This is a genomic window from Mycolicibacterium sp. lyk4-40-TYG-92 (genome assembly GCF_030209435.1).
Classification (GTDB): Bacteria; Actinomycetota; Actinomycetes; order Mycobacteriales; family Mycobacteriaceae; genus Mycobacterium.
In genome coordinates, this window is record NZ_JARVRX010000028.1 from 1 (window position 1) to 48,478 (window position 48,478).

At 66.0% G+C, this 48,478-nt stretch carries 54 protein-coding genes, 4 tRNA genes and 1 pseudogene; 27 read left to right on the forward strand and 32 right to left on the reverse strand.

The annotated features are described in order from the left end of the window. Positions 1 to 292 (forward strand): annotated as a pseudogene (locus QRN63_RS28245) (hypothetical protein); the annotation flags it as partial. Positions 293 to 560: 268 nt separating this feature from the next. Here the strand turns inward: QRN63_RS28245 and QRN63_RS28250 are convergent. The 3 genes from QRN63_RS28250 to QRN63_RS28260 form a co-directional block, all read right to left on the reverse strand. Continuing rightward, positions 561 to 651: transfer RNA gene (locus QRN63_RS28250), tRNA-Ser, on the reverse strand. A 59-nt stretch (positions 652 to 710) separates the two neighbouring features. After that, the gene (locus QRN63_RS28255; protein WP_267319538.1) at positions 711 to 1,166 is read right to left on the reverse strand and encodes a nucleoside deaminase; all 456 of its coding nucleotides are present in this window, start codon (positions 1,164 to 1,166) and stop codon (positions 711 to 713) included. Continuing rightward, positions 1,163 to 1,681 carry a tRNA adenosine deaminase-associated protein gene (locus tag QRN63_RS28260; RefSeq protein WP_267319539.1) on the reverse strand — a complete coding sequence of 173 codons (519 nt, stop codon included), beginning with the start codon at positions 1,679 to 1,681 and terminating at the stop codon, positions 1,163 to 1,165. The genes QRN63_RS28255 and QRN63_RS28260 overlap by 4 nt, the downstream gene beginning before the upstream one ends. 79 nt (positions 1,682 to 1,760) lie before the next feature. On the opposite strand from QRN63_RS28260, the gene QRN63_RS28265 reads away from it, so the two are divergent. Next, positions 1,761 to 2,720 carry a prephenate dehydrogenase gene (locus tag QRN63_RS28265; protein WP_285034383.1) on the forward strand — a complete coding sequence of 320 codons (960 nt, stop codon included), beginning with the start codon at positions 1,761 to 1,763 and terminating at the stop codon, positions 2,718 to 2,720. On the opposite strand, the gene QRN63_RS28270 is transcribed toward QRN63_RS28265, so the two are convergent. The 5 genes from QRN63_RS28270 to QRN63_RS28290 are packed head-to-tail and all read right to left on the reverse strand — an operon-like array spanning position 2,683 to position 6,652. Further along, the gene (locus QRN63_RS28270) at positions 2,683 to 3,285 is read right to left on the reverse strand and encodes a putative glycolipid-binding domain-containing protein (RefSeq protein WP_285034385.1); all 603 of its coding nucleotides are present in this window, start codon (positions 3,283 to 3,285) and stop codon (positions 2,683 to 2,685) included. The two genes, QRN63_RS28265 and QRN63_RS28270, sit on opposite strands and share 38 nt — an antisense overlap. A 4-nt stretch (positions 3,286 to 3,289) precedes the next feature. Beyond that, complete coding sequence (locus QRN63_RS28275) at positions 3,290 to 3,991, reverse strand: ABC transporter permease (protein ID WP_285034387.1); 702 nt, start codon at positions 3,989 to 3,991, stop codon at positions 3,290 to 3,292. Next, positions 3,988 to 4,632: an ABC transporter permease gene (locus tag QRN63_RS28280; protein ID WP_267319542.1), complete on the reverse strand. Its 645-nt coding sequence runs from the start codon at positions 4,630 to 4,632 to the stop codon at positions 3,988 to 3,990. Before QRN63_RS28280 ends, QRN63_RS28275 begins: the two co-directional genes overlap by 4 nt. Further along, positions 4,620 to 5,726, reverse strand: coding sequence for an ABC transporter ATP-binding protein (locus tag QRN63_RS28285; RefSeq protein WP_285034390.1), 1,107 nt, complete (start codon positions 5,724 to 5,726; stop codon positions 4,620 to 4,622). Before QRN63_RS28285 ends, QRN63_RS28280 begins: the two co-directional genes overlap by 13 nt. After that, positions 5,723 to 6,652: an ABC transporter substrate-binding protein gene (locus tag QRN63_RS28290; protein ID WP_285034391.1), complete on the reverse strand. Its 930-nt coding sequence runs from the start codon at positions 6,650 to 6,652 to the stop codon at positions 5,723 to 5,725. Before QRN63_RS28290 ends, QRN63_RS28285 begins: the two co-directional genes overlap by 4 nt. A gap of 106 nt (positions 6,653 to 6,758) precedes the next feature. Between QRN63_RS28290 and QRN63_RS28295 the strand changes: the two genes are divergently transcribed. Next, entirely contained in the window at positions 6,759 to 7,169 is a 411-nt protein-coding gene (locus QRN63_RS28295) for a LapA family protein (RefSeq protein WP_267319545.1), read from the forward strand. A gap of 139 nt (positions 7,170 to 7,308) precedes the next feature. Here QRN63_RS28295 and QRN63_RS28300 read toward each other — a convergent pair whose 3' ends face one another. Together QRN63_RS28300 and QRN63_RS28305 are read right to left on the reverse strand one after the other, a co-directional pair. Next, positions 7,309 to 8,331, reverse strand: coding sequence for a phosphotransferase family protein (locus QRN63_RS28300; protein WP_285034394.1), 1,023 nt, complete (start codon positions 8,329 to 8,331; stop codon positions 7,309 to 7,311). A gap of 9 nt (positions 8,332 to 8,340) precedes the next feature. Continuing rightward, positions 8,341 to 8,949, reverse strand: a complete 609-nt coding sequence (locus QRN63_RS28305) for a histidine phosphatase family protein (protein WP_285034395.1) — start codon at positions 8,947 to 8,949, stop codon at positions 8,341 to 8,343. An 87-nt stretch (positions 8,950 to 9,036) separates the two neighbouring features. Between QRN63_RS28305 and QRN63_RS28310 the strand changes: the two genes are divergently transcribed. Beyond that, positions 9,037 to 9,768: a GntR family transcriptional regulator gene (locus QRN63_RS28310; protein WP_267319548.1), complete on the forward strand. Its 732-nt coding sequence runs from the start codon at positions 9,037 to 9,039 to the stop codon at positions 9,766 to 9,768. A gap of 48 nt (positions 9,769 to 9,816) precedes the next feature. Here the strand turns inward: QRN63_RS28310 and QRN63_RS28315 are convergent, their stop codons facing one another. The 3 genes from QRN63_RS28315 to QRN63_RS28325 form a co-directional block, all read right to left on the reverse strand. After that, positions 9,817 to 11,151 (reverse strand): MFS transporter, encoded by a 1,335-nt coding sequence (locus QRN63_RS28315; protein WP_285034397.1) that lies wholly within the window; start codon positions 11,149 to 11,151, stop codon positions 9,817 to 9,819. A gap of 193 nt (positions 11,152 to 11,344) precedes the next feature. Continuing rightward, entirely contained in the window at positions 11,345 to 11,998 is a 654-nt protein-coding gene (locus tag QRN63_RS28320) for a phosphonatase-like hydrolase (RefSeq protein ID WP_285034455.1), read from the reverse strand. A gap of 87 nt (positions 11,999 to 12,085) precedes the next feature. Continuing rightward, positions 12,086 to 13,231 (reverse strand): TIGR03364 family FAD-dependent oxidoreductase, encoded by a 1,146-nt coding sequence (locus QRN63_RS28325; RefSeq protein WP_285034400.1) that lies wholly within the window; start codon positions 13,229 to 13,231, stop codon positions 12,086 to 12,088. Positions 13,232 to 13,418: 187 nt separating this feature from the next. Here QRN63_RS28325 and QRN63_RS28330 point away from each other — a divergent pair, with 187 nt between their 5' ends. Then, positions 13,419 to 14,177 (forward strand): SDR family NAD(P)-dependent oxidoreductase, encoded by a 759-nt coding sequence (locus QRN63_RS28330; RefSeq protein ID WP_285034402.1) that lies wholly within the window; start codon positions 13,419 to 13,421, stop codon positions 14,175 to 14,177. 1 nt (position 14,178) lies between these two features. On the opposite strand, the gene QRN63_RS28335 is transcribed toward QRN63_RS28330, so the two are convergent. Further along, the gene (locus tag QRN63_RS28335; protein ID WP_267319552.1) at positions 14,179 to 14,841 is read right to left on the reverse strand and encodes a TetR/AcrR family transcriptional regulator; all 663 of its coding nucleotides are present in this window, start codon (positions 14,839 to 14,841) and stop codon (positions 14,179 to 14,181) included. Between the two features lie 70 nt (positions 14,842 to 14,911). Between QRN63_RS28335 and QRN63_RS28340 the strand changes: the two genes are divergently transcribed. Beyond that, the gene (locus QRN63_RS28340) at positions 14,912 to 16,357 is read left to right on the forward strand and encodes a carotenoid oxygenase family protein (protein ID WP_285034405.1); all 1,446 of its coding nucleotides are present in this window, start codon (positions 14,912 to 14,914) and stop codon (positions 16,355 to 16,357) included. Positions 16,358 to 16,374: 17 nt separating this feature from the next. Here QRN63_RS28340 and QRN63_RS28345 read toward each other — a convergent pair whose 3' ends face one another. The 3 genes from QRN63_RS28345 to QRN63_RS28355 are packed head-to-tail and all read right to left on the reverse strand — an operon-like array spanning position 16,375 to position 19,743. After that, a complete protein-coding gene (locus tag QRN63_RS28345; RefSeq protein WP_285034408.1) occupies positions 16,375 to 18,252 on the reverse strand; it encodes an alkyl/aryl-sulfatase in 1,878 nt (625 codons plus the stop codon). Positions 18,253 to 18,283: 31 nt separating this feature from the next. Next, a complete protein-coding gene (locus QRN63_RS28350) occupies positions 18,284 to 18,775 on the reverse strand; it encodes a metallophosphoesterase family protein (protein ID WP_285034410.1) in 492 nt (163 codons plus the stop codon). After that, on the reverse strand, positions 18,775 to 19,743 hold the full coding sequence (locus QRN63_RS28355) for a phosphotriesterase family protein (protein ID WP_285034412.1): 969 nt from the start codon (positions 19,741 to 19,743) through the stop codon (positions 18,775 to 18,777). The genes QRN63_RS28350 and QRN63_RS28355 overlap by 1 nt, the downstream gene beginning before the upstream one ends. Before the next feature lie 127 nt (positions 19,744 to 19,870). Here QRN63_RS28355 and QRN63_RS28360 point away from each other — a divergent pair, with 127 nt between their 5' ends. From QRN63_RS28360 to QRN63_RS28370, 3 genes are all read left to right on the forward strand, one after another. Continuing rightward, a complete protein-coding gene (locus QRN63_RS28360) occupies positions 19,871 to 20,335 on the forward strand; it encodes a hypothetical protein (RefSeq protein ID WP_267319557.1) in 465 nt (154 codons plus the stop codon). Positions 20,336 to 20,514: 179 nt separating this feature from the next. Continuing rightward, positions 20,515 to 20,913 carry an MmpS family transport accessory protein gene (locus QRN63_RS28365; protein ID WP_285034457.1) on the forward strand — a complete coding sequence of 133 codons (399 nt, stop codon included), beginning with the start codon at positions 20,515 to 20,517 and terminating at the stop codon, positions 20,911 to 20,913. A 20-nt stretch (positions 20,914 to 20,933) separates the two neighbouring features. Next, positions 20,934 to 23,774 (forward strand): MMPL/RND family transporter, encoded by a 2,841-nt coding sequence (locus QRN63_RS28370; RefSeq protein ID WP_267319810.1) that lies wholly within the window; start codon positions 20,934 to 20,936, stop codon positions 23,772 to 23,774. On the opposite strand, the gene QRN63_RS28375 is transcribed toward QRN63_RS28370, so the two are convergent. Together QRN63_RS28375 and QRN63_RS28380 are read right to left on the reverse strand one after the other, a co-directional pair. After that, positions 23,771 to 24,562, reverse strand: a complete 792-nt coding sequence (locus QRN63_RS28375; protein WP_285034415.1) for an MBL fold metallo-hydrolase — start codon at positions 24,560 to 24,562, stop codon at positions 23,771 to 23,773. The two genes, QRN63_RS28370 and QRN63_RS28375, sit on opposite strands and share 4 nt — an antisense overlap. Continuing rightward, positions 24,559 to 25,116, reverse strand: a complete 558-nt coding sequence (locus QRN63_RS28380) for an ester cyclase (protein WP_285034417.1) — start codon at positions 25,114 to 25,116, stop codon at positions 24,559 to 24,561. Before QRN63_RS28380 ends, QRN63_RS28375 begins: the two co-directional genes overlap by 4 nt. A gap of 95 nt (positions 25,117 to 25,211) precedes the next feature. Between QRN63_RS28380 and QRN63_RS28385 the strand changes: the two genes are divergently transcribed. Together QRN63_RS28385 and QRN63_RS28390 are read left to right on the forward strand one after the other, a co-directional pair. After that, complete coding sequence (locus QRN63_RS28385; protein WP_285034418.1) at positions 25,212 to 25,895, forward strand: TetR/AcrR family transcriptional regulator; 684 nt, start codon at positions 25,212 to 25,214, stop codon at positions 25,893 to 25,895. 7 nt (positions 25,896 to 25,902) lie between these two features. Further along, the gene (locus QRN63_RS28390) at positions 25,903 to 27,240 is read left to right on the forward strand and encodes a WS/DGAT/MGAT family O-acyltransferase (RefSeq protein WP_285034420.1); all 1,338 of its coding nucleotides are present in this window, start codon (positions 25,903 to 25,905) and stop codon (positions 27,238 to 27,240) included. Here QRN63_RS28390 and QRN63_RS28395 read toward each other — a convergent pair. Then, positions 27,195 to 27,776 carry a DUF308 domain-containing protein gene (locus tag QRN63_RS28395; RefSeq protein ID WP_285034422.1) on the reverse strand — a complete coding sequence of 194 codons (582 nt, stop codon included), beginning with the start codon at positions 27,774 to 27,776 and terminating at the stop codon, positions 27,195 to 27,197. The two genes, QRN63_RS28390 and QRN63_RS28395, sit on opposite strands and share 46 nt — an antisense overlap. An 83-nt stretch (positions 27,777 to 27,859) precedes the next feature. Here QRN63_RS28395 and QRN63_RS28400 point away from each other — a divergent pair, with 83 nt between their 5' ends. Beyond that, positions 27,860 to 28,414, forward strand: coding sequence for a TetR/AcrR family transcriptional regulator (locus QRN63_RS28400; protein WP_285034424.1), 555 nt, complete (start codon positions 27,860 to 27,862; stop codon positions 28,412 to 28,414). A gap of 25 nt (positions 28,415 to 28,439) precedes the next feature. Here QRN63_RS28400 and QRN63_RS28405 read toward each other — a convergent pair whose 3' ends face one another. The 3 genes from QRN63_RS28405 to QRN63_RS28415 form a co-directional block, all read right to left on the reverse strand. Then, positions 28,440 to 29,642 (reverse strand): adenylate/guanylate cyclase domain-containing protein, encoded by a 1,203-nt coding sequence (locus tag QRN63_RS28405; RefSeq protein WP_285034426.1) that lies wholly within the window; start codon positions 29,640 to 29,642, stop codon positions 28,440 to 28,442. Positions 29,643 to 29,741: 99 nt separating this feature from the next. Then, positions 29,742 to 29,814 (reverse strand) — tRNA-Arg (locus QRN63_RS28410). A 23-nt stretch (positions 29,815 to 29,837) separates the two neighbouring features. Continuing rightward, positions 29,838 to 29,929 (reverse strand) — tRNA-Ser (locus QRN63_RS28415). Positions 29,930 to 30,056: 127 nt separating this feature from the next. On the opposite strand from QRN63_RS28415, the gene hisC reads away from it, so the two are divergent. Further along, positions 30,057 to 31,115, forward strand: coding sequence for a histidinol-phosphate transaminase (gene hisC, locus QRN63_RS28420; protein WP_285034428.1), 1,059 nt, complete (start codon positions 30,057 to 30,059; stop codon positions 31,113 to 31,115). Here hisC and QRN63_RS28425 read toward each other — a convergent pair. Next, entirely contained in the window at positions 31,093 to 31,647 is a 555-nt protein-coding gene (locus QRN63_RS28425; RefSeq protein WP_267319566.1) for a TIGR03086 family metal-binding protein, read from the reverse strand. The two genes, hisC and QRN63_RS28425, sit on opposite strands and share 23 nt — an antisense overlap. A 43-nt stretch (positions 31,648 to 31,690) precedes the next feature. On the opposite strand from QRN63_RS28425, the gene QRN63_RS28430 reads away from it, so the two are divergent. The 4 genes from QRN63_RS28430 (at position 31,691) to QRN63_RS28445 (ending at position 34,507) form a co-directional block, all read left to right on the forward strand. Then, complete coding sequence (locus QRN63_RS28430; RefSeq protein WP_285034431.1) at positions 31,691 to 32,512, forward strand: crotonase/enoyl-CoA hydratase family protein; 822 nt, start codon at positions 31,691 to 31,693, stop codon at positions 32,510 to 32,512. A 6-nt stretch (positions 32,513 to 32,518) separates the two neighbouring features. Next, complete coding sequence (locus QRN63_RS28435; protein ID WP_285034459.1) at positions 32,519 to 33,421, forward strand: undecaprenyl-diphosphate phosphatase; 903 nt, start codon at positions 32,519 to 32,521, stop codon at positions 33,419 to 33,421. 114 nt (positions 33,422 to 33,535) lie between these two features. Next, positions 33,536 to 34,165, forward strand: a complete 630-nt coding sequence (locus QRN63_RS28440) for a hypothetical protein (RefSeq protein WP_285034433.1) — start codon at positions 33,536 to 33,538, stop codon at positions 34,163 to 34,165. Between the two features lie 30 nt (positions 34,166 to 34,195). After that, positions 34,196 to 34,507 carry a hypothetical protein gene (locus QRN63_RS28445; protein WP_285034435.1) on the forward strand — a complete coding sequence of 104 codons (312 nt, stop codon included), beginning with the start codon at positions 34,196 to 34,198 and terminating at the stop codon, positions 34,505 to 34,507. Here QRN63_RS28445 and QRN63_RS28450 read toward each other — a convergent pair. From QRN63_RS28450 to QRN63_RS28460, 3 genes are read right to left on the reverse strand one after another with little or no spacing between them, the layout of a single operon-like run. Then, positions 34,504 to 35,190: a sterol desaturase family protein gene (locus QRN63_RS28450; RefSeq protein WP_285034437.1), complete on the reverse strand. Its 687-nt coding sequence runs from the start codon at positions 35,188 to 35,190 to the stop codon at positions 34,504 to 34,506. The genes QRN63_RS28445 and QRN63_RS28450 overlap by 4 nt on opposite strands. Then, complete coding sequence (locus QRN63_RS28455; RefSeq protein WP_285034439.1) at positions 35,187 to 35,912, reverse strand: FadR/GntR family transcriptional regulator; 726 nt, start codon at positions 35,910 to 35,912, stop codon at positions 35,187 to 35,189. Before QRN63_RS28455 ends, QRN63_RS28450 begins: the two co-directional genes overlap by 4 nt. Positions 35,913 to 35,966: 54 nt before the next feature. After that, on the reverse strand, positions 35,967 to 36,431 hold the full coding sequence (locus QRN63_RS28460; RefSeq protein WP_285034441.1) for a PPOX class F420-dependent oxidoreductase: 465 nt from the start codon (positions 36,429 to 36,431) through the stop codon (positions 35,967 to 35,969). Positions 36,432 to 36,582: 151 nt separating this feature from the next. Here QRN63_RS28460 and QRN63_RS28465 point away from each other — a divergent pair, with 151 nt between their 5' ends. Continuing rightward, positions 36,583 to 37,095, forward strand: a complete 513-nt coding sequence (locus tag QRN63_RS28465; protein WP_285034443.1) for an OsmC family protein — start codon at positions 36,583 to 36,585, stop codon at positions 37,093 to 37,095. A 16-nt stretch (positions 37,096 to 37,111) separates the two neighbouring features. Beyond that, entirely contained in the window at positions 37,112 to 37,864 is a 753-nt protein-coding gene (locus tag QRN63_RS28470; RefSeq protein WP_285034445.1) for a hypothetical protein, read from the forward strand. A 144-nt stretch (positions 37,865 to 38,008) separates the two neighbouring features. Here QRN63_RS28470 and QRN63_RS28475 read toward each other — a convergent pair whose 3' ends face one another. From QRN63_RS28475 to QRN63_RS28490, 4 genes are all read right to left on the reverse strand, one after another. Next, a complete protein-coding gene (locus tag QRN63_RS28475; RefSeq protein ID WP_267319575.1) occupies positions 38,009 to 38,719 on the reverse strand; it encodes a hypothetical protein in 711 nt (236 codons plus the stop codon). Positions 38,720 to 38,725: 6 nt separating this feature from the next. Then, a complete protein-coding gene (locus QRN63_RS28480; RefSeq protein ID WP_285034464.1) occupies positions 38,726 to 38,968 on the reverse strand; it encodes a hypothetical protein in 243 nt (80 codons plus the stop codon). 162 nt (positions 38,969 to 39,130) lie between these two features. Further along, positions 39,131 to 39,283: a hypothetical protein gene (locus QRN63_RS28485; protein ID WP_267319576.1), complete on the reverse strand. Its 153-nt coding sequence runs from the start codon at positions 39,281 to 39,283 to the stop codon at positions 39,131 to 39,133. A 209-nt stretch (positions 39,284 to 39,492) separates the two neighbouring features. Then, a tRNA-Ser gene (locus QRN63_RS28490) sits at positions 39,493 to 39,582 on the reverse strand. Positions 39,583 to 39,646: 64 nt separating this feature from the next. Between QRN63_RS28490 and QRN63_RS28495 the strand changes: the two genes are divergently transcribed. Both QRN63_RS28495 and QRN63_RS28500 read left to right on the forward strand, forming a co-directional pair. Beyond that, positions 39,647 to 40,618, forward strand: coding sequence for an NAD(P)H-quinone oxidoreductase (locus QRN63_RS28495; RefSeq protein WP_285034448.1), 972 nt, complete (start codon positions 39,647 to 39,649; stop codon positions 40,616 to 40,618). Positions 40,619 to 40,627: 9 nt separating this feature from the next. Beyond that, the gene (locus QRN63_RS28500; RefSeq protein WP_267319578.1) at positions 40,628 to 41,026 is read left to right on the forward strand and encodes an acyl-CoA thioesterase; all 399 of its coding nucleotides are present in this window, start codon (positions 40,628 to 40,630) and stop codon (positions 41,024 to 41,026) included. On the opposite strand, the gene QRN63_RS28505 is transcribed toward QRN63_RS28500, so the two are convergent. Then, positions 41,027 to 42,223 (reverse strand): cysteine desulfurase-like protein, encoded by a 1,197-nt coding sequence (locus QRN63_RS28505; protein WP_267319579.1) that lies wholly within the window; start codon positions 42,221 to 42,223, stop codon positions 41,027 to 41,029. It abuts the gene before it with no gap. Between the two features lie 112 nt (positions 42,224 to 42,335). Here QRN63_RS28505 and QRN63_RS28510 point away from each other — a divergent pair, with 112 nt between their 5' ends. The 6 genes from QRN63_RS28510 to QRN63_RS28535 all read left to right on the forward strand — a co-directional run bounded on the left by QRN63_RS28510 (position 42,336) and on the right by QRN63_RS28535 (position 48,228). Further along, the gene (locus tag QRN63_RS28510; protein ID WP_502888207.1) at positions 42,336 to 44,294 is read left to right on the forward strand and encodes a DUF6541 family protein; all 1,959 of its coding nucleotides are present in this window, start codon (positions 42,336 to 42,338) and stop codon (positions 44,292 to 44,294) included. Positions 44,295 to 44,307: 13 nt separating this feature from the next. Continuing rightward, positions 44,308 to 44,838 (forward strand): bacterial proteasome activator family protein, encoded by a 531-nt coding sequence (locus QRN63_RS28515; protein WP_267319580.1) that lies wholly within the window; start codon positions 44,308 to 44,310, stop codon positions 44,836 to 44,838. Between the two features lie 3 nt (positions 44,839 to 44,841). After that, positions 44,842 to 45,645 (forward strand): galactan export ABC transporter ATP-binding subunit Wzt/RfbE, encoded by an 804-nt coding sequence (gene wzt / locus QRN63_RS28520; RefSeq protein ID WP_267319581.1) that lies wholly within the window; start codon positions 44,842 to 44,844, stop codon positions 45,643 to 45,645. A gap of 5 nt (positions 45,646 to 45,650) precedes the next feature. Further along, positions 45,651 to 46,589 carry a galactofuranosyltransferase GlfT1 gene (glfT1, locus tag QRN63_RS28525; protein ID WP_285034463.1) on the forward strand — a complete coding sequence of 313 codons (939 nt, stop codon included), beginning with the start codon at positions 45,651 to 45,653 and terminating at the stop codon, positions 46,587 to 46,589. Next, positions 46,586 to 47,416 (forward strand): galactan export ABC transporter permease subunit Wzm/RfbD, encoded by an 831-nt coding sequence (wzm, locus tag QRN63_RS28530; protein WP_285034451.1) that lies wholly within the window; start codon positions 46,586 to 46,588, stop codon positions 47,414 to 47,416. Before glfT1 ends, wzm begins: the two co-directional genes overlap by 4 nt. 176 nt (positions 47,417 to 47,592) lie before the next feature. Further along, positions 47,593 to 48,228, forward strand: a complete 636-nt coding sequence (locus QRN63_RS28535) for a hypothetical protein (protein ID WP_285034453.1) — start codon at positions 47,593 to 47,595, stop codon at positions 48,226 to 48,228. Positions 48,229 to 48,478: the final 250 nt, after the last annotated feature.

Consider the following 48,478-nt stretch of genomic DNA (forward strand, 5'->3'; position numbering starts at 1 on the left):
CGGCGGCGGCGCGGGCGTGAACACCCCGTTCGGTGGCAGCGGCTTCAACGCCGGCGCCTCCAACGAGTTCGCCGCACCCGCCCCGGCCGACTTCATCCCGACGTTCGGCGCCGGCACCGGCGGCGGTGCGGCCGTCAACACCCCGGTCGGCGGCAGCGGCTTCAACACCGGCACCTCCGGCGAAATCGGCCCTGACGGTGTCCAGGCCGGCACCAATTCCGGTGCAGGCGTCGCGACCCCGGTCGGCGGCTCCAACTTCAACAGCGGATCGGCCTTCACCTTCGGCCGCTGAGTCCGGGTCACAACGGCCAGGCACCCGCACGGGTGTCTGGCCTTTGTGGTTTCCGGGCGAGATCAGCGGGCGGGCTCCGGAAGTACGTAGCGTCCGTCACGCAGCAGGGCGATCTACCCCGATTGAAGCCAGGCACTTCTTCCGGGCGCCGGCGGTCCCTGAGGGCAATGACCGCCGGCACATCGCAACCGCGATTGCACTCAGGTACCTCGCCGCCGGTACCAAGCTCGCAAAAAGCCCCCCACCTGCACTGACAGGTGAGGGGCTATGGCGGTGGCGGAGGGATTTGAACCCTCGGTGGGGGGTTACCCCACACACGCTTTCGAGGCGTGCTCCTTAGGCCGCTCGGACACGCCACCGTGTGGCAGCTTACCGGCCACAGGGTGTCTCGCCCTAATCGGGCTCTGACCAGGACGTCCTATCTCTGGCGGGCGAAGAACCCCGCCATCAGCGCGGCGCACTCGGCCTCGAGCACCCCGCCGCGGACCTCCGGGCGGTGCGTCAGCCGCCGGTCGCGGACCACGTCCCACAGCGAGCCGACGGCGCCGGTCTTGGGTTCCCAGGCCCCGAACACCACGCGCGCCACCCGCGACATCACCAGCGCGCCGGCGCACATGGTGCAGGGCTCGACGGTGACCGCCAGCGTCGCGCCTTCCAGCCGCCAGCCGTCGCCGTGCACCGCGGCGGCCGCGCGCAGCGCCAGGATTTCGGCGTGCGCGGTCGGGTCACCCAGTGATTCGCGCGCGTTGGCGGCCCGGGCCAGCTCGACCCCGTCGGCCGAGAACACGACCGCCCCGATCGGCACGTCGTCGGCCCCGGCGAGTTCGGCGGCCTCCAGGGCGGCCCTGATCAGCCGCTCATCAGCGGAACTCACCGCCCCAGCTTGTCCAATACCGCCACGAGTTCGTCGTTGAAGCCCATCTCCTGGGCGATGCGGCTGAGTTGTTCGTCGGCGTACTCGTCGTCGGCGAGGATCACGCCGAGCACCGCTTCGGGCAGGCCCAGGTCGGCCAGCAGCCCGAGGTCGCCTTCCTCGAACGGGTCGTCTTCCTCGAGCTCTTCCAGGCTCAGGTCGGCGTCCAGCTTCTCCAGCACTTCGGCGGCGATGTCGTAGTCCAGCGCCGCCGTGGCATCCGACAGCAGCAGCCGGGCCCCGGAGGGGGCCGGACGGACGATGACGAAGAACTCGTCGTCGACGTTCAGGAGGCCGAAAACCGCACCGGCGGAACGCAGTTCACGAAGTTCGGTCTCGGCGGCAGCCAGGTCCACCAGCGCCGCCCGTTTCAGCGGGACGCAACGCCATGCGCCGTCCTCCCGGACAACCGCCACTCCGAAGCCGTCGGGGAGATCGGCAACCTGCTGCTGTGCCTGCGCGCGCTGTACTCCCATGCGGATAACGCTAGTCCGCACTCTGCCACTTGACCAGCGGTCCCATATGTACCCCACCCGGGCCGTGTGCAAACCTTGGATGGTGACAACTCCGGTGTGTGTGCTCGGTATGGGACTCATCGGCGGTTCGCTGATGAGGGCCGGGCAGGCCGCGGGCCGCGAGGTGTACGGATACAACCGTTCGATCGACGCGGTCCGGGCGGCGACGGCCGACGGCTTCGACGCCACAGAAGACCTCACCGCGGCGCTGAAGCGCGCCGCGTCGACCGAGGCACTGATCGTCCTGGCGGTACCGGTGCCCGCACTGCCGATCATGCTCGAGCACATCCGCGACACCGCCCCGGACTGCCCGCTCACCGACGTGGTGAGCGTCAAAGGCAATGTGCTGCAACAGGTTCAGCAATACGGGCTGCTCGGCCGTTTTGTCGGCGGACACCCGATGGCCGGCACCGCGCATTCCGGTTGGACTGCCGGGGCCGCCGACCTGTTCGTCGGGGCGCCGTGGGTGGTGAGCGTCGACGACCACGTCGACCCCCAGGTGTGGGCCCAGGTGATGCATCTCGCGCTGGACTGCCGCGCGGTGATCGTGCCCGCGCGCTCCGATGAACACGACGCCGCGGCCGCCGCCATCTCGCACCTGCCGCACCTGCTGGCCGAGGCCCTGGCCGCGACGGCGGGCGAGGTTCCGCTGGCGTTCGCGCTGGCCGCGGGTTCGTTCCGGGACGGCACCCGGGTCGCTGCCACTGCACCCGACCTGGTCCGGGCCATGTGCGAGGCCAACGCGACGGAGCTGACGGCGATGCTCGACCGGGCCATGGAGCTGCTGAGTCAGGCCCGCTCGTCGCTGGCCGAGGCGCAATCGGTGGCCGAGCTGGTCGAAAGCGGCCACGCCGCGCGGGTCCGCTACGACAGCTTCAGCCGGCCACAGATCCTCGCGACGACCATCGGGGAAGAAGGCTGGCGCCAGGAATTGGCCGCGCTGGGCCGCGCCGGCGGCGTGATCAGATCCGCTCTGCCAGTCCGGGGTAGCCGAGGATGAAGCCGTCGTCGTCGACGGTGATCGAGGTATCCGCGACGGGCGAGTCCAGCTTGATCGGCCGGCCCGGGCCCGCACTGGTGTAACCGATCGTCACGGATTCCACCGTCAGATCGGGCACCCGGACGTAGACGACGGGCAGCGACACCGACGCGGTGCGGTTGTGCAGGCCGGTACGCCGGATGGGCAGCGCGTTGAAGAACGGGCTGAAGACGACGTCGACGTCCAGTGCTCCGTTGTAGGCGGCCCGACGGGCCTGGTTCTGGTGGTCCTGCACCAGCCACATGTTCTCTTCGTCACGGGCAATGGACAGTTGCCGCTCACGCTGCGCCAGGGTGACGGTGAGAGACAGGCGTTTGGTTGCTCCGCTCTCGTCGGTCACCAGGTCGTACGACGCGCTGAACGCGGGATGAATCTCGGTGGCAGCGGCCACTATCCGGCCGTACGCCTTGATCCGGTTGCCGGACAACTGCACCCGCGCCGATTCCATCCGTGATACATCCGGCGCGCGCCAGGTCAGAATCGCGGGCCAGGCGGGTTCGGTGACTTCGGTCTGGTCTGCGCTCACCCGTCTACCGTAGGCGACGGAGGCCCGGCTTCGCAGTCACGATTGCAACTCCGGACGGACCCGGCCGGGACGCCCGCACAGCCAGTGCCAAGGCAGCGTCCAGAGCCAGGGCGAGGCCGGCAACCAACAACGCGCCGACCAGCGCGAGATAGAACTGGCGCACCTTGATGCCGTCGATCAGGAACCGGCCCAGCCCGCCGAGGCTGGCGTACGCGGCGACGGTCGCGGTGGCGACCACCTGGAGCGTGGCGGTCCGCAGCCCGCCGACGATCAGCGGCATGGCATTGGGCACCTCGGCGCGCAGCAGCACCTGTCGCTCTGTCATGCCCATGGCGCGGGCGGCGTCGACCACCACCGGGTCGACGTTGGCGATCCCGGCATACGTTCCGGCCAGAAGTGGCGGGATCCCCAGCAGCATCAGGGCGACGGTCGGCGGTACCAGGCCCAGTCCCCACAGCAGGACGCCGAGCAGCAGGACGCCGAGGGTGGGCAGGGCGCGCAGGGCGTTGACGCCGCCGACCACCAGCGCCGTGCCGCGACCGGTGTGCCCGACGTACATGCCTACGGGAATCGCGACGAGCGCGCTGCACAGCACCGCGATGCCGGTGTACTCCAGGTGCTCCAGCATCCGCATGCCGAGGCCCGCCGGGCCGGTCCAGTTGGCCGCGGTGAAGATGTAGGCGAGGGCCTGGTGCAGGAAGTTCATGCCGGCGCCTTCGCCCGCGTCCACGGGGTGGCCAGACGGCCCGCGCTGAGGATGATGAGGTCGACGACCACCGCCAGCACGAAGATGGCGATGATGCCGGCGACGATCTGGTCGCTCTTGTCAGCCTGGTACCCCTCGGTGAACCAGGTGCCCAGCCCGCCGATGCCGATCACCGAACCGACCGACACCATCGAGATATTGGTGACGGCGACCACGCGCATCCCGGCCGTCAGGACCGGAATCGACAGTGGCAGTTCGACTCTCAGGAACCGGGTACGCGGCCGGTAACCCATGGCCGTAGCCGCCTCGCGCGTGTCCGCGGGGACGGCATCGAGCGCCTCGGGCACCGTCCGCATCAGCAGCGCGACGGTGTAGAGGGTCAGCGCGACCAGGACGTTGGCCTCGTCGAGAATCCGCGTCGGAATGATCAACGGCAGCACCACGAACAGCGCCAGCGACGGGATGGTGAAGACGATGCTGGCGGTGACGGTGCTGATTCGGCGCAGCCGCGGTCGCTGCCGCACATAGGCGCCCAGCGGCACGGCGATCAGCACCCCGATGAGCAACGGCACCAGCGCCAGCCGCAGGTGAATCTGTGTGAGGACCCAGGCAGCTTCCAGGTGAGTCATCAGGTATCGCATCGCCCGCCCTTGCGGCTCTTGATGATTGCCAGCACATCATCGATGCCCACACCGCCGATCACGTGGCCCCGCTCATCGACGGCCACCCCCAGGCCGGACGGGGACGACAACGCCGAATCCAGTGCCAGCCGCAGGGTGCCGTCCGGCCGGAACAGCGAGCCGCCGGCGATGGTGCTGTCGTACAAGGACTTTCCATGTCGGTGCTGACCCACGCCGTCGGCGTTGATCCACGCGTAGGGGGTGCCGTCGGCGTTGACGACCAGGGCCCACTGCCCGTCGGTCAGATCCAGTGCGTCGACCGCCGGTTCGGTGACGGTGCGGATGTCGCGGAGCCGGAGTCCATCGGCGTCCCGGAACTGCAGGCCGCGGTAGCCGCGGTCGGCACCGACGAAACCGGCGACGAACGCGTTGGCTGGATTGGACAACAGACGCTGCGGTGCGTCGTACTGCTGCAGGGTGCCACCGGGACCGAACACCGCGACGCGGTCGCCGAGTTTGACGGCCTCGTCGATGTCGTGCGTGACGAACACGATGGTCTTACGTAGATCGCTTTGCAGCCGCAGGATTTCGGTCTGCAGGTCTTCGCGGACGACGGGATCCACCGCGCTGAACGGCTCGTCCATCAGCAGGATGGGTGGATCGGCGGCCAGCGCCCGCGCCACCCCGACGCGCTGCTGCTGGCCACCCGACAGCTGCGCCGGGTAGCGGTCGGCGAGCTTGACGTCGAGCCCGACACGCTCCAACACGCCCAGCGCCTTTTTCCTTGCGCTGCGGCGCGATTCGCCCTTGAGGACCGGCACCGTGGCGACGTTGTCCACTACCTTGAGGTGGGGCATGAGCCCGGCGCTCTGCAGCACGTACCCGATGCCGAGGCGCAGCCGCACCGGGTCGACGGTGGCGACGTTGGCACCGTCGACGGTCAGGGTTCCGGAGGTCGGGTCGATCATCCGGTTGATCATCCGCATGGAGGTGGTCTTGCCGCACCCGGAGGGTCCGACGAACACCGACAGCGTGCCCTCGGCGATCTCGAGGCTCAGTTCATCGACAGCTACGGCGCTGCCGTAGCTCTTGGTGACCTTGTCGAACGTGATCATCGGCCCACCGGCTTGTCGAAACCGTTGTCCTGGACCCATTTTTTCGCCGCCTGGTCGGCGTCGATGCCGCCGTTGCCGGAGACCGCGGTGTTCATCTCGATGAGCGCCTTCGTCGTGAGTTTCGCGCTGACGCCGTCGAGCACCGTCTTGAGCAGATCGGACTTCTTCTGCGATGCCACCAGCGGCACCACGTTGGCGGCCAGGAAGTTGTGCTTCGGATCGTCGAGCACCACCAGATTGTTCTGGACGATGGCCGGCGAGGTGCTGAAAATATCTGCTGCGGTGACGGTTCCGTCGACCAGCGCCCGGACCGTGGCCGGCCCCCCACCGTCGCTGATCGCGATGAAGTTGACCGGTGCGATGTCGAGGCCGTACTTGGCTTTCAGCCCGGGTAGACCCTCGGTGCGCTGCAGGAATTCCGACGGCGCACCGAATTTCACCTGGGCCGAGTGCTGGGCCAGGTCTCCGATGGTCTTGAGATTCCATTTCTTGGCGGTTTCCGCTGACACCGCGACGGTGTCGGTGTCGGCGGCCGGGGACGGCGTCAGGATGGACAGGTCACCCGGAAGCACTCGGGCAAGTGCCAATTCGACGTCATCGGCGGCGGTGGCTTTGGTCTTCGGATCGAAGTACTGCAGCAGGTTGCCGGTGTATTCCGGGATCAGGTCGATCGAATGATCCTTCACCGCAGGAACGTACGTCTCGCGGCTGCCGATGCCGAACTGGCGACCGACGGTAAAGCCGTTGGCCGCCAACGCCTGCGCATAGATTTCGGCGATGATCTTCGACTCGGGGAAGTCGGCGGAACCCACCACGATCGACTTGAGATCACCCGAGATGCTGCCCCCACCGAGGGGATTGGCGCTGCCGCAGCCCGTCAGCAGGGCAGCGAGCAGCAGGGCCAGAGCGGTCAGAAATCGCGCCACCCGAACATCCTTTCGGCGTCGTGCACTCAGGCCGACCCTAGCGTTATTCGAAAATTGTTGCCGCAGTTCCCGGCATCCTGCCCGCAGAACCGTCAAGATGGTTGGTATGAGTAGCGATCACGCGACTTCCCCAGACCCGTCCGGGTCGACGCCCAAGCCGGCAGCTGTGCCCGCCGAACCGCCGGCACCCAAGACGCCGAAGCCGACGTCCAAGAAGTCCGATACAGAGGCGCCCCCGGCGGGAACGCCGAAGTCTGCGGTGAAGTTCACGCGTACCGCGGCGCTGTGGTCGGCGCTGATCCTCGGCTTCCTCATCCTCATCCTGCTGCTGGTGTTCATCCTGCAGAACGGCGACGACGTCACGCTGCGGCTGTTCGGCTGGCAGCTGACCATCCAGAAGGGTGTGGCGATCCTGCTCTCGGCGGTCGCAGGTGGTCTGCTGACCTTCGCGGTGGCCAGCATTCGGATTCTGCAGCTGCGGCTCGCCGCACGGAAGAACTTGAAGGCCGGCCTCTAGTTCTCACCCACCCGCGAGCGTGCGTGTCTGCACCCGACACGCCGACCGCAATGCGCCAGAACGTCGCGCTCGCCAGCCGCGAGGGCGACGTTTTTGCACGAAGACCACGGCGTGTTGCGTGCAGACACGCACGCTCGCGCTAAGAAAGGACGGCCAAGCCGGCGGCGATGAGCGGCGCGACGGCTTCGCCGACGGGGTCGTCGTGGTCGGCTCCGCCGGCGGCCATGCGGGCGCGGAAGTCGATGCCTGCCGCGATGATGGCCAGCTTGAAGTACGCCAGCGCCAGGTAAAACTCCCAATGATCCAAAGGTCGTCCCGCCGCCACGGCGTACTTCTGGGCCAGGGCATCCATCGAGGGAATCTTGTCCGAGGACCAGGCCGCGTCGGTGTGCACCATGCCGAACATCGGGTGGCGGTAGACGCACATCAGCGCGGCGTCGGACAACGGGTCACCGAGGGTCGACATCTCCCAGTCCAGCACCGCCCGCACTTTGGTCGCGTCGACGGCGTCGAGCATGGTGTTGTCGATGCGGTAGTCGCCGTGCACGATGGCGCTGCGGCTCTGCGGTGGCAGCTTTTCCGTCAGCAGACCATGCAGCCGGCGCACGTCCGCGTCGCGCGCATCGTCCGGCAGCCGCACCAGATCCCACTGCGAACCCCAGCGCCGCACCTGCCGTTCCAGGTACCCTTTCGCCTTTCCGAAGTCCCCGAGCCCGACAGCCTCCGGATCCAGCGCATGCAGGTCGGCCAGCACCTTGATCAGCGCGTCCACACACGCGTCGATGGCCTGCTGATCCCCGAGTGCGTCGAGCTCTGCCGAATACCGAACGACGCGGCCCGGCACGAAATCGACCATCTGGAACGGCGCACCCAGTACCGAGTCGTCATTGCGCATCGTCACCGCGTGCGCCACCGGCACCGTCGTACCCTCAAGCGCCGCAACGACTTTGTACTCCCGCGCCATGTCGTGCGCCGACGGCGTCAGCCCGTGCAGTGGCGGCCGGCGCAGCACCCATTTGGCGGCGTCGTCGAACACCAGGAACGTCAGATTCGATCGGCCACCGGCGATCAGCTCGGCGCGCAGCTCACCGCTGCGGGCCACCCCGATCTCGCGCAGGTGCGCGTCCAGGGCGGTCAGGTCCAAGCCGTCGAGAGATGCCACCCGATCTGTCTACCATCGCTGATTTCGCGGCAGCAGATCCCACACGTGTTCGACGCTGTTGACGCCGGCCACCGCGAGCCGGCCGCTGCGAGAAGCCAGCAGCCGGGTGATGCCGGTGTAGTCGACCTGGAACGACAGGATGCGCTCGGTCGGCACGATGTCGTGCAGCAGCCCGTTGATCACGCCGCCGTGGCTGAAGATGACGACGGTGTCCTCGGCCTCGGCCTCGCTCGCGATGTCCATGACGGCCTCGGTGATGCGGGCCAGGAACGCCTCTTCGTCGACACTGCTGGGCAGGTGGCCCGTCATGAGCCGGGCCATCTCTTCGGGGTGCTCGGCCGCGATCTGCTCGATCGGGATGTACTGCGCCATGTCGCGGTCGTACTCGGCGAGCCGGTCGTCGATTTCGATGTTCAGCCCCAGCGCGGCCGCCACCGGCTGCCCGGTCTGGATGGCGCGCTTCTGCGGGCTGCTGATCAGCCGGGTGATCGGGAACCGCTTGAGCGCGTCCGGCAGCCGGTCGGCCTGCGCGATGCCTTCCTCGGAGAGGTCGGGGTCGGCGCCCTCACCGGGCTCGTTGCGCAGCGGCAGGGCATGACGGATCAGAAGCAGTTGCATAGCGGTTTCCTCCACAGCGGTTGTGCGCTGACGGGCAATACTATGCAGCTAAGTTGTCATGACAAGACACCGAGAGGCGGTACACCGATGGTCGGCTCCCGGTCGCGCCATGAGCATGTCGCGGCGGTGCTGCGGCAGCGGATCACGCGGCACGAGTACCAGATCGGTGAGTCACTGCCCGCCGAGAGCGCGCTGTGCGCGGAGTTCGACGTATCCCGGGGGCCGGTCCGCCAGGCCCTCGCGACACTGAAAAACGAAGGCCTGATCCGCATTTCGCGGGGCAAGCCGGCCACCGTCCGCAGCCACGATGTCCGTCAGACGCTGGACACGTTCACGCCGTTCACCCAGTGGGCCGAACGCAACGGCCGCACCGCGGGGAGCCGGACCCTGGAGATCTCGCGCCGCCGCGCCAGCGAGACCGCGGCCACCGCGCTTAGCTTGACCACCGACGACTTCGTCGTCGAGGTGCTGCGCGTGCGACTACTCGACGGTGAGCCGGTGATGATCGAGCGAAGCAGCTTCACCGACGCGGTGGGTTCGCTGCTGTTCGAATTCGACACCGACTCCGGATCGATCACCGACTATCTGACCGACCGTGGTGTGCAGTGGGACGCCATGGAGCACGTGCTGGACGCTGTCGCCGCAGATGACATCGACGCCGAGAACATGCACATCGAGCGGGGCAGTCCCCTACTGCGTGAGCGTCGGACCTCACGCGACCAGTACGGGGTGGCGTTCGAATATTCCGACGACCGCTACCGGCCCGACGTGGTGGCCTTCAGCATCGTCAACGCCCGCACCATCGACGTCCGCGCCTGACAAAACAATCCCCCGCAAGCGAACTCGCGGGGGATTGCGCGCAGCTGGCTAGTCGGCCACAGGCATCCGATTCCAGTAGGGAATCAACAGCAGCATGGCGACGAACGCGGCCCCGGCGAAGCCGTAGAACAGTGCTGAGGTACCGAGGTAACCCGGCAACAGACCACCGAGGATGGCACCGACCGAGCCGCAACCGTTGATGATTCCCGTCGCCGTACCCGCGTGCTTGGACGTACCGAAGTCGACGGCCGCGATACACGAGATCATGGCATCAGCGCCGTAGACGGTCAGGCCGATCAGACCGAGGACACCGACCATGACCCACACATTGCCTGTCGCGGTCAGCGGCCCGAACAGCATGAGCACCACAACCAGCACGGCCAGGCTGATCACGCTCGCCGGCACCCGGCGCGCCTTGAACACCTTGTCCGAGACGCGGCCCAGCAGGATCGGTGCGATGACACCGGCGATACCGAACGCGACCGGAACGGTCACCGCGGTGAACTTGTCACTGTCGTGCAGCTGTTCGGCGACGATCACCGGGCCCCACAGGAGGATGGCGTAGCGAGCCGGCTTGAGCAGAAAATACGCTGCCCCAAGGGTTCTCACCATCTGATCCTTCAGCACCACGGCGAGGGACTCGCGCCACGACGAACTGGGCTCGGCGATGGCCTCGTCCGTGGCGGCGGCATCGAGCTCGACCCCTTCCACCGTGTCCCCGGCCGCCCGGTACTCCTCGATCGGCGGCAGGCCGACGTCCGCGGGGCTGTTGCGCTGAAAGATGAAGAACAGCAAGAACACGACGGCGACGATGGCCGCACCGCTGAAGAACGCCGCGCGCCAACTGCCGAACAGGTCGTAGGCGAACCACCCGACCACCGGTGCGGCGACGAGGCCACCGAAGGCGTAGTTGGTGCTCCACAGCCCCAGGACGTGGCCACGTTCCCCGACGGAGAAGAACTGGGACATGTTGCTCAACGTGCCCGACCAGCCCGTCGACTGGGCCAGGCCTTGCACGATCATCAATGGCAGCAGGAAGACCACGGCAGGCAGCAGACCCATGAACAGGGTCGCGATCGCCGAGATGGCCAGGCCGCCGAGCACGACGACCCGTGGGCCGAACCGGTCAGAGACCTGGCCCCAGACGAATTGGCCGACGGCGTAGGCGGTGAGATACGCGGCGTCGAGGTTGGCCAGGACGCTCTTGGTCAAATGCAGGTGCAGGACGGGGTCTTCGAGAATGCCGAGCTTGGCGACGGAGAACGTCTGACGGGTGAAATAGAAACCGGCATAGGCGATCCACGTGATGGCGAAGATCCGGATACGCCAGCGTTCATACTTCGGATTTGTGGTGCGCGACTTGGACAGCAGGGTGTGCGACATGGCTGTTCACTTCCACTGGGTGCGGGTAAGGGAGCGCGGAGCGAAGAAGGCCGACCAGAGGCGTGGAGACGCCATCGAGATCGTCGGCAAGGCAAGGGTTTTGGCGCGAGAGCGCGAGAGGTTAGAGTGATGAGCGCGGGGGTGGTCGGGGCCGAGGGTGCGGCACCCGACCACCGCGGAGTGCGTCGTCGAATCAGCCCAGGGTTGCCACCAAACCGGGCAGGTCGGCCACGCTGTCCAGGATGTGGGTGGCGCCGGCAGCGGAAAGCTGCGCAGCGTTGTGCGCGCCGGTCAGCACGCCGACCGAAGCGCGCGCTCCGGCACGCATGCCGGTGATGACGTCCGACGAGGTGTCACCGACGACCACCATCGATTGCACCGACTCGGTCTCGGTCTGCATAAGGGCTGCGAGCGCCATGTCGGGGTAGGGCCGTCCGCGGACGCCGGGCGCGGGGCAGAGCACTGCGTCGGCGAGGTCCTGCCAACCCAGCGCCTCGATGATGGCCTGCTGGGTTTCCCGGGCGAAGCCCGTGGTCAGCGCGACCTTGATACCGCGCGACCGGAAAGATGTAATGACATGTTCAGCCTGCGGGATGGGGCTGCACTTGCCGTCTGCGACCAATTGGGCGTAACAGCGCTCGAACTCCTTGTTGGCCGCTTGCGCCTGCTCTTCGTTGCCGCGGCTCAGGTGGCGGAACACGACGATCTTCGACTGCCCCATGGTGTCGGCGACGTAGCGCAGCATTTCCGCGCGGTCCGCATCGGTCTTCGACAGACCGGCATGACCGTCGGCGGCCAGGAACGATTGCTGCACCAGGCCGGTGTCCTCGACCGTCGTGCCGGCCATGTCGAACACCACCAGGCTGATTCCCGATGTTGCTTGGTTGCCCACTTTGGGGTCCTTTCCTATTGGGGTGATTGGGTTTTGGTTGTTCTAGACGGTGGCGGGCACGCTCGTCGCCGCCAGCGCACGCTCGACGCTGCTTGCCGCGAGGCCCATGCTGGTGGTCATGCCGATGCCGGTGGTGACGGTGACGACGTGGGTGCGTTCCACCGGTTCCTCGATGAGGAACTCCTGGCCCGGCGCCGAGCAATAGACGCCCTGCCAGCGTTCGGTGATGTCGATGTCGCTGACGCCGAACAGTTTTCGGGTTTGGTCGAGCAGGATGTCGAAGCCCTGCTCGGACTGGAACGGCGCGGCCGTGACTTCCCGGATGTGGGTGTCGCCGATCAGTAGCGAGCCGTCGGGCTGCGGCGTGAACATCAGGTGCAGGTCGATGTCCACCGCGTCGGGGTGCTCGTCCCGCAGTCGCTGTGCGACGGCACCGACACTGGGCAGGTCCTCGAAACCCGCGTACCGCAGCAACGACCAACCGGTGAACAGCGGCGCCGGGAGCGTGAACGCCAACGGCAGCCTGGCACGGATCATGTGCAGCCGGCACCGGAGCAAGCCGTCGCGCTCAGCCAGGTGGGGGAACAGCCGGTCGATGTCGTAGTTCACGGCGATGAAGGTGGTCTCGGTGCGTATCGGCCCGCGCGAGGTATGCACGACGCCCGGCTCGAAGCCGGAAGCCGCGGTACGCCAATGAAAGTCGACGCCTTGCGATTCCAGCCACCGCGCGATGGACGGCACCGCGGTTCGCGGGTCGACCTGAAGGTCGTTGGGCAGGTACATGCCTCCGACGACGCGGAGATCACGCACCGGCAGGCGGTCGACCATCTGCTGACGGTTGAGCAGGTGCACGTCACCACTGGGCCGGGCGTCGACGAATTCACGCATGACAGCGAGTTCGTCCTCGTGGCGGGCCACGCAGTAGGTGCCCGCCTCTCGCGACCAGAACCCGGCTTGCCGGGACAGGCCCAGCCAGTGCTGCCGGCCGACCCGGGCGTAGTCCAGCGCGACACCATTCTGCGCCGTGATGCACGCGTGGCCGAAGTTCTGCACCGACGCCCCGGCCACTCCCGCGGCGTGGTCGATCACGGCGACCGCCAGTCCGCGCCGGTGGGCGTGATAGGCGTGCGCAAGGCCGACGATTCCAGCTCCTACGACGACGACGTCGTAGCTCAGTTGATTTGGCATGGCATAACAGTGCGGCACATCGACATAGTTGTCAATACAAGTGATGGGCCGTTTCGGTACTCATATATATAAGTGCAACAGTGTGTGAACGTGCGGGAAACAATGCCGATGGCGCACTACGCACCATGGGACGGTCGGCATGACAACATGGGCACCAGCACCCCACCCCAGCATCGAAGGAGCCGCCATGGGGTACGCCGACGAACTGTTCGACCTCACCGACCGGACGGTCCTCATCACCGGCGGGAGCCGCGGCCTCGGCCGGGAGATGGCGTTCGCCGCGGCCCACTGCGGCGCCAACGTCGTCATCGCCAGCCGGAACCTGGAGTCGTGTCAGGCCACCGCCGCCGAGATCATCGCCGAAACCGGCCGCGACGCGCTGGCCCACCAGGTGCACGTCGGCCGCTGGGACGAACTCGACGGCCTGGTCGACGCGGCCTATGACCGGTTCGGCAAGGTCGACGTACTGGTGAACAACGCCGGCATGTCGCCGTTGTACGAGTCGTTGGGGTCGGTGCCGGAGAAGCTGTTCGATGCGGTGGTCAACCTGAACTTCAAGGGGCCGTTCCGGTTGTCCGCAATAGTCGGTGAGCGGATGGTGGCCGACGGCGGCGGGTCGATGATCAACATCAGCTCGTCAGGCTCCTTGCGCCCCGATGCCTACATGCTCCCCTACGCCGCCGCGAAGGCCGGATTGAACACGCTCACAGAAGGTTTCGCGAAGGCCTTCGGCCCTACCGTCCGCGTCAACACCCTCATGGCGGGGCCGTTCCTCACCGACATCAGCAAGGCCTGGGGCGCGGATACGACCAACGCCTTCCACTCGCTGCCACTGCAGCGGGCCGGGCAGCCACGCGAGATCGTCGGCGCCGCACTGTTTTTGATGTCCGACGCCTCCAGCTTCACCACCGGTTCGATCCTGCGCGCGGACGGCGGGTTCGCCTAGTTCACAGGTGGCCACTGGCCAGCAGCGCGGCGGCCGCGGCGGCGAGTGAGGCGTCGACACGATCGCGTTCGTCACCCATTCCGACGAGGAAATCGACGGTCATCGGGCTGAGAATATCCCGCAGGCCGTGCCCTTCTGCACCGAAGAAACCCGCCATCTCGAGCATCACCGCGCCGTGACACATGCTCCAGATACGGCCTGCGACAGCGGCTTCGCCGTCGTTGCGGATGCGGCCGGCCGCGATCATCCGGCGTACCGACTCACAGAGCGTCTGGAACGACGCGTCACGCGACGTGGCATGACCGGTCACCGTCAAATCTTTACGGACGCTCGACAACGACGCCGGGACGGACGTGCCGAACATCAATTGGTAGTGCTGCGGATTCTTCAGTGCGAACCGTCGGTATGCGGCGCCCATCGAGAAGAAGTCCGCCACCGGATCATCGGTCTGCGGTACGGACGCCAGGGCGTCGCCGAATCGGGCGAAGATCTCGGCCGAGAGGGCGTCGACCACACCGGTCATCGACCCGAAGTGGGTGTACACGACCATCGTCGACGTACCCACCTCGGCGGCGAGCTTCCGCACGCTCAACGCCTGGAGCCCGTCACGCTCCAGGATCGCGATGCCGGCTTCCACCAACTGCCGGCGAATTTCGTCGCTCACCCTTGCACACCATCCATAACAGTGTTATACCAGTAACCACAGCCAATAACACTGTTATGGAGGTTCTGGGATGACCAACCGCTACCTGGAAGGCGCTTTCGCGCCACTGCACGACGAATACACCCTGACCGACCTGACTGTCACCGGCACGATCCCGGACTACCTGGACGGTCGCTATCTACGCAACGGCCCCAACCCCATCGGCGAAATCGACCCCGAGCTCTACCACTGGTTTCTCGGCGACGGCATGGTGCACGGCATCCGCCTCCGCGACGGCAAGGCTGAGTGGTACCGCAATCGCTGGGTACGCGGACCGTTCACCGCGGCCGAGCTCGGCGAGGGCACGCCGGCCGGCCACGGCAGCCCTTTCGGCATCGGCGCCAACACCAACGTGCTGGGCCACGCCGGCAAGACCCTGGCGCTAGTCGAAGGCGGCGGGGCGAGCTATGAACTGACCGACGAATTGGACACCGTCGGCGCGTGCGATTTCAACGGCACCCTCAGCGGCGGCTACACCGCGCACCCGAAACGTGATCCGGAAACCGGTGAACTGCATGCGGTTTCGTACAGCTTCACCCGAGGCAACACCGTGCAGTACTCGGTGATCGGCACTGACGGGCGTGCCAAGCGCACCGTCGACATCGAGGTTCACGGCAGCCCGATGATGCACGATTTCTCGCTGACCGAGCGCCACGTCATCTTCTACGACCTGCCCGTGAGCTTCGATGCGCGGACTGTCACCGAGATGGCGGTACCGAAGGCACTACGGCTGCCGGCGCGACTGTTGTTGTCCTCGTTGATCGGCCGCGTCAAGATTCCCGACCCGGTCATCGCGCGTCAGTCGAGCTTCCGATCGAATGACCGGCGCTTCCCGTACTCGTGGAATCCCAAGTACCCGGCACGGATCGGCGTCATGCCGCGCGACGGAGGGAATTCCGACGTGCGCTGGTTCGACGTCGAGCCGTGCTATGTGTTCCACCCGATGAACGCCTACGACTCCCCCGACGACAACACCATCGTCCTGGATGTGGTGCGGCACCCAAAGATGTTCGCCACGGACCGCATCGGCCCCAACGAAGGGCCGCCCACCTTGGATCGGTGGACCATCGACCTCAGTGCCGGCAAGGTGCTCGAGGACCGCGTGGACGACCACCCGCAGGAATTCCCCCGGGTCGACGAGCGTCTGGTCGGCAAGCGTCACCGCTACGGCTACGCGCCGGTGATCGCCGAGGGCGTCAGCGGCAGTGACACGCTGCTCAAGCACGACTTCGTCGGCGGCAACACCGCAACGCGACATTTCGGGTCCGGGAAAGAGTTGGGCGAGTTCGTCTTTCACCCGTCATCGGCAGATGCCGCCGAGGACGACGGCGTGTTGATGGGCTTCGTCTACAACGCTCAGACCGACCGCAGCGAGCTGGCCATCCTCGACGCCCAGACGCTGCAGGACGTCGCGAACATCCAGCTGCCGCACCGCGTGCCGGCCGGGTTCCACGGCAACTGGGTACCGACCACCTAGCGGGCCGACCGGCTCGGCTACGGCGTGATGATGTTGAACGCCGGGTCGGGCCGGTCGACCACACTCAGCAGTGTCGGCAGTGCGGTGGCATCGCCGGTCACTTCGACGCCCGGTGAACTCGTGTCGCCGGCGGCAAAAGCCAAGAGCCGCAGCTTGTTCGCGAGCGTCACGGTGGCCTGTGCCGTACTCGGGTCAGCGGCGACCTTGCGGTGCACCAGCACCCCGTTCCGCAGCGCCAACCGGTAGTTGGTGGCGACGTCCCCGAAGGTCACGTCGATGGCAAGGTCGAGGTCCCACGCCCGCGGGCCGTTGATGTTGATGGCGAAGGTATCGAACATCTGCTCCGGGCTCAGCTGCGCCAGCATGGTCGGTGACGCGGACTGGGTCGGGGTGCCGAACCTGCCCACGCGCAATTCGGTAGCTCCGGACAGGAAGAAGTTGCGCCACACCGCGTTCTCAGCGCCGTAGGCCAGCTGCTCCAGGGTGTCCGCGTACAGTTCCCGCGCGGCGGCGTGGTTGTCGTCGGTGAAGATTGCGTGATCCAACAGCGTTACCGCCCAACGGAAATCGCCCTCATCGAACGCCGCCTGGGCCAGCTCGACGACGCGGTCGATACCGCCCATCGCCGCCACGTACCGCGGGGCGGACGCCTCCGGCGGGTGCTGCCAGAGCCGCCCCGGGTTGCCGTCGAACCAGCCCATGTAGCGCTGGTAGACCGCTTTGACGTTGTGACTGACCGATCCGTAGTAACCGTGGGTATGCCAGGCCTTCTCCAACGCCGGCGGCATCTGGAAGGTTTCGGCAATCTCGATGCCCGTGTACCCCTGGTTGAGCTGGCGCAACGTCTGGTCATGCAGATAGGCGTACAGATCCCGTTGCACCGACAGGTATTCGACGATGCTGTCCTGGCCCCAGGTGGGCCAGTGGTGCGAGGCGAACACCACCTCGGCGCGGTCGGCGTAGCGATCGATGGCCTCGGTCAGGTAGCCGGCCCACCCATGCGGGTCACGCACCAGCGCACCGCGCAGCGTCAGCAGGTTGTGCAGGTTGTGGGTGGCGTTCTCGGCCATGCACAGCGCGCGGAATTGCGGGAAATAGAAGTGCATTTCGGCCGGCGCCTCGGTGCCGGGCGCCATCTGGAACTCGATCTCGACACCGTCGACGGTGTGGGTCTCGCCGGTGGCCACGATGTCGAGAGTCGGCACAATCAACGCGACTTCGCCGGTAGACCCCACCTGTCCCAGCCCGCATCCCACCTGCCCCTGCGGGCCGCGGTCCAGCGCGGCGCCATACATATACCCGGCCCGACGGGCCATTGCCGTTCCGGCATAGACGTTTTCCTGTACGGCGTGTTCGGTGAAGCCCTCGGGGGCGATGATCGCGACCTTGCCGGCGTCGACGTCGGCCTGCGACGTCACGCCGAGTACCCCGCCGAAGTGGTCGACGTGGCTGTGCGTATAGATGACCGCCCGTACTTCACGATCACCGCGATGGGCCCGGTACAGCGCGAGCGCCGCGGCCGCGGTCTCGGTGGAGATCAGCGGGTCGATGACGATGACGCCGGAGTCACCCTCGATGAAGCTGATGTTCGACAGGTCCAGACCGCGGACCTGGTAGATGCCCGGCACCACTTCGTACAGGCCCTGCTTGGCGCACAGTTGCGACTGCCGCCACAGGCTCGGGTGCACGCTGTCGGGCGCGTCGCCGTTGAGGAAGTTGTAGGAGTCGTTGTCCCACACCACTCTTCCGTCGCCTGCCGTGACGATGCACGGCTCGAGGGCGGCGATGAAGCCACGGTCGGCATCTTCGAAGTCGCGGGTGTCCCCGAACGGGAGCGACGCGACATGGGCACGGTTGGCAGCGGCGATGGCGGCTGTGGGCGGCTTCTGCTCCATGCGACCAACCTAGCGTCAATTTTCGCGCGGGTCAGAGCTTATGAAGCACCACTTCCGACAACCTGCCATCACCGACCGAGGCCGTCATATACGTGCAGTGCGCCTGGCGGCGCCGATCGGTCGGTGAGCCGGGATTGAGCAGCCGCAGACCCGTGGGCGCCGTGCTGTCCCACGGAATATGGCTGTGCCCGAACACCAGAACGTCGGTGTCGGGATACAGCCGGGCCATGCGGGCGTCGCGCCCGGCGGACGCACCGGTCTCGTGCGTGACGGTGAATCGGACGCCCTCGAGCGTGACGTCGGCCCGCTCGGGCAGTCGGGCCCGTAGGTCAGGTCCGTCGTTGTTCCCCCAGCATGCGACGAGGCGCTTGGCCCGCTGCTCGAGTTCGTCGAGCAGACCCACCTCCACCCAGTCGCCGGCATGCAGCACGACGTCGGCCCGGGCCACCTCGTCCCAGACCGGGGCGGGCAGGTCGCGGGCACGCGTGGGCAGGTGCGTGTCAGAGATCAGGAGTAGCCGCATCAGCTGAAATACCGCCGCGGGTTGTCCACCAGCATGGTGGTGATCTGTTCATCGGTGACACCGCGCTCACGCAGGGCGGGCAACACGTCATCGCTGATATGGGTCAGGTTCCAGTTCGGTTGGGCGGCAAGCTTTCCTTCGTGCGAGAACCAGTCGATGAAGCACGACGTGTCGTGCGCCAGCACCATCTTCTCCGCGTAGCCGCGTTTGGCCAGCGCCACGACGGTGTCGACCCGCTGCTCGAACGGCAGTAGCATGTCGAGCCCGAAGCGGTCCATGCCCAGGTATGACCCGGCGTCGGCCAGCGCGCACAGATAGTCGAGGTCGGTGCTGTCGCCGGAGTGGCCGATCACCACCTTGGTCAGGTCGACGCCCTCCGCGGCGAACACTTTCTGGGCGACCAGCCCGGACTCGCTGTGCGCATGGGTGTGCACCGTGATCGGCGCACCGGTCTGCACGTGTGCCTGCCCGACTGCGCGCATCACGCGCTCCACGCCGGGTGTCAAACCCTGGTGTTCGATGGCACATTTCAGGAACGCCGCCTTGACCCCGGTGTCCGCGATACCGTCACGGATGTCCCTGACGAAGAGTTCCACCATCGGCTCCGGGGTGTCGAACAGCAGGCCCGGGCCCGTGTGCAGAAATTGGAACGGCACGTCGTTGTAGGTGTAGATGCCGGTCGCGACGACGATGTTGATGTCGACCTGCTCGTTGACCAGCTGGATACGCGGCAGGTAGCGACCCAACCCGATCACCGTGGGGTCGACGATGGTGTCGATGCCGCGCGATTTGCATTGGCGCAGTTGGTCTATGGCATCGGCGACCCGGGCATCCTCATCCCACGGCGACGGGTAGTCCGGGAAGTTCCGCCGGATCTCGTCGCCCAGGATGAACACGTGCTCATGCATGAGGGTGGCCCCGAGTCGATCGACGGGCACCGGGCCCCTGACGGTCTGCACGTGCGTCATCACCGTCAGTCTGTGTCATGAGCGGTCGGGCATCAAGACCCCATGTCAATCGAGTTGACACAGGCTGCGGATTGCCAGTTAGCTGAGGTAACGTCCCGCTCATCCCGAGCCGCAAAGGAGTGCCCGCATGGATTGGAACTTCCTCGGCACCGACTGGCACCTGTTCGGCAAGCTGGCCGACGTCGCCCTACTGACGCTGCTGTTCGGCGCCACGGTGATGTTCTTCTACATCCAGCGCCTCCGGAAACAGCCACAGCTACCCATCGCGGAAGGCGTTCGAGCCAAACAGACGGTGCTCGCCAAAGTCCGCAAGCGCCAGCCGATGACCGCCGAAGAACTGGAATACGCCACCCAGGTCATCGACAATCAGCGGACGTTGATGACATTCGCAATTCCCCTCACGATCTTTTCGCTGGGGTGTTTCTACGTGCTCGGCAGCCTGGAACAACTCCACGGCGCAACGCCTTCCGAGCGCACCTTTCTCGGGGTCATCGCCATGTTCTCGTCCATCAATGTGACCACCCAGATCTTCCGTGTCATCAAACTGAAGAAGCGGTTGTCGACCGTCACCTTGGTGGATTCTGCGAATTAGCTGAATACCCTCACCTCGGCGTTTGCCACGCCGGAATATGTGCGATCCCGGCAGCGTCGAATGGCTGATAGGGTTTACGCCGACTCATATCAATCTAGTTGATATACCCGATCCTGACATCGAGGGGTGATCGAGTGAGCCAGCGCTCTACCGGCCGAAGAGTCATTGCGCGCGCATGGATGCCCCTGGTGGCGCTGATCGCGATCGGCGTCGGGGTGCTGTGCATGGTCAAGGTCCACGAGTTCTCCGAGCCCGGACCGGTGCTCGCCGTGAACCCGCCGCAGGCACCACCGGAATTCACGCCCAAGACACTGACCTACGAGGTGTTCGGCACTCTGGGCTCTGGCGGACTGTTGTCGTACATCGACATCAGCGGCCACCCGCACAAGGTCGACCTCACCGAACTGCCATGGACCCATACCGAGACCACCACCCTCACCGTCGTCTCCGGCAGCATCTCGGTCCAGGTGCACGGCGGTACCGTCGGCTGCCGGATGAAGGTGAATGACGTTGTCCGCGACGAACAGTCCGACGACCATGGCAATGCCGACGTCGCCTGCCGGGTGAAGTCCGCGTGAGCGAGACCGACACCGCCCCGATCGTTCGTCCCGCCCACAGCGCGACGAAGCGCCCGTTCTTCGCCAGAACCGTTCGCCTCCTGGCCATTCCGATCATCGTCTTCTGGGCCTTGCTCGCGGTGATCACGAATACCTTTGTGCCGAAGATCGAAGACGTCGCCGAGGAACTCGCCGGACCGATGGTGCCGACGTACGCGCCATCGCAGGTGGCGATGCTGACCATCGGCAAGGAATTCCACGAGTCCACCTCCACCAGCCTGACGATGCTGGTCCTGGAGGCCGACCGGGGCCTATCGGAGCAGGACCGCGATTACTACGCCGGCCTGGTCGACACACTCAAGGCCGATCACACGCATGTGCAGTATGTGATGGACACCTGGGGCAAGCCGATCACCGCCGCCGGCGCGCAGAGTCTCGACGGCAAATCCGCCTATGTCCTGCTGCGGCTCGCCGGTGATATCGGGCAGATGGAGGCCAACAACTCCGTCAATGCCGTCAGACACATCGTGAACACGTCCAATCCGCCTGCCGGACTGAAGGTTTATGTCAGCGGCGCGGCCCCGTTGGCAGCCGACACCGTCCTCATCGCCAACTCCAGCCTGAACAACATCACCATCGCGACGATGTTCCTGATCATCTTCATGCTGTTGCTGGTCTACCGCTCGGTCGTCACCATGCTGGTGCCGTTCTTCGGCGTGATCCTGCTGATGCTGTCAGTCAAAGGCGTGATCTCCGCGTTCGGGCACTACGGCTTCATCCCGCTGTCGTCGTTCGCCACCAACATGGTCATCTCGCTGACGCTCGGCGCAGGCACCGACTACGGCATCTTCCTCATCGGCCGATATCACGAGGCCCGATTGAACGGAGAGAGCCGCGAAGACGCGTATTACACCGCGTACAAGGGTGTTTCACACGTCATCATCGGCTCCGGCCTGACCATCGCTGGCGCCTGCGCCTGCCTGACGTTCGCCCGGCTCAACTACTTCCACACCATGGGCCCGGCCGTGGCCGTCAGCATGTTGATCACCATCGCCGGCGCACTGACCATCGGACCGGCATTGCTCAGCGTCGGCAGCCTGTTCGGGCTGTTCGACCCGAAGCTAGCGGTCAAGGCGAAGTTGTACCGGCGCATCGGAACCGCCGTGGTGCGCTGGCCCAAGCCGATCCTGGTGGCCAGTGTCGCGCTCGTCTCGGTCGGTGCGGTGTTCGTGCCGACCTACCGGGTCAGCTACGACGACCGTACCTACCAGCCGTCAGATGCCCCGGCAAATCAGGGTTTTCAAGCCGCCGACCGGCATTTCCCCAAGAGCAAGCTGTTCAGCGAGATGCTGATGGTCCAGTCCGACCACGACATGCGCAACTCTGCAGACTTCATCTCACTGGACCGCGTAGCCAAGGCGTTGATCCGGCTGCCCGGCGTGGCCATGGTGCAGAGCATCACCCGCCCGATGGGCCGGGCGCTCGAACACGCTTCCATCCCTTATCTTTTCACCACGCAGGGCAGCGGCAACGGCCAGCAACTGCCGTTCACCCAGCACAACAATGAAAACACCGCGAAGCAGGCGAAGATCACGGCGCACAGCATCGAGGTGCTGAAGAAGACCGCCGACCTGACGCAGACGCTCGCCGACGAGCTGCACACCACGGTGCTGACCTTGGAAGACATGGAGCAGGTCACCAACGACATGCGTGACGCCGTGGCCAATCTCGACGATTTCATGCGTCCGCTCCGCGCGTACTTCTATTGGGAGCCGCACTGTTTCGACATTCCGGTGTGCTGGTCGTTCCGGTCGTTGTTCGAAATGATCGACAAGGTCGACAATCTGGCTGCTGACATCGGGAATGCGGTCGGCTCATTCCAGGTGATAGACAGCCTGATGCCGCAGATGGTTTCGCTGCTACGACAGACCGTGGCCGACAATCAGCAGCTGCTGGCGCTGATCGTCAACAACTACGGCCCCACCGACATCCAAAACAAGAACACCGACCAGACGTTCGACGACATGATCAACGTCGGCAACGACTTCGACGCCTCACGCAGCGACGACTTCTTCTACATCCCGCACGAGGCATTCGACAACGACGACATCAAAACCGGTATGGCCCTGATGATGTCGCCTGACGGTCATGCCGCCCGGTTCATCGTGACCCATGAAGGCAACGCGATGGGGCCGGAGGGCATCGAGCATGTCGAGCAGTTCCCCGATGCCATCAAGATCGCGCTCAAGGAGACGTCCCTGGCCGGGTCGAAGATCTACATCGGCGGGTCCGGCTCCAACAACCTGGACATCCAGACCTACGCCACGAACGACCTGTTGATCGCGGCCATCGCGGCGTTCGTGCTGATCTTCCTGATCATGATGATCATCACGCGATCCCTGGTGGCCGCCTTGGTGATTCCCGGCACCGTGGCCTTCTCCTACGCCGGCGCGTTCGGGTTGTCAGTCCTCATCTGGCAGCACCTGATCGGACTGCACCTGCACTGGCTGATCCTGCCACTGACGTTCATCGTGCTGGTGGCCGTCGGCTCGGACTACAACCTGCTGCTGGTGGCCCGGCTCAAGGAAGAAGTCCACGCCGGCCTGAACACCGGGCTCATCCGCGCGCTCGGTAGCACTGGCGGCGTCGTGACGTCAGCAGGCCTCGTGTTCGCGTTCACCATGCTGGCCATGCTCTCCAGTGACCTGCGGACCATCGGCCAGATGGGATCGACGGTCTGCATCGGCCTGCTGCTCGACACGTTGGTGGTGCGGTCCTTCATCGTGCCGTGCCTCGTGCGGCTGCTGGGTCCGTGGTTCTGGTGGCCGACGTTCGTCCGGCAGCGGCCGTTGCAGCCGTACAAGCCGGGCGTGATGGTCTAGTCCTCAGCCGCCTGCCAGTACAGCTGCGGATCGTGAGCGTTGACGAGCAGCAGATCCGGTTCACCCGAAGCCCAAACTTCGCACAACCGTTCATGATTGGCCCGCACCCGCTTCCAGTCGAAAGCCACCGAGCGTTCCATCAGGCGCAACGCCCGCGGCGCGCTGCCACTACCGTCGAGCTGGCCGTGGTGATAGAAACTGTCGCCGGCGTGCAGAATCCAGCGGTCCCCGGCGTCGACGGCCACCGCCGCATGCCCACGCGTGTGGCCCGGCAGACTGATCAGCACGATGCCGTCGGCGATCTCGGTGAGTTCCTTGGCGCCGGGGAAACCGCGCCACGACTCGGAGGCCGTAGGTGCATGTTCGACGAACACCGGGCCGTGCGCATGCCCGGCCTGCAGATACCGCTGCTTCTCGACGAGCGTCTTCGGATGCAGCGCCGCGAACGCCTCGGCAGCGGTGAGATGCACCTGCGCCCAAGGGAAATCGGCGAGGCCGCCGATGTGGTCCGCATCGAAGTGCGTCACGACGATGTGCCGCACGTCGCTCGGATCGAACCCCAGTGCGCGAACCTGGTTGATGGCGGCTTCATTCGGGTCGAACACCGGGCGGACGTAGAACCTCGCCGGGCCGAAACGGGAGGCGGGCGACTCGGCGTCCCGCAACCCCAGTCCGGAGTCCACCAGCACCAGACCCGCCGCAGTTTCGAGCAACAGCACGTGACACACGAGTCCGTCGGGGACGAACCGCGGATGCATGGTGCCGCAGTTGAGATGGTGGACTCTCATGTCAGGTCGGCCGGCGGCGTCTCGATGAGTCGGACATCGGGCCGGCTGGACATGGCCAACAACCCCCGCAGCCCGCGGATGACCGTCGGCCAGTTTCGCGGATCCCGCAGATTGAGCCCTCCCACCAGCTGTTTCAGCATCGTCAGGGTGTCGAAGTAGATCCGTTCGGCGACGAGGTTCTCGTTCTCGTCGAACACGAAGTAGGCCGTCATACGGGTGCGATGCCGCGACCCTGTGGCCGGGATGCCACCGAGCGGACCCAAATGCGTTCCCAACAACCAGAATTCGACGATTACCGCATCTGCGCTGTGCCGCAGCGCGATGATCTCGTGGTCCTGATCCGGGAACGCGACCCGGGTGTCGTGGTAATAGCCGCGGACGTCGGCGTCGCCGTCGTGAACCGTCAACGTCGGGATGATCTCGTAGTGCGGGTGCGGGAACGTCGCAAGCACGTCGTCCCAGTCCTGGCGTACCTCGTCGTGAAAATGGTCGAGGACGAGTTTTTCGCGGGCCTGCAGCACCTCAGCAGACGGAATGGCGAAGCGATGCGTCACGAGGGCTCCTGTCCAACTATTTCCACGCCGTGGGATTAATCGAGAGTAATCCCACGGCGTGGAAATTTGCAAGAGTCTGGGCCAGAATGAGCGTCATGAACGCCGCTGCCCCACCCCCTCGCCGTGGGCGGCCGCCGAAGACAGAGACGCAACTGACCCGGTCCGCAATCCGCGAAGCAGCGCTGACGGTGATCGACCGGGAAGGCATCGCCGCACTGAGCATGCGGTCGGTCAGCCGGCTGCTCGGTGTCGACGCGAAAAGCCTTTACCACCATGTCGCCGACAAAGACGACCTCCTCGACGCCGTCGCCGAACTCCTCCTCAGCCAATTGGCGGCACCACAACCGACGGGCGACGTGCGTACTGATCTGAAGGCACTCGCCGATGAATTTCGCCGCGTGACTCTTGCCCACTCAGAGGCAGCACCCCTGGTACTGACCCGCCAGATTTCGACACTGCCCGGGCTCGCGCCGACCGAGGCTGTGCTGTCGGTGCTCCGCCGGGCGGGAGCCGGCCCCGAGCAGGCAGTGCACCTGCTGCGTGTACTGCTTGCGGCATTGGTCGGCATGCTGCTGCGCGAGGTATCCGCGGGGCCCACATTCGGCAGCGACGATGCTTCGGATATGACCCAGCGACAAGACGAACTCGAGCGTTCCGAGCTACCCGAGATAACCGCCGCCGCGCCCTTTCTCGCCCGGTTCGACCGCGACCGAGAATTCGCGTCGGGCGTGGACTTGCTGGTGGATTTCGCCGCGTTCCAGCTGGACCGCCTGACATAGTGCTGCCATGCGGTTGCTGAGTGCTGTCGACACGATGTTCTACCGGATGGAATCCGACCGGACGCCGATGCACATCGGTGCCCTCCTGACATTCCGATTGCCCGACGGCGCCGGCCCGGACTATGTCCGCGGACTCTACGACGCGTTCTCAACTCTGTCGTTCCTGCCGTTCCCGTTCGACAGTCAGGTCGTCGACGGCATCTTCCCCGAATGGCACTCGGTCCAGCCCGACTCGGACTATCACGTCCGCCTGTCGGCACTGCCATATCCGGGGAGCGAAGCCGATCTGGGCAAGCTGGTCGCGCGCTTGCACGCCCACCCACTCGACATGCGTCGCCCGCTGTGGGAGGCGCACTTCATCGAGGGTCTGTCCGGTGGACGGTTCGCCATGTATTTCAAGGCCCACCACTGCGCGGTTGACGGCATGGGCGCGATCAACACCATCAAGAAGTGGCTGAGCACCGAGCCCGACCGCTACGTGCCGCTGTCCGAGGCCGGGCCGAAGGCCGAAGTGCCCGACCGCAACCGGATCGCGTCGGTTGCGTACGAACTGTGGAACCGGACGGCCGACGGCGTCACCGGTTCAGCCGAGCTGGTCAAGAGCCTGGTCGGCATGATCGGCGGCGACAACAGCCACGTGGGTGCCACACTCGGCACGCCGCGCGCGCCGTTCAACGCAACCCTCACACCGCAGCGCCGGCTCGCGGTCGAGGTGCTCGAACTGGGCCGCGTGAAGGCGATCGCCAAGGCCACCGAGACAACCGTCAACGACGTCACGCTCGCCGTGTGCGGCGCGGCCCTGCGCCGCTATCTCGACGAGCAGGGCGAGCTGCCCGACGAGACGCTGACCGCCTCGGTGCCGGTCGGCTGGGAGCGCGACGAAGACACCTTGAACGCGGCAGCAGGATTCGTCTGCCCTTTGGCCACAACGGAATCCGACCCGTTGCAGCGCCTTGCGGTGATCAACGCCTCGACGACGCGCGGCAAGAAGGAACTGCTCGCGATGTCACCGAACGCCTTGAATCACTACACGTTGATGGGCTTGCTACCGCTGACCATCGGCCAGAAAACCGGTGCGCTGACAAAGATTCCGCCGTTGTTCAACCTCACGGTGTCCAACGTGGTCCTGACCAAGGAGCCGCTGTACCTCGGCGGCGCACAGCTGGAGTTGATCGCGCCGGTCTCGTTCCTGTGTGACGGCTACGGCCTGAACATCACGCTGGTCGGCTACACCGACAAGGTCATCCTCGGGTTCGTCGGCTGCCGCGACACCATGCCACATCTGCAGCGTCTGGCGGTCTACTCGCGCGAGGCGCTCGACGAACTGGAGCAGGCCGCCGCCTGACGGCGCGTATCGCTGACGGCCAGCCATACCGCCGAGACCAGGAAGTAGAACGCGCCGAAGGCGGCGTAGGGAACGATCACGGTGATGCGCGGAACCTCGGGCGCATTCGCCTGGACGAGAAACATCACGCCCGCCAATGTCGACTGGACACCGCTGAGCATCATGGGCCACTGTGCCCCATGGCTTTTCCAGCGCCGCACCGCGGTCGCGAGTTGAAGAAGACCCGCCAGAGCCGCCCAAATACCGAACACCCCTAGCACCGCATTCATGCTCGCGGCCAGTGCGACGGCGACGGCGCAGGTCGTGACTACGCTGACGACGGCGTTCAGAGCCTGAGTGGGATTGCGCGTGACTCCGCCATTGCGTTGTGCGTCAACGAGATTGGCGACCGCATCCCACGCTGGATAGAGCAGAAGCAGCGCGCCGATCACGGCACCGATGCCATTGGCCGCGGCACTTGCGGCAGCGATCCAGATGAGTGAGAACGCCGCTCGAGTGAAGTAATAGCGTTTGAGCCACGCGTTGTCTTCGCTCATACGCGGTGCCTCGCGAGTCGTCTCCGTCATTTTCAAGCTCCCGCCAGCTCCGTAGTCGATCGACTAAACGGTAGATTAGTCGAATGACTAAGGCAAGCGGTGCGAAGGACGACCCCGGTGCACGCATCCGCCCGGTCGTGCTGTCCCACGCGGCCGACTTGTTCGCCGAACGAGGCCCGGCGGCGACGTCGCTTCGCGATATCGCGAACAGTTCGGGGATCAACGCCGGGTTGATCTTTCGCTATATCGGCAACAAGGAAGCCATTGTGGCGTCCGTCCTCGCTTACCTTGCCGACGACCTGGTGGCCGCACGCGACGCGGACGCCTCACCCGAGCTGATCGAAGCCCACGCCGAACGCAACTGGAAGGTGATCGCCCGTACGCTGCTGGACGGGTTCGACATCGGGCAGCTGCAACACCACTTCCCGAACGTCGAGCAACTCGTCGCGGCGGCCCGGGAACAGCACGGCGACGAGCACGCCGCACGCGTAGCCACCGCGGACGCGCTGGCACTCCAGCTGGGTTGGCGATTGTTCGGGCCATTTCTCAGGGCCGCGACGGGGCTCACCGACCGAGACGCCGGCCCCGCCGAAGACATCAATGTTTCGATCACTGCCCGACTGCGCGATCCCCGATGACCCGGCATCCGCAGACCGATCCGGGTCAGTGCGTTGCAGGGTCCCGCCGGCCGACCAGGTACCAGGTACGCATTGCACCCTTCCCCTTGACGTCGACCATCCCCCGCTCCTCGAGCACGAAAGCGTCCTTGAGACGCTCATAGACGTTCTGCGGCACCTGAATTCGGCCGACGACGTCGGTGCTCTCCATCCGCGCGGCGACATTGACCGCGTCGCCCCAGACGTCGTAGAAGAATTTCCGCGCGCCGACGACCCCGGCGACCACCGGGCCGGTGGCCAAGCCGATCCGCAGCGGCACCGACTGCCCCTTCGGGTCCGTCAGCGCGGCAACCGCTTCTACCATCTCCAGCGCCAGGACGGCCAGCGCTTCGAGGTGGTCGCGCCGCAGCTCGGGCACCCCGCTGACGACCATGTACGAGTCACCACTGGTCTTGATCTTCTCAAGGCCATGGCGGTCGACGAGCGTGTCCAGTCGGGTGTAGAGACCGTCCAGAAACCTGACCAGCTCAGTGGGCGTGGAATCGCTTGCGCGCTGGGTGAATCCGGCGATATCGGCGAACAGCACCGAGGCGTCGTCGTACCGGTCGGCGATGACGTCGCGGTGTGGGTCCTTCAACCGTTGCGCGACCTTCGCCGGCAGGATGTTGGCCAGCAGGGACTCCGAGCGTTCATACTCGTCTGCCAAAGCGCTTTCGGCGCGGTCGATTTCACGCATCGCGTACCAGATGGTCGCGACCACCAGCACCCACGAGGAAACGACCGAGGTGACGAACCCGATGGTCGTCGCCCAGCGCGGCTGAACCCCGGTGTCGACGGGCACCAGGAACTGCAACGCAATGATGATCGCAGCGCCTACCGCTGCCACCGTCGAGGCCACGACAATGTGCTCGACCCCCAGCACCAGAACGATCAACGACGCGGCGACCAGGAAGTACAGCTGCTGCCCGGAACCCCGTCCCACATAGACCGTCACGAGAGTCGTCAGGAAGTACGCGATGCCGATGAAGGTCAACGGCGCGGGCAGCTCACCGAACCGGTACAGCCTCGGGATCACCAGATAGATCGGAGCGCACAGGACCGCCAGGCCCCCGATCCAGACGCCCGCCTCGCCGGCGAACATCGACAACGTGCCGAGGAACGCGGCGACCACGGCGCCGATCCGGGCGGCCACGATCAGCACCCGTCGACGACGCGCCAGGCTCTCCGCGGACGAAGCCCCTGGCGACATGAGCCGGAGCCTATCGCTGGACGTGCGCGTCACCGGGCGAATCGAGCGCCCCGGATACGACTACAGGCCAGGAGCGCTGCTCCTGGCCTGTAGTGATTGTGCGCCCGAAGGGATTCGAACCCCTAACCTTCTGATCCGTAGTCAGATGCTCTATCCGTTGAGCTACGGGCGCATGGATACAACTATTCAGTTATGTGGCGGAGGCGAGAGGATTTGAACCTCCGGTCCCCTGTAAGGGGGACAACTCATTAGCAGTGAGTCCCATTCGGCCGCTCTGGCACGCCTCCTGAACGCTCCGAGGTTACCGGGCTCTTGCACCCCGGAACCGCCGAGGGCATACGGTACACAGTCAACACCGCGAAAGGCAAAAGGCGACGCCAGAGCGTCATCTGCCCGACACCTAGACTGTCCCGGGTGACCGCCCGCCTGCGCCCCGAGATGGACGCTCTGCCCGCCTACACCCCCGGCCGTACGGTGCCCGGCGCCATCAAGATCGCCAGCAACGAGACCGTCGATGGCCCGCTGCCCAGCGTCCGCGAGGCCATCGTCAAAGCGATGGACAACATCAACCGCTACCCGGACAACGGCTACGCGGCGTTGCGCGAGCGACTGGCCGCCTACGTCGGGTTCGCGCCCAACCAGATCTCGGTGGGCTGCGGGTCGGTGAGCCTGTGCCAGCAGCTCATCCAGATCACTGCCTCCGTGGGCGACGAGGTGCTGTTCGCCTGGCGCAGCTTCGAGATCTACCCGCTGCAGGTCCGCACTGCCGGCGCCACGCCCATCCCGGTCCCGCTCGTCGATCACAAGCACGACCTGGACGCGATGCTGGCCGCCATCACCGACCGCACCCGGCTGATCTTCGTCTGCAACCCCAACAACCCGACCTCGACGGTCGTCGACCCTGCCAAGCTGGCCGAGTTCGTCGCCAAGGTCCCGCCGCACATCCTGGTCGTCCTGGACGAGGCGTACGTCGAGTACATCCGCGACGGCCTGCTGCCGGACAGCCTGGCGTTGGTGCGCAAGCACCCGAACGTCGTGGTTCTGCGCACCTTCTCGAAGGCCTACGGGCTGGCCGGCCTGCGGATCGGCTACGCCGTCGCCCACGAGGACATCGTCACGGCCCTGGGCAAGGTGTACGTGCCGTTCACGGCGACCAGCGTCAGCCAGGCCGCGGCCATCGCGTGCCTGGACGCCGCCGACGAACTGCTGGCCCGCACCGACGCCGTTGTGGCCGAACGAGCCCGCGTCAGCGCGGCACTGCGCGACGCCGGCTTCGAGCTACCCGACTCGCAGGCCAACTTCGTCTGGCTGCCCCTGAGCCCCGACGACACCGTCGATTTCGTCGACGCGGCCGCAGACAACAAGCTGCTGGTGCGGCCCTACGGCCAGGAGGGCGTGCGCGTCACTGTCACGGTGCCGCACGAGAACGACCTGTTCCTGGACTTCGCCGTCAGTTGGCGCGGCGGCCGGTGAAGCCGATCAGCTGATCGAGCGGGCCGGCGTCGGCCGGAACCTCGACGGGATCGTCGAACCCGACGGCGGCGCGCGCCGCGGGGCTGATTGCCGCCTGGGTGATGCCCAGCACGTACTCGGCCAGGTCGTGCGGGGCATCCACCTTGCGCCCGACGGCGGTGGCGTAGTCCCAGGCATGAACGAGAAATTCGAGCGGCAGGATGCCCGCGATCTGCACGGCCGGCATCTCGCCCGGCCCGGCCGCGACGGTGCCCTCCAGCCCTCTGCTGCGCCACGCCGCCAGGGCGGGCCGCGCCGCGGCAGTCACCTGGTCGATGATCGGCGCGGCGGCGTCACGTTCGGGCAGCTGCGCGCCCGCGATGCCGCCGATAACCGTGATCGAGTTCATCAAGTGGTCAGTGAGGGCTGCCACATCGAACTTCGTGCACGGCGTCTGCCGCGTCGCGTCGTCGGGCCCGAGACCCGCGAGCACCTGCTCGAGCACATCCAGGCTGGCCTCGCCGGCCTCGATCACATCGGACGGAATCCCCATGGTCGAGACGCTACGCCCAGGTTCACCGGCTAGCCTGCCGATCATGGGTGAAACCTATGAATCTCTATCGATCGAGATCGACGACCATGTCGCGCAGGTGACACTGCTCGGCCCCGGCAAGGGCAACGCCATGGGCCCGGCCTTCTGGGCCGAGCTGCCGGTGGCCTTCGCCGCCCTGGACGCCGACCCCGACGTGCGCGCCATCGTGCTCACCGGATCGGGCCGCCACTTCAGCTACGGGCTGGATCTGCCCGCCATGGGCGGCATGCTGGCGCCGATGCTGGGTGGCGGGCTGGCCAAGGAGCGGGCCGAGTTCCACACCATGGTGCGCGGCATGCAGAACGCGATCACCGCCGTCGCCGACTGTCGTACCCCGACCATCGCCTCGATCCAGGGCTGGTGCATCGGCGGTGGCGTCGACCTGATCTCCGCCGTGGACATCCGCTACGCCAGCGCCGACGCCAAGTTCTCGGTGCGCGAGGTCAAGCTGGCCATCGTCGCCGATGTCGGTTCGCTGGCCCGGCTGCCGCTGATCCTGAACGACGGCCACCTGCGCGAACTTGCATTGACGGGCAAGGACATCGACGCCGCGCGCGCCGAGAAGATCGGCCTGGTGAACGACGTCTTCGCCGACGCCGAGGCCGCCCTGGCCGCCGCGCACGAGACCGCCCGTGAAATCGCCGCCAACCCGCCGCTGACAGTGCAGGGGGTCAAGGACGTGCTGGATGAGCAACGCACGGAACGGGTTTCGGCCAGCCTGCGGTACGTGGCCGCCTGGAACTCGGCGTTCATCGCGTCGAAGGACCTGAGTGAGGGCATCACCGCCATGTTCGAAAAGCGCGCGCCCGAGTTCAAGGGCGAGTAAGGGTCAATTGCCTTGAGCCTCAACTACATCGAAGCGATCGTGGTCGGTGCGTTCCAAGGAGTCACCGAACTGTTCCCGGTGTCGAGCCTGGGCCACTCGATCCTGGTGCCGGCTCTGGTCGGGGGTCAATGGGCCCAGGATCTGAGCATGACGGCCGAGAAGTCGCCGTACCTCGCGTTCCTGGTCGCCGTGCACGTCGCGACTGCCGTGGCGCTGCTGGTGTTCTTCTGGAAGGACTGGGTCGCGGTGATCGGCGGGCTGGTCACGTCGATCAAGAATCGCAAGATCACCACGTCCGCCGAGCGCCTCGCGTGGCTGCTGATCCTGTCGACCATCCCGGTCGGTATCGCCGGGCTGGCGCTGGATCATGCACTGCGCACGACGTTGGGCAAGCCGGTGCCGGCCGCGGCCTTCCTGGCGATCAACGGCGTCGTTCTCTTTGCGGGCGAACGGCTTCGGCGTCGAACGGCGTCGGCCGTACCCGCCGCCGCGCATTCGGAAGGCCTCAACGACTCCGACGAGCGCCTCGCCCGCCTGCCGATCCCGGAGGCCATGGGCATCGGCGCCGCCCAGATTCTGGCGCTACTGCCCGGCATCAGCCGGTCCGGCGCGACCATGGTCGCCGGCGTGCTGCGCGGGCTGTCCCACGAAGACGCCGCGCGGTTCTCGTTCCTGTTGGCGACGCCGGTGATCCTGGCCGCGGGGGCCCTCAAGATTCCGGAGCTGTTCGGCCCGGCCGGGGACGGCATCGGCGGACAGGTGCTGGCCGGCAGCGCGGCAGCGTTCGTCGCGGCCTATCTGTCGGTGCGGTTCCTGGTGAAGTACTTCGAGACCCGCACGCTCACACCCTTCGCGATCTACTGCATGGTCGCAGGTCTGGGCAGTCTCGCCTGGCTGACGCTGCACTGAGCGAGGTCGCGTCCCTCCACCTTGAGACGAATTGCCCTGGTTGTAACCCGGATGCCTATCTGTCAGTGGCAGCCAACCCCACGGCAATTCGTCTCAAGGTGAAAGAAAACCGCAGTGCTCCAACTCAATCGCGCCCACATCGCCACCCTCGTGGTTGCGGGAACCGCCCTCGCGTTCCTCGTCGCCTGTTCCAATAGCGACACCGCGAAACCAGCACCCACCCTCGACCCCGTCACCTCACCCGCGCCTGCCAAGCTGACGAGCGCGGACTTCATGCCTGTATGCCAGGGCGCAACACAATCACGTGCGACCGGCTACAACCCGGATGCACCGTCCCACAAGACGATTCTGTTCACCCCGCTGAATCACGGACTCGTCGAGGACACCAGCACCCTGCCGTCGGACTGGACAGTGCAGTTCGACGCCAATCGCGATACCTATGCCGCCATCGACATCGTGGTGTGCGTCGAGACCAAAGACGAACAGTCCGTCAAAGACTGCACGGGCTACCAGGACAACGGACACTCGACCGCCAACAAAGTCGACCTTCGGGCCACCTCATACACCGTCACGGTCCGGGTGGCTGCGACCGGGAAAGAGCTCGGCAGCACCGAATTGTCCGGTACGGACACCACCTGCCCGATGTTCATGTCTTTCGACGACGACACGCAGACCAAGCCGTACAACGTGCCGCCGCCCAAGGATGACGTCGTCACCTTCGTAAAGCAGTTCGTCCAGCCCTGAAACCTTCAGCAGCACAATCGGAGTACTCGCATGCCCAAAATCAGCCGGGCGGCCGTCGTCGCTGCCATGGGAGTCCTCATCGCGTCGGCAACAGCCTTCGCCGGATCCGCCAACGCGGTCGGCGGCCCCGGCGGCTTCGGCAACGCACAGGACACCATCAATGCGCTTCAGGCGCAAGGGTTTACCGTGTTTCTCAATGGCGCCGCGGTCTACCCCCTGTCGGGGTGCAAGGTCCTCGGAATCGAGGGGCTGCACAACGATAACGTCGATTCCTCGGGCGCCATCATCGACCGCACGAAATTCACCCCGGTATGGGTCGACATCTCGTGCAAGGGCGGCTAATTCAGCGACCCGTGCAGGTTCTTCGCGGTGGGGCTGGTCTCGACGGTCGCGGGGTCCGGGTAGGTGCCGAGCACTCGGTCCGAGATGCCCGACGTGGTGACCGAGAACCAGTAGTGCTCGTTCTTGAAATGGTGCTGCCGATGATTGCGCCAGACAGCCTTGTACAACCGCGTGCGCGGTTTGTAATCGGTGTGCACCAGATAGTGCACCCACTCGTAGCCCAGCAGCGTCAGCGCCCCGACCACCATGAAGGACAGCGTGCCTGTCAGCGGGGTACCGACGAGAACGCCGATGCCGAGTGGCGCCGCAACGCCCAGGATCGCCAGCGCCCAGGGCAGGCTCCGCGTGGGGATGAACACGAGATCGACATCACGGGGGTCTGCGTGATGCCGCCGATGATCGCGGGCGAGCCGCGTGTCCAGCCTGACCGGCCCGAGATCGCGTGGCTTCCAGTGCAATACGAACACATGGATCACCCACTCGATGAACGGGAGCAGCGCCAGCACGGCCACTGGTATCCAGATTTCACGAATAGCAAAGCCACCCAATGCGATTCGAGCGGCAAGTGCACCGACCAGATACGTCAGGATCATCCACGGCGTCGGATGGCGCCAGAACTCGCGAGCGGCCTGGCGAAGGGTCACGCCCCGAGCGCGGGTGGTGGTGGCGCGAGCCGTGGTCATGCCTTCTCCATCTCGTCGAGAAATCCGCCGAGGACGACGGTCGCGCCGCCCAATACCGTTGCCGCTGCACGTCGAGCCGCGGCGCCGTCGCCCGCGGTGACAGCCGCCGCGAGATCGCGGTACAGGGCGGCTGGTTCGGCTGCGGCCACAGCATCGGCCACCACGGTGAGCATCGGTTCGTACACCCGCCGCATGCCGTTGTAGATCAGCGTCATCGCAATCGAATCCGCCCCGCGCACAAGACATCCCCAGAAGGCGAGCGCCGCCTGCTGCTGCTCGGCTCCAGATTGCGCACCGTCGATATCCTCGAGCACCTGCGTCAGCGCTTCCCCGAGCCCCGCCCCCGACCGTGCCGCGGCCCGCTCGGCGATCCATGGCCCGAGGTACTCCCGCACCTCGAGCACACTGCGCACCACGGACGGATTCACCACCGCGCCGTCGGGCACGTCGACCAGCAGATGCGGCAGCAGGTCGAGGCCGCCGGTGAGCATGATGTCGTTGACGACGGCGCCGTCACCCTGCCGGACATCGAGATGGCCCGATGCGACGAGGCGCTGGATCGCCTCGCGCACCACAGGCCGCGAAACACCCAGCACCTCGGCCAGTTTGCGCTCACTCGGCAGGCGGGATCCCGGCGGCTGGGCGCCGGCGACGAGCTGCCTGAGCAGCTGGTCGTGCACCTCGTCCGCTGCCGAGCGCCGCTTGATCGACGTCAACTCCATGACGACGACAGTAACCCACCAAAGGTAAGAGGTCTAGTGGTATTACCAATTACGCTAAGTCGTCGGCGCAGGCGTGATCTCGATGTAGGCCATGGGAATGGCGAAGGCGGAGCTGCTCTTGTCGAGGGTCCGCTCGAACAGCTTCATTGCCGGCGACCAGTTCGCGGCGATCACGGCGTCGGCGTGTGCGTGCTCGGCCTCCGGGAGGATGCGGGCGACGCCGGCGGCCGGCTGGCCCGTCGGCTTGCCCCGCAGGTTGCACAGCACCACGACCACGCGGGGATCGTTGCGTAGCCGCTTCACCTTCCCCGTGGACGCGTCGGTGCGGACGTACAACTTCCCGTCGGCGACACCGTGATTGATCGGGCTCGGCATGGCCTCACCGGACCGTTTGAACGTGATCAGCACGATCTGCCGCGCCCGGTCGAAGCCGGCGAAATCGGTGGCAGTCGGCTCCCCGATGTCGAAGGCCTCCCGGTGCCGCAGTTTGTCCATGCCCCGAAACATCAACTTGCTCATGGCCGTAACGGCATTACTGGGCATCTTCTCGTCCGATCACTCTGACAATGGCAGCCACTGCGCCGTCATGACCGAAAGCCTAATCCGGAAGTTGAATTCACCGTGGGCACAACGGTCGATCCCCGACGTCGGCGCAAATAACGTCGCCCGGGTGAGTGCTTCCGTGACTTCCCTCAACGCGATCACCAACGCCACCCGGGCGGTCGTCGCCGACAATCCCGCCGCGGCCACCGTGGTGTTCAAGGCCTCGGCTCAGCCGGAAGGCACCGTCGGCAGCGAGATCTCCCTCGGCAAGTACCGAGTCCACGTCGACGAGCCACCCGCACTCGGCGGGCAGCACACAGCACCCAATCCGGTGGAGTACTACCTGGCATCACTGCTGTCGTGCCAGGTGGTCACTTACCGATTCTGGGCCGAGCGGCTCGGTATCCAGGTGGATTCCCTCAGCGCGAGCGCGGAAGGCGACCTCGATGTGCGCGGCTTCTTCGGCCTCGACGACACCGTCCGCCCCGGCTTCCAACAGATTCGGGTCACGGTCAACGTCTCCGGACCGGAGACCGACGAGCGGTACCGCGAACTGCAAGCAGCGGTGGACGCGCACTGCCCGGTACTGGACCTGACGACGGGGGCGACGCCGGTAAATACCCAGCTGATCACTGGTTGACCGATAGATTCGCGTCATGCCGTCGATGACGCCCGCACCACGCCTGATCACGGCCGCGGCACTGACCGTTGTCACCCTCGCTGGTTGTACACCGGCCACTCCGAGGCCGACCGCAACGACCGCGAGCACCACAACGACCACCCGTGCCACCTCGACCGCACCGCCGGCCGCCGAAACGCACGGATACTCGATCACGTCGATCACCACGCCCGGGTCGCAGCCCGGTAAGTCGGTGACCATCCCGCAGCTTTCCGGTGGCGACCCAGCCGTCACCGCCCGCTTCAACGCCGCCATGCGGGCCTCCCGGGCCGACATGCCCGAGCAGTCCGCCACCACGAGCGTCGACGATGGCGTGATCGACGGATTCCGCAGCGGCGTAACCAGAATCGGCTCCGGCGTCGTGGCCGGACGCATCGTGCTGTTCTGGTACGGCAAGGGCGCCGCGCACCCCAATCAAAGCCTGGGCACAGTGGTGATCGCCACCCGCACCGCGACGCCGGTCACCCTCAACGACCTCTACCAGGATCACGCGGCCGCGCTGACCCGGCTACGGACGCTGCTGCCGCAGCTGGACACCAGCGGACGGCTGGATGCGCAGCAGTTGTCGCAGGACGACATCGACGTCAACTGGCTGCCGACGCCGACCGGGCTTCAGGTCTACGTACCGGTGGCCCATGCCCTGGGTGACTACGTGGCTGTCACGGTGCCGTGGGACCGGATCGCCGACCTACTGCGGCCAGGGATGCTTGAGGTACTGCGGGCGGATTAGGTATCCGAATATTGTTGTCGGTCAACATGTTCCGAAGAACAAGCGGAACGAGTGGAATTGGGTCCGCCCTGGGCATTGGGACTTCGCGGTGAGCCACGGTCCGTTCGAGGTTGACCGGACGAACTTAAAAATTGAACAGGACGCTCACAGTTGGCTAAGCAGCTCGTCGAGCGCTTCCCATAGATCGCCTTTGGGTGTGAACGTCCCCTGATACCAGTCCCATGCCCTGCCGAGGCCATCACTCACGTCGAGGCATAGTCCACCACCGGCACCATCGCGACCGATTTCAACCAATTTGTCTATGTCGGGCTTACTGCGTTCTCCACGAAATGTAAATTCTGAAGGATCGCCATGCTCTGCGGGCAACAAAAAGTTGCCGCTCGGACTCAGCCCAGCTCCGCCAAAGTCGTCGTAAAAGCCGTCATGGATTTCCAGATAAAAACTCTGCAAGCCGGCTGGAATGCCGCTCCAATACGCTGGAATGTCGGTATGGGGCAGTGGCGCTGGCCCGAATCTGGTATCGAACGCACTTTCATTATCCGAATTGCGTAGAACGTACAGCAGAACTGGCTTCTGTCCACTTTCGTCCGCTGCGCGCGTCGAGACCATGCGCGCAATAAATACACCGAGGCCATCTTGCGCCAGTTTGTCAGTCAGGCGCGGCAGGCGTCGCGCGATTACGGGCTGCCAGACGCGTAGGGCGAGTTCGACGCCGTCCCGCCCGTCGGCTGCATTTGCGTCGAGCCACCATTGCGGCACGCTTTCGGGCGCGACGTCGTCGTTTTCGAGCAGGTCGATACGGTGTCCACCGATTCTGTCCCTAATGAACAGTTGATAATCTGCCCTGAGTGTCACGTTTGTTCATCCTTCACGAGCGAACGGCTTCGACAGCTTTCTGAAAAATGTGCTGGACGAACGCGACTCGTTGGTGGTGTTCACGTCCACCACCCAGCCGTCATCGGTGACGAACTGCGTCCACCGATCCGGCATCGGCTGCGGATCAGCGATCGCGATACCCGCGCCGTATCCGCACGATGCGACAGATACAGCGAACACCACTGCCGTCGCGGCCAGACGCCGCGACGACAGGCCAAATACGAGCATGCATGAATCCCCCTGCGAAGACCAGCCTCAAGCCCCCCGGCTCGCTTGGCCTTTCACGTAATACTGCGAACAATCGAATAAGGTGACTGATGCGTCAACTCCTACGCGATCAGAAGTGGAGCTAACAAAGTAGCTTCACTAATAATGCTGGATGGAGTCAGCTCATCCGTGCGACCACCCTCTGCGGATGAAGCAGCTATCAGCGGGCCACACCCGCCGCGGGCTGGGCAACTCCAGCAACGTGGCGTCGGCGTGCCGACGTGCATCGATGACGTACCAGCACTCGCCGACGGCGATGCAACGTTCCGCAGTCACTAACTCACCTGCCCACATACATCGCTGTACGCAGCGTCGTGCATTGCCGCGATGGTGGTCGAAACAGGCGGAGATTCTGTGGTGAATTCACTTGGCCCGAGCCGGGAAACTTCCTGTGCCAGCCGGGCGCCCACGGCGTGTCAGAAACGCAGCGTGATCGGTTTCACCGATACGAACCCCGCTGACGCTGGGTTCGAAGGTCGAACATTTGGCGGTGGCGGAGGGATTTGAACCCCCGGTTGGGTTTAACCAACTCTCGCTTTCAAGGCGAGTGCATTAGGCCGCTCTGCCACGCCACCGCCGAACAGCCTAAGGGGTCCGGGCCCGAGCGGGCCCAGAGGGTCCGTGTGTAGCGTTGCGGCTATGCGCGCCATCGTCGTCGAATCCCCAGGTCAGCTGGCATGGTCCGAGGTACCGGACGTAACGGCCGCCGCCGGCGAGGTCGTCATCGACGTGACGACCGCCGGGGTGAACCGGGCCGACCTGCTGCAAGCCGCCGGCCTCTATCCCCCGCCGCCGGGTGCCAGCGACATCCTCGGGCTGGAGGTCTCGGGTGTGGTCTCCGAGGTCGGTACGGGCGTCGCGGACTGGGCTGTCGGCGACGAGGTGTGTGCCCTGCTGGCCGGCGGTGGCTACGCCGAGAAGGTGGCCGCGCCCGCGGCCCAGGTCATGCCGATCCCGGCGGGCGTGGGGCTGCATCATGCGGCCGGCCTGCCGGAGGTCGCCGCCACGGTGTGGTCCAACCTGTCCATGACCGCCCAGCTGAGCTCCGGGCAGTTGGTGCTGCTGCACGGCGGCGCGAGCGGGATCGGCACGCATGCCATCCAGGTCGCGCGCGCGCTGGGCGCCCGCGTCGCAGTCACCGCGTCACTCGAGAAGCTGGAGCTCTGTCGCGAACTCGGCGCCGACATCCTGATCAACTACCGCGACGAGGACTTCGTCGAACGGGTGACGGAGGCAGGCGGAGCCGACGTCATCTTCGACATCATGGGCGCCTCCTACCTGGACCGGAATATCGACGCGCTCGCACCCGACGGCCGCGTGGTGATCATCGGTATGCAGGGCGGCGTCAAGGGCGAGCTGAACATCGCCAAGCTCCTGTCCAAGCGGGCCGGCGTCATCGCCACCGCGTTGCGCTCGCGTCCCCTCGATGGGCCGTCCGGCAAAGCCGCGGTGATTTCCGAAGTGGTGGAACATGTTTGGCCCATGATCGCCGACGGCCGGGTGCGGCCGATCATCGGCGCCGAACTGCCCATCGAGCAGGCCGGAACAGCGCACCAGCTCCTACAGGAAGGCGCCGTTTCCGGGAAAGTGCTTCTGCGGGTGAGGGATTAGGTTGAGGTTGTGACGTTCACCTACACCGCGCCGGTCCGTTACCTGGAGGTCGACCAGCAGGGCGTCGTCTTCAACATGTGGTACCTGGCCTACATGGACGAGGCCTTCGCCGCGTTCGTCACCCAGACGGCGTCATGGCACGACATCGTCGACGCGGGCGTCGACACTCAGGTGGTGCACACCGAACTGGACTGGTCGGGTTCGCTGAAGTGGGGCGACCAGATTCACGTCGACGTCACCGTTCCTACCCGAGGACGTACCTCGTTCACGGTCGAATTTCTCATCCACGCAGGCGATTCCGCTCAGCCCATCGTCACCGCGCGGACCGTCTACGTCTGCATCGCGACCGACGGCTCCGGGAAGATCGAACCTCCGCAGATCCTGCTCGACGCGCTGGACTGCACGTAGCTAACCGAGCGAGGCCAGCGCCCGGACGAGCTGATCCACTTCGGCGGTCGTCGTGTAGTGGCCGAGGCCGACCGTGACTGCGCCGCCGATGTCGTTGACGCCGATGGCCTCCAGGACCCGGGAGTTGCCGTCCGACACCGCCAGTACGCCGTTGTCGGCGAGCCGACTGATCACGCGGTCGGCGGGCACGCCCTGGACCGCGAAGCTCAGCACCGGAATGGCGGCCTCGGGTGCGCCGAGAACCATGACCAACGGCAATGACCGCAACGAGTTACGCAGGTACCCGAACACCCGGCCCAGGTAGGCCTCCGCCGACTGCATGGAGCGCGCGAGCCGTTCGCGGCGGGAACCGGTGGCCGCGTCGTCGAGGTTGGCCAGGTACTCGATGCTGGCGACGACCCCACCGAGCAGGCCGAACTGGTGCGCGCCGACTTCCAGCCGCGCGGCCCCCGTGGCATTCGGGTCCAGTGAAACCGCGGCCAAGGTGTCGATCATCGCGGGATCGCGGAACACCAGCGCGCCGATCGGCGGCCCACCCCACGCGATCGCGTTGAGCGCCACCACGTCGGCGTCGACGTCGTTGATGTCCAGCAGGCGGTAGGGCGCGGCCACGGAGTGGTCGACGACGACCATGCCACCGTTTTCCCGCGCCATCTTGGTCACCGGCCGTAGATCGGTGACGGTGCCGAGCTTCGAGGATGCCGACGTGATCGCGATCAAGCGAGTCGGCCGGGTGATGAGCGTCTCCCACTGCCAGCTGGGCAGTTCACCGGTCTCGATGTCGACCTCGGCCCACTTCACCTTGGCGCCATAGCGATTCGCGGCCCGCAGCCACGGTGCGATGTTGGCCTCGTCGTCCAGGCGGGTGACGACCACTTCGTAGCCCAGGCCCGACCGCGACGCCGACGCCTCGGCCAGCGAGTTCAGTAGGACGGCACGGTCGGCGCCGAACACCACCCCGCGCGGGTCGCCGCCGACGAGATCGGCGACCGCCTGTCGCGCGGCGGTCAGGACCGCGGCGCTGCGCTGCGCGGCCGGATGGGGGCCGGCGGCCGACGACATGGACCCGCGGAAGGCAGTGGAAACAGTGGTCGCTACCGAGTCCGGCAGCAGCATTCCGGTCGGTGCGTCGAAATGCACCCAGCCGCCGCCCAGTGACGGGTGCAGACCGCGCACCCGGGCGACGTCGTATGCCATGCCATGCCAACCTTCGAGCGATTCAGGCCTGCCAAGCCAAATTTATCCGGCGGGCGCGCCCCGCTGCACACACCGGCGAAAGCCGGGCTACCCGAACAGCCATACTAGTGCAGTGAGCTTGGCGTCCGGCGTCCTTGTCGCCCTGTTGATCATGGTGATACCTGGAGCAATCACCGCCCGCGTAGCGCAGCTAACCTGGCCCGTTGCCATCGCAGTCGGCCCCGCAGTGACCTACGGCATCGTGGCCCTGGCCGTCGTCCCACTCGGTGCCGTCGGCGTCCCGTGGAACGGGTGGACGGCCTTGCTGGCGTTCGTCATCGTGGTCGCGGTGGTTGCCGGGCTTCGTCGTGCGCTGCGGCGCTACCGGGACACTGCGGCGGAGGCCCTCGCGATCAGCCGTGGCCCGGCCCTGTTCGTCGCCGCGGGCATTCTGGTCGGCGCGACGGCGATTGCAATTTCAGCAATCCTCGGCATGCCGCATTGGCAATCCATTCCGAGCACTTGGGACTCGGTCTGGCACGGCAACACCATTCGCTGGATTCTCGACGTCGGTCAGGCTTCGCCCACCCACATGGGTGAGCTTCGTAACGTCGAGACACACGCGTTGCTGTACTACCCGTCGACCTTCCACGCCCTGGCCGCCGTCTTCTGCCAACTCACCGGCGCCGCGCCTGCGACGGCCTACACCCTGCACTCCCTCGCGGCCTCGACCTGGCTGTTCCCCGTCAGCGCGGCAAGCCTGACGTGGGCCATGGTCCGGCCCCACACCTGCCAGCGCTGGAGCGCGGGAGCCGCCGCCACGGCAGGCGCTCTGGCGGCGTCGTTCACCGCGGTCCCCTACGTCGAGTTCGACGTCGCTGCCGTCCCCAACCTGGTGGCCTACGGTCTCGCCGGGCCGACGACCGTGCTGATCATGTCGTGCCTGCGGCACCGCGACCGGATCCCGGTGGCCGTCATCGCCCTGATCGGGGTGTTCTCCACGCACATCACGGGCGGCGTCGTCGTCGTCACGTTCGTCGGCGCCTGGTGGCTGTGCGACACCCTCCGGCATCCGGTGCGCGGCCGGCTCGCCGACTTCCTGACCCTGTTGACCGTCGCCGTGCCGTCCCTGGTGCTGCTGTTGCCACAGTTCATCGGGGTGCTGGCGCAGGCCGACATCATCGTCGGGCACGCCTTCATCACGCATCAGACCCGGCTCCGGGTGCTGTTCAACGCCATCGTGCAGCACACGCGCCACCTGAACGACTACCCGATCCAGAACATGCTGATCGCGCTCGGCGGCGTCGGCGGCCTGATCGTGCTGATCAAGCGCGTCTGGTGGCCGGCGTTGGTCTGGGTGGTACTGATGGTCGCAATCGTGCATTCGGGTGCGCCGTTCGGCGGCCCCATCGGTGCGCTGATCGGTACGTACGCCGACCTCTACTACAGCGACCCGCGTCGGCTGTCGGCCGTGGTGACCCTGCTGATCACGCCGTTCGCCGGCATCGCACTGTTCGCGATGATCAAGTTCGTCGTCGACTGGCTGCGCAAGCGAGCACCCCGCACAGAACGGTTCTGGGCCGTTGTGACGGTGGTCCTGCTCGCCTTTTCGACCATCGGCCTGGCCGGGCACTACTTCCCGCGACACCGCTACCTGATCGGCCAGAAGTACGACCAGATCATGGTCAACGACAAGAACCTCGAGGCCTTCGCCTACCTGGCGACGCTGCCCGGCGCCAAGGACACCTTGATCGGCAATGCGAACACCGACGGCACGTCATGGATGTACGCGGTCGCGGGGCTGCACCCGCTGTGGACCCACTACGACTACCCGCAGCAGCAGGGCCCGGGCTATCACCGCTTCATCTTCTGGGCCTACGCCGACGACGCCGACACCGATCGGCGCATCGCGGAGGCCGTGCACGCCCTGAACATCCGGTACGTGATCACCAGCTCGACCATCGTCAAGGGGTTCGTCATGCCCGACGGACTAGTGTCGCTGGATAGGTCGAAGTCGTGGGCGAAGATCTACGACAATGGGCGGTCCCGCATCTACGAGTGGCGCGGCGACACCGCACCGGCGAAGAGATAGGAACACTGCAGGCATGACGCTGAAACCAGAAGACGACGACGACAACATCGAGGTCATCGGCGGGGACCTGGCATTGGGCGGGGATCCGGGACAGGACTCCGACCAGGGCGACGAAGGCAAATCGCTGACCGACCTGGTCGAGCAGCCGGCCAAGGTCATGCGCATCGGCACCATGATCAAGCAGCTGCTGGAAGAGGTGCGCTCCGCACCGCTGGACGAGGCCAGCCGCAACCGCTTGCGCGACATCCACCGGTCGAGCATCCAGGAACTCGAAGACGGCCTGGCCCCGGAATTGACCGACGAGCTGGAGCGGTTGTCGTTGCCGTTCTCGGAGGACAAGGTGCCGTCGGCCGCCGAGCTGCGCATCGCGCAGGCCCAGCTGGTCGGCTGGCTCGAAGGCCTGTTCCACGGTATTCAGACGGCCCTGTTCGCGCAGCAGATGGCCGCCCGTGCGCAGCTCGAGCAGATGCGCCAGGGCGCCCTGCCGCCCGGCGCCGACGGTGGCCGCGGCCCGTTCCAGTCCGGCACCGGCCAGTACCTGTAAACCGTGACGGAACCGCACATCTCCACGCAGAACGCGTGGGTCGAATTCCCGATCTTCGACGCGAAATCCCGTTCGCTGAAGAAGGCCTTCCTGGGCAAGGCCGGTGGCGGCATCGCCCGCAACGAGTCGAATGTCGTTGTGATCGAAGCGCTTCGGGACATCACCATGTCGCTCAAGATGGGCGACCGGGTGGGGCTGGTCGGGCACAACGGCGCCGGCAAGTCGACGCTGCTGCGCCTGCTGTCGGGCATCTACGAACCGACGCGCGGTTCGGCGACCGTGCGCGGCCGCGTGGCCCCGGTCTTCGATCTGGGTGTCGGCATGGATCCCGAGATCTCCGGTTTCGAGAACATCATCATCCGCGGCCTGTTCCTCGGGCAGACCCGCAAGCAGATGATGGCCAAGGTCGATGAGATCGCCGAATTCACCGAACTCGGCGAGTACCTGTCGATGCCACTTCGCACGTACTCCACCGGTATGCGCGTACGCCTGGCGATGGGCGTCGTCACCAGCATCGACCCCGAAATCCTGCTGCTCGACGAGGGCATCGGCGCGGTGGACGCGGACTTCCTGAAGAAGGCCCGCACCCGGCTGCAAGCCCTGGTGGAGCGCTCCGGAATCCTGGTGTTCGCAAGCCATTCCAACGAATTCCTGGCCCGGCTGTGCCAGACCGCGATGTGGGTCGACCACGGCACCATCCGCATGACCGGCGGCATCGAGGACGTCGTCCGCGCCTACGAGGGCGACGACGCAGCACGGCACGTGCGCGAGGTGCTCGAAGAGAACGAGCGCGAGCGCCAGGCGTGACCGACATGTTGTGCGCGGTGATCGTCACGCACCGGCGGCCGGAGCTGTTGGCGAAATCCCTTGCCGTCGTGTGCTCCCAGACGCGACTGCCCGATCACGTCGTCGTCGTCGACAACGACAACGATCCGGCGGTACGGGTACTCGTCGAGTCCCAGCCGGTCGCGACGACATACCTCGGTTCGGCCCGGAACCTCGGCGGCGCAGGCGGTTTCGCACTGGGCATCCTGCACGCACTGGCCTTGGGCGCCGAGTGGGTGTGGCTGGCCGACGACGACGGCCGTCCCGCCGACTCGTCGGTGCTTGCGACGCTGCTGGACTGCGCGGCGAAGCACGACCTGGCCGAGGTGTCTCCCATGGTGTGCGACCTGAATGAGCCTGCCCGACTGGCCTTTCCGTTGCGCCGCGGGTTGGTGTGGCGGCGGTATGTATCGGAGTTGCAGGTCGACGCCGGATCTGACGCTGGTGCCGGGGCCGATCTATTACCCGGTATCGCGTCGTTGTTCAACGGCGCGCTGTTCCGCGCCTCGACGCTGGAAGCCGTTGGCGTGCCGGACATCCGGCTGTTCGTCCGCGGCGACGAGGTCGAGGTGCACCGCCGGCTCGTCCGTTCCGGCCTGCCGTTCGGCACCTGCCTGAACGCGGTGTATCTCCACCCGCAGGGATCCGACGAGTTCAAGCCGATCCTCGGTGGTCGCATGCACACGCAGTACCCCGACGACGCCACCAAGCGCTACTTCACATACCGCAACCGCGGATACCTGCAGTCCCAACCGGGTCTGCGGAAGCTGGTCCCCCAGGAGTGGGTGCGCTTCGGGTGGTACTTCCTGATCACCCGGCGTGATCCGGCCGGGCTGCGCGACTGGATGCGGTTGCGCCGCTTGGGACGAGACGAGAAGTTCAGCAGGCCCGGTTCGGGCGGACCCAATACAGGAGGGCAGCGATGACGTTCACCGACGCGGCCGCGCAGTCCAAGACGCTGCGCCGCGCCTGGGGCGACCTGGTGACCGGCTTCGGCAAGCGCGAACTCTGGCTGCACCTGGGCTGGCAGGACATCAAGCAGCGCTACCGGCGCTCGGTGCTCGGCCCCATCTGGATCACCATCGCGACCGGCACCATGGCCGTGGCGCTGGGCGGGCTGTACTCCCAGCTGTTCCACCTGCCACTGGCCGAGCACCTGCCCTACGTGACGCTGGGCCTGATCATCTGGAACCTGATCAACGCGTCCATCCTCGAAGGTGCCGACGTGTTCATCGCCAATGAGGGCCTCATCAAACAACTTCCGACGCCGCTGTCGGTGCACGTCTACCGGTTGGTGTGGCGTCAGGTGTTGCTATTCGCGCACAACATCATCATCTTCGTGATCATCGCGATCATCTTCCCGAAGCCGTGGTCGTGGGCCGACCTGTCGGTGATCCCGGCGCTGGCGCTGATCGTGGCCAATTGCGTCTGGGTCGCCCTGTGTTTCGGCATCCTGGCCACGCGGTACCGGGACATCAGCCCGCTTCTGGCGAGTCTGGTGCAGCTGCTGTTCTACATCACCCCGATCATCTGGAACGACCAGACGCTGCGCCTCCAGGGTGCGGGCACCTGGGCGAAAATCATTGAGCTGAACCCACTTCTGCACTATGTGGACATCGTGCGCGCCCCGCTGCTCGGCCAGCCGCAGGAGTTACGGCACTGGGTCGTGGTGATCACGCTTACCGTGCTGGGCTGGGTCGTCGCCGCGCTCGCGATGCGGCAATATCGCGCCCGCGTGCCGTACTGGGTGTAGTTCGCCTCCCCGATCCGGCGCGGCGAAGTCCACTGATCAGGTGTTGCGTAGGTCACTGCCGTGGGCTTAGCTCGTTGTCTCCACGGACCCGGCCGGTCACCTCAGCGTCACCTCGGGTTCGGTGGCGCGGAGTTCAATTGGGGCGACCGGCTTTCCGCGTTCCAACAGGAGCAACCATGACCATCACCGAAACCCCCACCACCAACGACACCGCGAACGGGCAGGTCATCGAGGCCGAACTCGTCGAGACCACCAAGGCTGCCGCCGAAGAGGCGACCAACACCGCGCTCGCCATCCGCGAGGTACTGAGCGGCGTGCTGGAGCGTCAGCTCGACGCCGGCCACAGCCTCACGCGCCAACTGGTCAGCGCGACCTCCGCTGCCACCGAAGCGGTCGTCGAGTCTCCGGCCAAGGTGATCTCCTCCATCCGCGACGGCGCCACCCTGCCGGATGCCGTGAGCGAGACCGGTTCAGCCGTTCAGGACGTGCTGGCCGAGTCGGGCCGCGACATCCGCAGCGCCGTCGGCGAATACGTCGGTCGCAACGCCGTCGGCCCCAACGCCATCATCGCCGGCGCCTCACAGGTAGCGGGCTCGCTGGTGCGCGCGCAGGGCGCCCTGACCGCGACCGCGGTCGACGGCCTGTTCACCGTGGCCGGCACCGCAGCCCAGGGCGCCGAGGACGTGCGCGAGGTCGCCACGCGCGAGTGGAGCGAGCTGCGCACCACCGCCTCGTCAGCCCGTGAGGCCATCGAAGCGCAGGTTTCCGCTTCGCGCGAGAGCATCCGGGACGCTTTCGGCACCACTGCTTGATTCACCGCGACGCTCGGGGTCGGCTGCTACGAGCGGCCGACTCCGAGCACCCCATGAGTTGTTTGCCTGCGCCGATGTGAGTTATCCACAGGTTTGAATTGCCCCTGGCACGCCTTGTCGAGTGCGCGTAGACTCGAACACATGTTCGAACATTCTGGTATCGGGGCCGGCGGTGTGCTGGTTCACGATGTCGGTGTGGTCGATTCGATGATCCATTACGCGCGGGTGTCGAATGTCGCTGAGTCGGGGA

What these genes read in the sequence shown, in the direction of transcription:
- QRN63_RS28345 (WP_285034408.1), bottom strand. Translation starts at nt 18,252, where the DNA reads ATGGAGCAGAAGCCGCCCACAGCCGCCATCGCCGCTGCCAACCGTGCC.
- QRN63_RS28405 (WP_285034426.1), bottom strand. Translation starts at nt 29,642, where the DNA reads ATGTCGCCAGGGGCTTCGTCCGCGGAGAGCCTGGCGCGTCGTCGACGG.
- QRN63_RS28360 (WP_267319557.1), top strand. Translation starts at nt 19,871, where the DNA reads ATGGATTGGAACTTCCTCGGCACCGACTGGCACCTGTTCGGCAAGCTG.
- QRN63_RS28450 (WP_285034437.1), bottom strand. Translation starts at nt 35,190, where the DNA reads ATGACCACGGCTCGCGCCACCACCACCCGCGCTCGGGGCGTGACCCTT.
- QRN63_RS28320 (WP_285034455.1), bottom strand. Translation starts at nt 11,998, where the DNA reads ATGGCCGGCACGACGGTCGAGGACACCGGCCTGGTGCAGCAATCGTTC.
- QRN63_RS28535 (WP_285034453.1), top strand. Translation starts at nt 47,593, where the DNA reads ATGACCATCACCGAAACCCCCACCACCAACGACACCGCGAACGGGCAG.
- QRN63_RS28315 (WP_285034397.1), bottom strand. Translation starts at nt 11,151, where the DNA reads ATGTCGCACACCCTGCTGTCCAAGTCGCGCACCACAAATCCGAAGTAT.
- QRN63_RS28350 (WP_285034410.1), bottom strand. Translation starts at nt 18,775, where the DNA reads ATGCGGCTACTCCTGATCTCTGACACGCACCTGCCCACGCGTGCCCGC.
- QRN63_RS28365 (WP_285034457.1), top strand. Translation starts at nt 20,515, where the DNA reads ATGCCCCTGGTGGCGCTGATCGCGATCGGCGTCGGGGTGCTGTGCATG.
- QRN63_RS28310 (WP_267319548.1), top strand. Translation starts at nt 9,037, where the DNA reads ATGGTCGGCTCCCGGTCGCGCCATGAGCATGTCGCGGCGGTGCTGCGG.
- QRN63_RS28430 (WP_285034431.1), top strand. Translation starts at nt 31,691, where the DNA reads ATGGGTGAAACCTATGAATCTCTATCGATCGAGATCGACGACCATGTC.
- QRN63_RS28355 (WP_285034412.1), bottom strand. Translation starts at nt 19,743, where the DNA reads ATGACGCACGTGCAGACCGTCAGGGGCCCGGTGCCCGTCGATCGACTC.
- QRN63_RS28375 (WP_285034415.1), bottom strand. Translation starts at nt 24,562, where the DNA reads ATGAGAGTCCACCATCTCAACTGCGGCACCATGCATCCGCGGTTCGTC.
- QRN63_RS28340 (WP_285034405.1), top strand. Translation starts at nt 14,912, where the DNA reads ATGACCAACCGCTACCTGGAAGGCGCTTTCGCGCCACTGCACGACGAA.
- QRN63_RS28330 (WP_285034402.1), top strand. Translation starts at nt 13,419, where the DNA reads ATGGGGTACGCCGACGAACTGTTCGACCTCACCGACCGGACGGTCCTC.
- QRN63_RS28480 (WP_285034464.1), bottom strand. Translation starts at nt 38,968, where the DNA reads ATGCTCGTATTTGGCCTGTCGTCGCGGCGTCTGGCCGCGACGGCAGTG.
- QRN63_RS28280 (WP_267319542.1), bottom strand. Translation starts at nt 4,632, where the DNA reads ATGCGATACCTGATGACTCACCTGGAAGCTGCCTGGGTCCTCACACAG.
- QRN63_RS28445 (WP_285034435.1), top strand. Translation starts at nt 34,196, where the DNA reads ATGCCCAAAATCAGCCGGGCGGCCGTCGTCGCTGCCATGGGAGTCCTC.
- glfT1 (WP_285034463.1), top strand. Translation starts at nt 45,651, where the DNA reads ATGTTGTGCGCGGTGATCGTCACGCACCGGCGGCCGGAGCTGTTGGCG.
- QRN63_RS28395 (WP_285034422.1), bottom strand. Translation starts at nt 27,776, where the DNA reads ATGAGCGAAGACAACGCGTGGCTCAAACGCTATTACTTCACTCGAGCG.
- QRN63_RS28265 (WP_285034383.1), top strand. Translation starts at nt 1,761, where the DNA reads ATGGTGACAACTCCGGTGTGTGTGCTCGGTATGGGACTCATCGGCGGT.
- QRN63_RS28470 (WP_285034445.1), top strand. Translation starts at nt 37,112, where the DNA reads ATGCCGTCGATGACGCCCGCACCACGCCTGATCACGGCCGCGGCACTG.
- QRN63_RS28260 (WP_267319539.1), bottom strand. Translation starts at nt 1,681, where the DNA reads ATGGGAGTACAGCGCGCGCAGGCACAGCAGCAGGTTGCCGATCTCCCC.
- QRN63_RS28385 (WP_285034418.1), top strand. Translation starts at nt 25,212, where the DNA reads ATGAACGCCGCTGCCCCACCCCCTCGCCGTGGGCGGCCGCCGAAGACA.
- QRN63_RS28460 (WP_285034441.1), bottom strand. Translation starts at nt 36,431, where the DNA reads ATGAGCAAGTTGATGTTTCGGGGCATGGACAAACTGCGGCACCGGGAG.
- QRN63_RS28400 (WP_285034424.1), top strand. Translation starts at nt 27,860, where the DNA reads ATGACTAAGGCAAGCGGTGCGAAGGACGACCCCGGTGCACGCATCCGC.
- QRN63_RS28390 (WP_285034420.1), top strand. Translation starts at nt 25,903, where the DNA reads ATGCGGTTGCTGAGTGCTGTCGACACGATGTTCTACCGGATGGAATCC.
- QRN63_RS28275 (WP_285034387.1), bottom strand. Translation starts at nt 3,991, where the DNA reads ATGAACTTCCTGCACCAGGCCCTCGCCTACATCTTCACCGCGGCCAAC.
- QRN63_RS28295 (WP_267319545.1), top strand. Translation starts at nt 6,759, where the DNA reads ATGAGTAGCGATCACGCGACTTCCCCAGACCCGTCCGGGTCGACGCCC.
- QRN63_RS28305 (WP_285034395.1), bottom strand. Translation starts at nt 8,949, where the DNA reads ATGCAACTGCTTCTGATCCGTCATGCCCTGCCGCTGCGCAACGAGCCC.
- wzm (WP_285034451.1), top strand. Translation starts at nt 46,586, where the DNA reads ATGACGTTCACCGACGCGGCCGCGCAGTCCAAGACGCTGCGCCGCGCC.
- QRN63_RS28495 (WP_285034448.1), top strand. Translation starts at nt 39,647, where the DNA reads ATGCGCGCCATCGTCGTCGAATCCCCAGGTCAGCTGGCATGGTCCGAG.
- QRN63_RS28515 (WP_267319580.1), top strand. Translation starts at nt 44,308, where the DNA reads ATGACGCTGAAACCAGAAGACGACGACGACAACATCGAGGTCATCGGC.
- QRN63_RS28285 (WP_285034390.1), bottom strand. Translation starts at nt 5,726, where the DNA reads ATGATCACGTTCGACAAGGTCACCAAGAGCTACGGCAGCGCCGTAGCT.
- QRN63_RS28455 (WP_285034439.1), bottom strand. Translation starts at nt 35,912, where the DNA reads ATGGAGTTGACGTCGATCAAGCGGCGCTCGGCAGCGGACGAGGTGCAC.
- QRN63_RS28425 (WP_267319566.1), bottom strand. Translation starts at nt 31,647, where the DNA reads ATGGGGATTCCGTCCGATGTGATCGAGGCCGGCGAGGCCAGCCTGGAT.
- QRN63_RS28505 (WP_267319579.1), bottom strand. Translation starts at nt 42,223, where the DNA reads ATGGCATACGACGTCGCCCGGGTGCGCGGTCTGCACCCGTCACTGGGC.
- QRN63_RS28325 (WP_285034400.1), bottom strand. Translation starts at nt 13,231, where the DNA reads ATGCCAAATCAACTGAGCTACGACGTCGTCGTCGTAGGAGCTGGAATC.